The sequence below is a fragment of the Streptomyces sp. SLBN-118 genome (assembly GCF_006715635.1).
Classification (GTDB): Bacteria; Actinomycetota; Actinomycetes; order Streptomycetales; family Streptomycetaceae; genus Streptomyces.
In genome coordinates this window covers 3,604,898-3,661,242 of record NZ_VFNP01000001.1, presented here as the reverse complement: position 1 = coordinate 3,661,242, position 56,345 = coordinate 3,604,898, and the positions used below count along the sequence as shown (strand labels likewise).

The 56,345-nt window shown below is 70.4% G+C and carries 55 protein-coding genes and 1 pseudogene (2 of these 56 running past the window's edge); 46 read left to right on the top strand and 10 right to left on the bottom strand.

Annotated elements, in window-relative coordinates; genetic code table 11:
* From FBY35_RS16685 to FBY35_RS16680, 3 genes and pseudogenes are all read left to right on the top strand, one after another.
* A protein-coding gene (locus FBY35_RS16685) for a hypothetical protein (protein ID WP_142214556.1) crosses the window boundary here: on the top strand, positions 1-101 show its end. The gene continues 733 nt to the left of window position 1, outside the view; only the last 101 of its 834 coding nucleotides appear in the window; its start codon lies off the left edge, out of view; the stop codon is at positions 99-101.
* An 18-nt stretch (positions 102-119) separates the two neighbouring features.
* A pseudogene (locus FBY35_RS37160) lies at positions 120-335 on the top strand (helix-turn-helix transcriptional regulator); the annotation flags it as partial.
* 69 nt (positions 336-404) lie between these two features.
* Entirely contained in the window at positions 405-1,304 is a 900-nt protein-coding gene (locus FBY35_RS16680; protein WP_260848698.1) for an ImmA/IrrE family metallo-endopeptidase, read from the top strand.
* A gap of 48 nt (positions 1,305-1,352) precedes the next feature.
* Here FBY35_RS16680 and FBY35_RS16675 read toward each other — a convergent pair whose 3' ends face one another.
* Positions 1,353-2,225, bottom strand: coding sequence for a bifunctional 2-polyprenyl-6-hydroxyphenol methylase/3-demethylubiquinol 3-O-methyltransferase UbiG (locus FBY35_RS16675; RefSeq protein WP_260848633.1), 873 nt, complete (start codon positions 2,223-2,225; stop codon positions 1,353-1,355).
* Positions 2,226-2,281: 56 nt separating this feature from the next.
* Between FBY35_RS16675 and FBY35_RS16670 the strand changes: the two genes are divergently transcribed.
* The 24 genes from FBY35_RS16670 (at position 2,282) to FBY35_RS16555 (ending at position 24,929) form a co-directional block, all read left to right on the top strand.
* Entirely contained in the window at positions 2,282-2,998 is a 717-nt protein-coding gene (locus FBY35_RS16670; protein ID WP_142214554.1) for a GntR family transcriptional regulator, read from the top strand.
* A gap of 404 nt (positions 2,999-3,402) precedes the next feature.
* Positions 3,403-3,852, top strand: a complete 450-nt coding sequence (locus FBY35_RS16665) for a transcriptional regulator (RefSeq protein WP_142214553.1) — start codon at positions 3,403-3,405, stop codon at positions 3,850-3,852.
* A gap of 87 nt (positions 3,853-3,939) precedes the next feature.
* Positions 3,940-4,203, top strand: a complete 264-nt coding sequence (locus FBY35_RS16660) for a DUF6284 family protein (RefSeq protein WP_142214552.1) — start codon at positions 3,940-3,942, stop codon at positions 4,201-4,203.
* A complete protein-coding gene (locus tag FBY35_RS16655; RefSeq protein ID WP_142214551.1) occupies positions 4,203-4,478 on the top strand; it encodes a DUF6303 family protein in 276 nt (91 codons plus the stop codon). The genes FBY35_RS16660 and FBY35_RS16655 overlap by 1 nt, the downstream gene beginning before the upstream one ends.
* A complete protein-coding gene (locus FBY35_RS16650; RefSeq protein ID WP_142214550.1) occupies positions 4,475-5,479 on the top strand; it encodes a DUF2637 domain-containing protein in 1,005 nt (334 codons plus the stop codon). Before FBY35_RS16655 ends, FBY35_RS16650 begins: the two co-directional genes overlap by 4 nt.
* Positions 5,476-5,811 carry an RRQRL motif-containing zinc-binding protein gene (locus tag FBY35_RS16645; protein ID WP_142214549.1) on the top strand — a complete coding sequence of 112 codons (336 nt, stop codon included), beginning with the start codon at positions 5,476-5,478 and terminating at the stop codon, positions 5,809-5,811. The genes FBY35_RS16650 and FBY35_RS16645 overlap by 4 nt, the downstream gene beginning before the upstream one ends.
* Before the next feature lie 20 nt (positions 5,812-5,831).
* A complete protein-coding gene (locus FBY35_RS16640; protein WP_142214548.1) occupies positions 5,832-6,074 on the top strand; it encodes a hypothetical protein in 243 nt (80 codons plus the stop codon).
* Between the two features lie 95 nt (positions 6,075-6,169).
* A complete protein-coding gene (locus FBY35_RS36435) occupies positions 6,170-7,720 on the top strand; it encodes a hypothetical protein (RefSeq protein ID WP_186356952.1) in 1,551 nt (516 codons plus the stop codon).
* Between the two features lies 1 nt (position 7,721).
* A complete protein-coding gene (locus FBY35_RS16630) occupies positions 7,722-9,827 on the top strand; it encodes a hypothetical protein (RefSeq protein WP_142214547.1) in 2,106 nt (701 codons plus the stop codon).
* Between the two features lie 254 nt (positions 9,828-10,081).
* Positions 10,082-10,399 carry a hypothetical protein gene (locus FBY35_RS16625; protein WP_142214546.1) on the top strand — a complete coding sequence of 106 codons (318 nt, stop codon included), beginning with the start codon at positions 10,082-10,084 and terminating at the stop codon, positions 10,397-10,399.
* Between the two features lie 50 nt (positions 10,400-10,449).
* Complete coding sequence (locus tag FBY35_RS16620; protein ID WP_142214545.1) at positions 10,450-10,908, top strand: hypothetical protein; 459 nt, start codon at positions 10,450-10,452, stop codon at positions 10,906-10,908.
* 90 nt (positions 10,909-10,998) lie between these two features.
* Positions 10,999-11,868, top strand: coding sequence for a bifunctional DNA primase/polymerase (locus FBY35_RS16615; RefSeq protein ID WP_142214544.1), 870 nt, complete (start codon positions 10,999-11,001; stop codon positions 11,866-11,868).
* The gene (locus FBY35_RS16610) at positions 11,861-13,342 is read left to right on the top strand and encodes an ATP-binding protein (protein WP_142214543.1); all 1,482 of its coding nucleotides are present in this window, start codon (positions 11,861-11,863) and stop codon (positions 13,340-13,342) included. The genes FBY35_RS16615 and FBY35_RS16610 overlap by 8 nt, the downstream gene beginning before the upstream one ends.
* A gap of 438 nt (positions 13,343-13,780) precedes the next feature.
* Positions 13,781-14,023, top strand: a complete 243-nt coding sequence (locus tag FBY35_RS16605) for a helix-turn-helix domain-containing protein (protein WP_142214542.1) — start codon at positions 13,781-13,783, stop codon at positions 14,021-14,023.
* Between the two features lie 87 nt (positions 14,024-14,110).
* Positions 14,111-15,376: a site-specific integrase gene (locus tag FBY35_RS16600; protein WP_142214541.1), complete on the top strand. Its 1,266-nt coding sequence runs from the start codon at positions 14,111-14,113 to the stop codon at positions 15,374-15,376.
* A gap of 175 nt (positions 15,377-15,551) precedes the next feature.
* Positions 15,552-15,803, top strand: coding sequence for a hypothetical protein (locus FBY35_RS16595; protein ID WP_186356951.1), 252 nt, complete (start codon positions 15,552-15,554; stop codon positions 15,801-15,803).
* A gap of 341 nt (positions 15,804-16,144) precedes the next feature.
* Positions 16,145-16,663 (top strand): DUF2617 family protein, encoded by a 519-nt coding sequence (locus FBY35_RS16590; protein ID WP_142214540.1) that lies wholly within the window; start codon positions 16,145-16,147, stop codon positions 16,661-16,663.
* A 54-nt stretch (positions 16,664-16,717) separates the two neighbouring features.
* On the top strand, positions 16,718-18,259 hold the full coding sequence (locus FBY35_RS16585) for a polyamine aminopropyltransferase (protein ID WP_142214539.1): 1,542 nt from the start codon (positions 16,718-16,720) through the stop codon (positions 18,257-18,259).
* A 118-nt stretch (positions 18,260-18,377) separates the two neighbouring features.
* A complete protein-coding gene (locus tag FBY35_RS16580; protein WP_142214538.1) occupies positions 18,378-19,262 on the top strand; it encodes an SRPBCC family protein in 885 nt (294 codons plus the stop codon).
* 22 nt (positions 19,263-19,284) lie between these two features.
* Positions 19,285-20,079: an aldose 1-epimerase gene (locus tag FBY35_RS16575; protein WP_142214537.1), complete on the top strand. Its 795-nt coding sequence runs from the start codon at positions 19,285-19,287 to the stop codon at positions 20,077-20,079.
* Between the two features lie 316 nt (positions 20,080-20,395).
* A complete protein-coding gene (pyrE, locus tag FBY35_RS16570; RefSeq protein WP_142214536.1) occupies positions 20,396-20,935 on the top strand; it encodes an orotate phosphoribosyltransferase in 540 nt (179 codons plus the stop codon).
* 225 nt (positions 20,936-21,160) lie between these two features.
* Complete coding sequence (gene fbaA, locus FBY35_RS16565; protein ID WP_142214535.1) at positions 21,161-22,183, top strand: class II fructose-bisphosphate aldolase; 1,023 nt, start codon at positions 21,161-21,163, stop codon at positions 22,181-22,183.
* Between the two features lie 55 nt (positions 22,184-22,238).
* Positions 22,239-23,420, top strand: a complete 1,182-nt coding sequence (locus FBY35_RS16560; RefSeq protein ID WP_142214534.1) for a MalY/PatB family protein — start codon at positions 22,239-22,241, stop codon at positions 23,418-23,420.
* Between the two features lie 27 nt (positions 23,421-23,447).
* Positions 23,448-24,929, top strand: a complete 1,482-nt coding sequence (locus FBY35_RS16555) for an MFS transporter (protein ID WP_142214533.1) — start codon at positions 23,448-23,450, stop codon at positions 24,927-24,929.
* 70 nt (positions 24,930-24,999) lie between these two features.
* Here FBY35_RS16555 and FBY35_RS16550 read toward each other — a convergent pair whose 3' ends face one another.
* A complete protein-coding gene (locus FBY35_RS16550; protein ID WP_142214532.1) occupies positions 25,000-25,419 on the bottom strand; it encodes a DUF3151 domain-containing protein in 420 nt (139 codons plus the stop codon).
* Between the two features lie 272 nt (positions 25,420-25,691).
* Positions 25,692-26,249, bottom strand: a complete 558-nt coding sequence (locus FBY35_RS16545; protein ID WP_142214531.1) for a TetR/AcrR family transcriptional regulator — start codon at positions 26,247-26,249, stop codon at positions 25,692-25,694.
* A 475-nt stretch (positions 26,250-26,724) separates the two neighbouring features.
* Here FBY35_RS16545 and FBY35_RS16540 point away from each other — a divergent pair, with 475 nt between their 5' ends.
* From FBY35_RS16540 to FBY35_RS16495, 10 genes are all read left to right on the top strand, one after another.
* On the top strand, positions 26,725-28,110 hold the full coding sequence (locus tag FBY35_RS16540) for an NAD(P)/FAD-dependent oxidoreductase (protein WP_142214530.1): 1,386 nt from the start codon (positions 26,725-26,727) through the stop codon (positions 28,108-28,110).
* Positions 28,111-28,125: 15 nt separating this feature from the next.
* On the top strand, positions 28,126-28,737 hold the full coding sequence (locus FBY35_RS16535; protein WP_142214529.1) for a hypothetical protein: 612 nt from the start codon (positions 28,126-28,128) through the stop codon (positions 28,735-28,737).
* 385 nt (positions 28,738-29,122) lie between these two features.
* The gene (locus tag FBY35_RS16530; protein ID WP_260848632.1) at positions 29,123-30,019 is read left to right on the top strand and encodes a DUF3152 domain-containing protein; all 897 of its coding nucleotides are present in this window, start codon (positions 29,123-29,125) and stop codon (positions 30,017-30,019) included.
* A 100-nt stretch (positions 30,020-30,119) separates the two neighbouring features.
* Entirely contained in the window at positions 30,120-30,941 is an 822-nt protein-coding gene (locus FBY35_RS16525) for a tryptophan 2,3-dioxygenase family protein (protein ID WP_142214527.1), read from the top strand.
* On the top strand, positions 30,934-32,127 hold the full coding sequence (gene kynU, locus FBY35_RS16520) for a kynureninase (RefSeq protein WP_142214526.1): 1,194 nt from the start codon (positions 30,934-30,936) through the stop codon (positions 32,125-32,127). Before FBY35_RS16525 ends, kynU begins: the two co-directional genes overlap by 8 nt.
* Before the next feature lie 179 nt (positions 32,128-32,306).
* Positions 32,307-33,185, top strand: coding sequence for an alpha/beta hydrolase (locus FBY35_RS16515; RefSeq protein ID WP_142214525.1), 879 nt, complete (start codon positions 32,307-32,309; stop codon positions 33,183-33,185).
* A gap of 121 nt (positions 33,186-33,306) precedes the next feature.
* Positions 33,307-34,650 carry a histidine kinase gene (locus tag FBY35_RS16510; protein ID WP_142214524.1) on the top strand — a complete coding sequence of 448 codons (1,344 nt, stop codon included), beginning with the start codon at positions 33,307-33,309 and terminating at the stop codon, positions 34,648-34,650.
* The gene (locus FBY35_RS16505; RefSeq protein WP_142214523.1) at positions 34,647-35,306 is read left to right on the top strand and encodes a response regulator transcription factor; all 660 of its coding nucleotides are present in this window, start codon (positions 34,647-34,649) and stop codon (positions 35,304-35,306) included. The genes FBY35_RS16510 and FBY35_RS16505 overlap by 4 nt, the downstream gene beginning before the upstream one ends.
* A 275-nt stretch (positions 35,307-35,581) precedes the next feature.
* Positions 35,582-36,784: a cytochrome P450 gene (locus FBY35_RS16500; RefSeq protein ID WP_142214522.1), complete on the top strand. Its 1,203-nt coding sequence runs from the start codon at positions 35,582-35,584 to the stop codon at positions 36,782-36,784.
* 136 nt (positions 36,785-36,920) lie between these two features.
* Positions 36,921-37,691: a hypothetical protein gene (locus FBY35_RS16495; protein WP_142214521.1), complete on the top strand. Its 771-nt coding sequence runs from the start codon at positions 36,921-36,923 to the stop codon at positions 37,689-37,691.
* 69 nt (positions 37,692-37,760) lie between these two features.
* On the opposite strand, the gene FBY35_RS16490 is transcribed toward FBY35_RS16495, so the two are convergent.
* On the bottom strand, positions 37,761-38,600 hold the full coding sequence (locus FBY35_RS16490) for a diacylglycerol kinase (RefSeq protein WP_142214520.1): 840 nt from the start codon (positions 38,598-38,600) through the stop codon (positions 37,761-37,763).
* A 153-nt stretch (positions 38,601-38,753) separates the two neighbouring features.
* Between FBY35_RS16490 and FBY35_RS16485 the strand changes: the two genes are divergently transcribed.
* A complete protein-coding gene (locus FBY35_RS16485) occupies positions 38,754-40,037 on the top strand; it encodes an adenylosuccinate synthase (protein WP_142214519.1) in 1,284 nt (427 codons plus the stop codon).
* A 197-nt stretch (positions 40,038-40,234) separates the two neighbouring features.
* Entirely contained in the window at positions 40,235-41,986 is a 1,752-nt protein-coding gene (locus tag FBY35_RS16480; RefSeq protein ID WP_142214518.1) for a serine/threonine-protein kinase, read from the top strand.
* Between the two features lie 10 nt (positions 41,987-41,996).
* Here FBY35_RS16480 and FBY35_RS16475 read toward each other — a convergent pair whose 3' ends face one another.
* The 4 genes from FBY35_RS16475 to FBY35_RS16460 all read right to left on the bottom strand — a co-directional run bounded on the left by FBY35_RS16475 (position 41,997) and on the right by FBY35_RS16460 (position 46,990).
* Positions 41,997-44,006: a serine/threonine-protein kinase gene (locus FBY35_RS16475; protein WP_142214517.1), complete on the bottom strand. Its 2,010-nt coding sequence runs from the start codon at positions 44,004-44,006 to the stop codon at positions 41,997-41,999.
* A 215-nt stretch (positions 44,007-44,221) separates the two neighbouring features.
* On the bottom strand, positions 44,222-45,868 hold the full coding sequence (locus FBY35_RS16470) for a serine/threonine-protein kinase (protein ID WP_142214516.1): 1,647 nt from the start codon (positions 45,866-45,868) through the stop codon (positions 44,222-44,224).
* Between the two features lie 67 nt (positions 45,869-45,935).
* Complete coding sequence (locus FBY35_RS16465) at positions 45,936-46,400, bottom strand: MarR family winged helix-turn-helix transcriptional regulator (protein WP_142214515.1); 465 nt, start codon at positions 46,398-46,400, stop codon at positions 45,936-45,938.
* Positions 46,397-46,990 (bottom strand): type 1 glutamine amidotransferase family protein, encoded by a 594-nt coding sequence (locus tag FBY35_RS16460; RefSeq protein WP_142214514.1) that lies wholly within the window; start codon positions 46,988-46,990, stop codon positions 46,397-46,399. The genes FBY35_RS16465 and FBY35_RS16460 overlap by 4 nt, the downstream gene beginning before the upstream one ends.
* Before the next feature lie 177 nt (positions 46,991-47,167).
* On the opposite strand from FBY35_RS16460, the gene FBY35_RS16455 reads away from it, so the two are divergent.
* The gene (locus FBY35_RS16455; RefSeq protein ID WP_142214513.1) at positions 47,168-48,523 is read left to right on the top strand and encodes an aspartate aminotransferase family protein; all 1,356 of its coding nucleotides are present in this window, start codon (positions 47,168-47,170) and stop codon (positions 48,521-48,523) included.
* Positions 48,524-48,651: 128 nt separating this feature from the next.
* Here the strand turns inward: FBY35_RS16455 and FBY35_RS16450 are convergent, their stop codons facing one another.
* A complete protein-coding gene (locus tag FBY35_RS16450; RefSeq protein ID WP_142214512.1) occupies positions 48,652-49,098 on the bottom strand; it encodes a hypothetical protein in 447 nt (148 codons plus the stop codon).
* 78 nt (positions 49,099-49,176) lie between these two features.
* On the opposite strand from FBY35_RS16450, the gene FBY35_RS16445 reads away from it, so the two are divergent.
* The 4 genes from FBY35_RS16445 (at position 49,177) to FBY35_RS16430 (ending at position 54,114) form a co-directional block, all read left to right on the top strand.
* Positions 49,177-49,866, top strand: coding sequence for a GntR family transcriptional regulator (locus FBY35_RS16445; protein ID WP_142215108.1), 690 nt, complete (start codon positions 49,177-49,179; stop codon positions 49,864-49,866).
* Positions 49,863-52,301: a dolichyl-phosphate beta-glucosyltransferase gene (locus tag FBY35_RS16440; RefSeq protein ID WP_142214511.1), complete on the top strand. Its 2,439-nt coding sequence runs from the start codon at positions 49,863-49,865 to the stop codon at positions 52,299-52,301. The genes FBY35_RS16445 and FBY35_RS16440 overlap by 4 nt, the downstream gene beginning before the upstream one ends.
* A 138-nt stretch (positions 52,302-52,439) precedes the next feature.
* On the top strand, positions 52,440-53,090 hold the full coding sequence (locus FBY35_RS16435; RefSeq protein WP_142214510.1) for a hypothetical protein: 651 nt from the start codon (positions 52,440-52,442) through the stop codon (positions 53,088-53,090).
* Positions 53,091-53,163: 73 nt separating this feature from the next.
* Entirely contained in the window at positions 53,164-54,114 is a 951-nt protein-coding gene (locus FBY35_RS16430; protein ID WP_142214509.1) for a class I SAM-dependent methyltransferase, read from the top strand.
* Positions 54,115-54,346: 232 nt separating this feature from the next.
* On the opposite strand, the gene FBY35_RS16425 is transcribed toward FBY35_RS16430, so the two are convergent.
* A complete protein-coding gene (locus FBY35_RS16425; protein WP_260848631.1) occupies positions 54,347-55,099 on the bottom strand; it encodes an SLATT domain-containing protein in 753 nt (250 codons plus the stop codon).
* A 272-nt stretch (positions 55,100-55,371) separates the two neighbouring features.
* Between FBY35_RS16425 and FBY35_RS16420 the strand changes: the two genes are divergently transcribed.
* Both FBY35_RS16420 and recR read left to right on the top strand, forming a co-directional pair.
* Complete coding sequence (locus FBY35_RS16420; protein WP_142215106.1) at positions 55,372-55,707, top strand: YbaB/EbfC family nucleoid-associated protein; 336 nt, start codon at positions 55,372-55,374, stop codon at positions 55,705-55,707.
* 55 nt (positions 55,708-55,762) lie between these two features.
* Positions 55,763-56,345, top strand: the 5' portion of a protein-coding gene (gene recR, locus FBY35_RS16415) for a recombination mediator RecR (RefSeq protein ID WP_142214508.1). 17 nt of this gene lie beyond the right edge of the window; only the first 583 of its 600 coding nucleotides appear in the window; the start codon lies at positions 55,763-55,765; the stop codon falls past the right edge of the window.

Genomic DNA, 56,345 nt, shown 5'->3' with positions numbered 1-56,345 from the left:
CCGGATTGTCCGGCATCCAGGACGCACCCGTTCGCCTTCGCCGTCAGTCGTCGGAAGGGAGCGGAGAGCGTCGCCAGGCGTCGGGAGAGAACGACAAGTAATGAAACGAGTGGATAGTCATGGATTCCTCACGCCGCACAGATGTGCAGGTTAGTGACGCCTCTCGCCTCTTCGACGGACGACGTTTGACGCTCGCGCGACAGCTGATCGGCCTAAGGAAGAACGCACTCGCAACGAAAATCGACAAAAGTGCTACCGCTGTCGCAGCGTATGAAAACAACACGAAGCGCCCAGCGCCCGCGACAGTTGCTCAGCTATGCCTGACGCTTGGAGTGGATCCGGGTTTCTTCCTCCCTGGCCCCCACCAATCGACAGCTAGCGACTCCGTACCTCACTTTCGCTCATTGCGTTCGACGACGCAGTTGGCGCGAGATCAAGCCTTCGCGTACGGAGTGATCTCTGGAGATGTGGGCGCCGCTCTCGAACGGCACGTCGAGTTCCCGGAACCCAATCTGCCGCGGCTAAGCGTCGACGTGGAAGACGAGTCGAGCACGCTCCCAGAGGAGGCGGCTCGTCTTCTTCGCAAGCACTGGGACATCGGCTCAGGGCCGGTCGGCCACCTCGTGCGCCTAGCGGAAAACCATGGCGTCGTGGTGGTGTTCAGCCCCGCCCAAACTGCCGCAGTTGACGCCTACTCTTTTGACGACGGCTATAGGCCGACGGTGGTATTGAATCCAGCCAAGGAAGATTACTACCGCCAGCGCTTCGATGTCGCCCACGAAATTGGGCACCTCGTGATGCATGTGGATGCCGAACCAGGGAGCAAGGTAGTCGAGAACCAGGCTCACCGATTCGCGGCTGAACTCCTCCTCCCGGAGGATGAGTTGCGCGATCTTTTGCCCAGCAAGGCAGACTGGAGAATCCTCGCAACCCTGAAGGAGACTTACGGGGTAAGCCTTCAGGCTCTCCTGTATCGCTCCAGGGCTCTCGGCGTAATGAGTGACGTGACGTATCGCAACGCAGTCGCCTATTTGTCATCGAAGGGATGGCGCCGCCGCGAACCAGGAGAGATGCCCGCCGTGGAGCAACCGTCGCTCTACCCCAAAGCGGTGGAAATCCTGTCGAGCGTAGGGATGGACGAACTCTCATTGGCCAAAGAATCCCGGGTAACTCCGGGGATCTTTCGAACAGTGACAGCAAGGTCCCCCGTACGTGAAGATCTATTTCTTGAGCCCCAAGAAGTGGATAGCCAAGACGGCGTGATCCCCCTATTTGGCAGCAAGATTGATAAGCCCGGGACTTAGGTCCCGGGCTTGATCAATTCCTTTCTGGCCTGTATGCCCGCACCGCCGTCAGGAATTGTGAGAGTTTCCGATCTCGGCAGTCTGCGGCGCCGTTGGCGCCGCAGACGCCGCCGGGTAGGGAGCCCGCCCCACGGCGAGCAAGTGCGAACTGGCGGCTAGCAGCTCTGGGTACGGCTCCGCCATGCGTGCTGCCTCCATGGCAGACGCAATGAGGTCGTCCGTCGGCCCTTCGCCCGGCTGTTGCTCGGCTGCCTTCACCAGTGACCACGCAGGCCCTTCGATCCCGAAGACCTGCACGTCCTCCAGACCGGAGGCAACCAACTCCGCCACCAGCTCTTCAGCGCGGTGGAAGTACGACAGAGTGAACCCGCGTACCCCGTCGTAGACGGCCGTCTCAAGGATCTCGGAAACCGAATCCCGAATCCGCTCAGTGTGCAGGTGGGCATACGTGACGTGCTCGAAGAGCGACGCGTACCGATTGATCGCCGCCGCAGCCACCAACCCACCCGGCTTCACCACTCGGTTGGCCTCGGCCAGCGCCCTAGTCCGGTCCTCGGGATCGGGCAGGTGGTACAGAGGCCCAAGAAGCTGCACTACGTCGAAACTGTCGTCCGGCTCATGCAGATCACGAGCGTCCCCCACGATCGCCGAGCACACGGCCGAGGCGGTCTCGACATGCCGCGGCACCGGATCCACAAGCGTGACTTCGTAGCCGTCCTTAACGAGCCATTCAGCGTGAATCCCAGTCGCCCCTCCCACGTCGAGAACGCGCGCCGGCGCGGGGGGCAAGAAGCGTCGGAGGAGCTCTTGCGTCCTGACCAACTCCATGCGGCCGTCTGCCGAGCTGCGCAGGCGGCTGTCCTCGTTCACTGTCTCGCCGTAGAACCGCATCACAGAGGGAGCCAATTCGAGATTCGACATGCTCGCAGTATCGTGTGTACCGGTGGACCAGTCCAGCGTGCGAGGTAGAGGAAGCCATGGCCGTTCTGAAGTACGAAGAGATCGCCGAGTCTCTGCGCGCCCGCATCGCCGCAGGTGAGTTCGCCCCTGGCGACACCATCCCGTCCGGCCGCGACCTGGCCGAGCAGTGGGACGTGTCGCGTGCCACAGCCATCAAGGCCGTAGACGTCCTGCGCAACGACGGCGTAGTGGTGGCCAAGCAGGGGACCGGCTTCGTCGTCACAGAGACGCCCGTAGCGCGCCCCGCCGGCGCCCGCCGGGCCGGGTCGGCACGCATCCTGGGCGGGATGCCGTTCCTACGGATCGGCGAACCCGACTGGGCGGAGCCGCCCGTCCGCGTCGCCAACGCGCTTCGAATCGCCTCCGGAGTGCTGGCACTCCGACGCGTCCGCGTCCTCCAACTCCCGGACGGAACCCCGAATAGCTACGTGGAAGCGTGGTTCCCTCCTGAGATCGGAGAGGCGGCGCCCCGCCTCTCCGACACGGCCCCGATCGCCGAGGGCACGACACGCTATGTCCGTCGGCAGACCGGTCGGTTCCCGGCCGAGGGAGTAGATGTCACCACCGTGCGCCTCGCCACGGGTACGGAGGCGGACCGATTGGGGGTGGAGGAGGGAAGCGCGGTCGCTGTACTCCTCCACACGGCGCATGACCAAGAGGGTCGTCCGCTGGTCTGCGAGGAGGGCGTCACTCCCGCAGCACTCTTCGAGCAGGTAGACACCTACGCGATGTAGAGGGTCGCGCGACGGAGCTGGACCGGTCCGCCGGTCCAGCTTTTTTGATGCCCCGTCATACCCTCTGAGCTGCGCAAACTCGTCTCGCCTTCTCTCAACTCCAAATTCACTGCTTGACTGGACCGGTCCACCGGTCCAATCTGTAAGTGCGACGCCGCCCTCAAGGGAGGAGCGGTTCTGGTTCGGGATTGCTCGCCTCAACGAGGGGCCCCGCGCTGGGAGTTGCTTGAGAACTGCATAGGTGGGCCCCGTCTCCCCGAGTCGAAAAGGCGGATCACGCGGCTATGCCGCACATCAACTCCGCGGCGCAGCCGCGGCCGGTTGCCTCCGCTGCTCGTCTCGTACGAGCAGCGCTGAGGGGAGCCGGACGGCTTGCTTGTCCCTCTCTACCTGGGAGTTCTCGCATGGATGCTGCTCTGTTCGCTGCGGTCTTCATCGCGTTATGGGTCGGGCATTCGGTGGGTGACCACTGGGTGCAGACATCGCATCAGTCGTGCGCGAAGGGGCTGCCGGGTTGGCCCGGCAGCCTCGCCGCCGCACGGCACGTCGCCACCCTGACGGTCACGAAAGCCCTGCTGCTGATGCCGGTGGCGTGGCTGCTCGGGCTGGAGCTCTCCGCGGCCAGTGTGACTGCTGGCCTCGCCGTGGATGCCCTGTCGCATGGCTGGGCTGATCGCCGCAGCACCCTCGCCCGCCTCGCTGAGGCAACGGGCAAGGGCGAGTTCTACCGGCTGGGCGCTCCGCGTGCCGGCCGGGACGACAACCCGCACATCGGGACCGGCGCCTACGCGCTGGACCAGTCCTTCCATCACCTGTGGCTGCTGGTCGCCGCTCTGATCATCGCCACCGTCTGACAACTTTCCGTCCCACGGCGCGCGGCCCCGGAGTTGCACCTCCGGGGCCGCTGTCGAGCCGTGAACCTGCTAGGGAGACCACGACTCATGAAGCACATCGCTGCTGTTCAGACGCTTGTTACCGCCCCCGACTTCGACCGCGAGCCGACGGCCGCGGAGCTGGACGCGATCGAGTGGGAGATGCCGGTCATCACGGCGGAGCTTGAGCTGCTGGACGCGCAGATCACGACCCTGGACCGCGCACCGTCGCCGCTGGACGTCCGCCGGATCCGGCGGGCCCGCCGGCGGGTGCTGGTTGCCCGCCGTGAGCTGACCAACCGGGGCGTCACGGGTTCGCCGGAGGTGGCTTGATGGCCACGTTCAAGGCGCAGCTCGCGAACAGCGGAGGCCGGTGGTGCCTGTATGTGGTGCTGCTCGGGGTGCCGGTGTCGCAGTGGCCCGAGCGCGCTTTCGGAAGTGCTGTGGTGCCGACCGTTCAGGAGCGTTCACGGGCGCTGAACGCGCTCGGCTACGTGTTCACGGACGGCGCGGAGTGGGAGTGGTTCGAGGACAGCGCAACGTTTGACGACCCGTCGTCGGCGGTGCTGCTGATCGCGTCGGTCACGGTGCGGGAGGCGACGGAATGAACAGTGTTCAGATCCGTTCAGCCGAGCGCGCGTTGTCGGTCGGGACGTGGCTGATCGTGGCCGGGGCGATGCTCTACTCCATCCTCACGGTCACGCCGCTCATGGCCGTTCACACCCCCGATGAGTGGGACTGGACGGCGCCGATTCTGCCGCTGGTGGTGGACGCCGCGGTCGTCATCGTGGTCCGCCTGGACGCGGTGCTGGCCCGGTTGGGCGGGCAGGGCGGCCGGTGGCCGATCGTGCTGCGGTGGATGACCGGCTGCATGACCCTCGCGCTCAACGTCGCCGACTCTGCGCTGAGGAAAGACCTGGTGGGAGTGGCTGTGCACGCGGTCGCTCCGCTGCTGCTGATCGTCACGGCAGAGACCGGACTCGCCTACCGGCGGGCCATCACCGCCGCACTGGCTGCGCAGGAAGCCCGTATGCGGGCAGAGCAGAACGAGCGCGAGCAGGCTGCGCGGGAACGGCGCGAGGCGGCCGAGCAGAGGGCCCGCGAGGAACGCGAGCACGCCGCGACGCTGGCCCGTGAACAGCGCGAGCACGAAGCGGCGCTGGCCCGTGAACAGACCGAGCGGGAAGAGGCGGCACGGCGCGAGGAACGGGAGCAGGCCGAAGCCCGCGAGCGTGCCGAGCGGGAGGCACGTGAACGCCGTGAACGTGAGCGTGAACAGCAGCAGCGTGAGCGTGAACGCCTTGAACGGGAAGCTGCTCAGCGCCGCGAGGCGGAGCGTCTGGAGCGGGAAGCCGCTGCCCGTCGTGAGCAGGCGGAGCGGGAGGAGCGGGCCGCGCGTGAACGGGCCGCGCTGCTGTCCGGCGGCTCGGTGAACGAGAAGCTGCCCGAGGACCGAGCCCGCGCCGTCGTGCATGCCGCGTTCGCCGAGGGGCTGGCGGTCCGGGCGGCTGCGGACTTGTGCGGCTGGTCGGTCGGCTGGGTCTCCACCCGCTACCAGGAATACCGCGACACCACCGTCGGCCGGACGCTCGAAGGCGCGTCGTCGTGAGCGCGCTGCCGGTCTACCGGTGGCGCCTCGCACCGGACGGCTACGCCACCTACCGCCAGCTGCGGGCCATGGGGCTGCGGCCCGGCGGGCAGGACGTGGCCGCGGAGTTGCAGCGCCCCCGGCGTCGCCGGGGCCCGCTGGTCGCCTTCCTCTACCGGATCGATCGGGCCAAGCCCGTCCGCCCCATGACCCCCGCCAAACGAGCGGCCCTGGAGCGGGCGAACGCCGCTCGCCGGATCTGCCCGAACTGCCGCCGGGACGCGGGCTATCGCATCCCGACCTCGCTCGGCATGTGCACCCCGTGCGCCGACTCATCCGCATCCGCCGCCTGACACGACAGGAGACACAGCACATGAGCAGCCAGACGGAAGAGAGCACCACCCAGGCCGCCGGGAATCAGGGCTCGCACCACTACGTGCTGACTCTCGATCTGCCCGGCCGGGTTGCCGGTACCTGGTACGGCACCGTCACCCCCGCCTCGGACGACACCCGGCACAGCCTCTTCGTGGCCCTGCGGGACCACATCGGCACGGAGAACCCCGCGTTCGCCAGGGCCAACGTCGTCTTCTTCTCCCTGGAGCCGAACCGGCTCTGACCTGCAACACCTCACCCAGCAGGGCCCACACACCGCGCCTACCAAGCATCGCGTGCGGGCCCTGCTGTTTCTCCAGCGAAGGAGTGCACACCAGCATGACTGACACCACCATCGCTCCGGAAGCGGGCACCGACGCCCCGCCGGACACCACACCGCCCCCGGCACCCGAACCCACATCAGCCCCGGCCGCCGCCGAGGTTGAGCACACGCCGGGCGGGTGGCCGGTCGTCCCGCTCGCGGTGACCGGCACGAACACCACCACATCCCTTCTGGCCGCCGCCACGCTCGTGGGCGGACCTGCCGCGCTCGCCGTCGCCGCCACCGGCGCGGTCGTGCTCGGCACCGCTGCCGCTGCCGCGGCCACCCGCCACCGCCCCGACCGCAAGAGCAAGGCCAATAGCAAGACCACCAAAGGCCGTACGGGCGGGGCGGCGCGAGCGGCATCGACCGGTCGGCACGGTGCGGGGCGGGTGCCGGGCCAGGCCCGTACCGGGAACGCCGGCACCACTAAGTTCGCTGGTCGTAGCCGGGGCAAGTCGTCCCGTGCTGCTGCCAAGGCGGGAGGGCTGAACCGCAGCGGCCGCAGGGCCGCCGCGGCGTCGCCGTCCGCAGCGTCGGGCACGGGTCGGGGCAAGGTCGGGCAGGTCAAGGCGCTGCGGGATGCGGCCCGGCAGGTGTCGCCGTCGCGGGCCGCCCGCCGGAACGAGACGACGGGCGCACGCCGTTCGGTAGCGGATGCGCGGCGGCAGGCAAAGGCCGATCAGCGGTCCGCCTCGCTCGCCAAGAAGGGGCTGGTCGGTCGGGCCGTTGGCAAGGCTGCCGGGCGCGTGGGCAAGGCCCGGGGCGCGGCGATAGAGCGCGCCCGCAGGTCGCGTGACCAGCGGACCGCCGGGCAGGTCGCCGGGCAGCGCGACCAGGTGCGGAAGGCACCGGCCCGCAAACAGGCGCGCAAAGCCCTGCGCCGTTCGGCGGCCCGCCTCCAGCGTCGCCGCTTGCTCGCGGCCCTGCTCGCCGGTGCCCTCGGCCTCGTCGGTCTGATCACGTCCCCGATCGGCCGCAAGCTCGGGCTGCCGCGGCTAGTGCACCCCGGCCGCCGTCTCTACGCCCGCATGATGCGCACCGCCCACGAGCAGCGCACAGCACGGGATGAGGAAATCCGGGCAGCCCTGCAGGACGCCGAGGCCGCCATCGATGCCGAGGCCGCCGACGACAACACGGAGCAGATCGGGGACACGGCCAAGCGCCCGGCCGGGCCGACGCCGGCAGCACCCACCAGCAGCGAGAGCAGTGAGGGAGAGATCGTGTCTGGTTTCCGGTTCGAGGAGTACGCGGCGGAGATGGAAGCCGCGGCCAACAGCTACGACCCCGAGGACGCCATGGAGATCCTGGCCATGGTCGAAGGGCTCCCGGCCGCGCTGACCAGCGTGGCGAACGTGATGCGGATCCTCGCTGAGCGGGCCGATTCGGAGTTCCCGCTGGAGAAGGAAGTCGCGGACGGCTTCAACGACATCTTCGGCGCCCTCATGAGCGCGGTCGCGGTCGCCGAGGACATGGGCCCGCTGTTCCGGCAGGCCCACGAGCAGGACATCGCCCGCCACGAGGACCCGCGCAACGGGACCGAGGCCGAGAAGGGATGGAACGTCTGACATGACCACCAACACACAGGCCAGCACGGGGCCGGTGTGGGACTGGACCGCCGGTCACGGACCCGTGACCGGCGCTCTGTCCGCCACCACCGGCGCTTTCGCCCTCGCCGCCACCGGCGCCGCCACCGGCATGCCCCCGGGCTGGGTGCTCGCGGTCGGCGCGGCCGGGGCGATCGGCCACACCGCCACCAGCCTCCGCGACCGCCTCTCTGCCCGCACGATCGGCACGCGCGCCGCCTCATGGCTGGTCGGTGCCGGGTGGACGACATGGGCCATGACCACCGGCCCGCTCACATGGGCCGCCCTCGGATCCCTCGCCACCCTCGGCGTCGGCCTCGGGGCTGCCGCCCGCGCCACCCTCCTGCACGAGGAAGCACGGGAGTTGGAGGCGATCGCCGCCGCTGACCGGCAGATCGCGAGGGAGCTCTCCGCGGAACGGCGGGCGATCGCCGCCGAATGGGTCGACCGGATCCAGCGCGTGTGCGGCATCACCGTGCGCGTCCTCGCCGTCGAGCAGTGGCCGACGGGGACCGGATTCACGATCGACGCCGAACTCCCGGCCGGCGGCACCACCTACGACAAGATCGCGCGGGAGTCCGCCCGCCTCTCGGCGGATGCGCGGCTGCCGCACGGCTGCACCGCTTCCGCCTCGCAGGGCATCGACCAGGGCCGCGTCCTCATCGACGTAACCACGGTCAACGTGCTCGCCGAAGAGGTCACTTACCCGACCGACTACGGGCCACTGTCCCTGCACACGGGCATCCCGTGGGGGTACCGCACCAACGCGGAAGAGATCCGCGCCCACCTGCGCGAGCAGTGCGCGCTCGTGGTCGGCCCGACCGGATCGGGCAAGACCAACATGGTCCACGTCATCCTCGCCGGATTCGCCCGCGCCGAAGACGTGCTCACCTGGGTGATCGACCTCAACGCCGGATCGGCAGGACTCCCCTGGGTCCTGCCCGCCCTCAACCACCAGCCGGACGAAGGGCAGGCCCCGTTGCGCCCGGGAGTGGACTGGCTGGCCGCCTCCTACGAGGAGGCACTGCTGATGCTCGATGCGGCGGTCAGGGTCGCGAAGCACCGCAAGATGGCCTACCAGGACCTGATGTCGCGTGCGAACACCGACCTGCTGCCGATCAGCGCGAAGATTCCGCAGATCATGCTGGTCATCGACGAGGGCGCGGAGATCCTGACCAGCACCGACAAGAACATGCGGGAGCTGGCCAGGAAGATCCTGGAAGTCATCCGCATCGCCCGCGCCATGGGCGTACGCACCGTGCTGACCGCACTCGGGGCCACCGGCTCCGTGCTCGGGAACCTGATGATCCGCCGCGAAGCCAAGGTCCGTGTCGCGCTGACCGGCGGTGAGACCGAGGGCATGGACCTCGGCAAGATGTTCCCCGGCAGCCGCGGACTCAAGACCGACCAAGCCCCCTACAAGGGCGCCGGATTCCTGGGCACCCCCGAATCGGCCCCGGCGCTGTTCAAGTCGTGGCGAATCCTGCCCAACCAGATCCGCGACATCGTGGCCGCCACCTCCGACCGGCACCCCACCCTGGACGCCACCTCCGCCAAAGCGGCTGGGCAGGACTACGCGCGGCGCTGGTACAGCGACCGCATCGCCTGGATGCACGACCATGACCACGCACCAACCACGGGCACAGCGGCCGAGGCCGACGGCACCGGGGGCGGGCTGAACCTCTCCGCCCTGCGCGAGCAGCGGCCCGCCGAAGAGTCCGCCGCGGACGCGCTCGCCCGGAAGTTCCGCGAGCAGATCGACGCCCAGTTCGCCACCGCCCCCGAACCCGGAGCCGCCGAGCCGGACACGGGAACGGAGCAGCCGCCCACACCGACCGGGCTGAACCTCTCCGCGTTCAGAGCCGAGGACAACGCCGCGAAGGAGGCCGCGCTCGCGCTGCTGCTCGCCGCCGGGCCGGAGGGAACCGGGGCGTCCGCCATCGCCCGCGCGCTCGGAGACGAGCACGGCACCACCCGGCAAACCGTCGTCGGATGGCTCAAGACATGGACCGACGACGGCACCGCCGTACGCGTCGGAGCGGGCACCAAAGCCCGCTACGTTCACCACCGCCACGCCCCCGAGGCGTGACCGCCTGTCGCTTGTCGCCCATCCCTGCGAGAAGGGGCCCTGGCGGCTTGCTGAGGGCCCGAAACGGCTTGTGACCTGCAAGGCGACAAGCGACAAGACAAGACAAGCGACAAGCCGCACGACAAGTCAGACGACAAGCGACACGACAAGCCGACACCGGACGTCGCTGCGCATCGGGCCGGTTTCCACACCCTGTGGAGACCGGCCCGCCCCGTTCCCGCACCACCCACCGCGAGCCGAACGGAGGCACCACCATGACCCACCAACCGCCCGGGCCCGCGCCCGGAACCCTTGCCCCGCACATACCCGCCGACGTCTACCGGCAGGCCGAACGCGAAGGACGGCCGATCATCGTCGTCGTCCAGGCCGCCCCGGCGGCGCGGACTGCGCGCACCTACCTGGTGCCGCTCGGTCTCGGCCTCGCCACCGCGATCGGGGTTGCGGGCACGGTCGCCGCGATCCTCGCGCTCTTCGAGTTCGCCATCCACACCGCAACCCTCATCGCCGGGGCCGCCGGGCCCATCGGCGTCGGCGGGCTCACCTTCAAGCTCACCCGCCCCAAGGGCCAGTGACCCACGACAGCACGTCCCGCCAACGGGACCACCAAGCAACGGGAGCCCTCATGTTCGAGATCCGTATCGTCTGCGCCACCACCGATGCCGACCGCATCGTCGTCGCTCTGGACGACGCCTTCAACGCCGGAACCATCGCGGGCTACCCCGACTGCGACGGCAAGCAGCAACGCCTCTACCTCTACGCCGACCACAAGGACGCCCCCACGAGGCCCATCTCGGAGTGGCCCGGCCTCACCGAGGCCTACGCCACTGCCCCGGACGCGCCGAGCGAACTGAACTGGCTGTGCGACCGCGAGCCGCACGAACGTGACCGCGAGTGGTGGCTGCGCCGGGCCGCAGTCGTCGACCGTATGGCCACCGGCCTCGCCCCCGGCTGCACCGCCACCGAGGAACAGGCCCTCGACATCGCCCGAAAGCTCAAGGCACTGGACGACGCCGCCGTGATCTGCGACCCGCGCGCCTACGTCCGCCAGCAGTACGCACGCTGGGCCACCGACCACCACTAGCTACGCCAAGGGCGGCCCCCACCTCACGCCAATGAACCGGGGCCGCCCTTGTCACCCAGCACGCTCGTAACGAACTGGAGGACATCCAGCATGACCCAACCCACCGACATCAGCACGCTGCCAGACCATCAGCGCACCGCGCTGAGGCTCGCGGCCACCGGTGTGCCGCCGCTGCCCTTGCGCGCTGGGAAGGTGCCCTTCGGGAACTGCCGCACCTGCGCGAACGGAGCCTGTGGCGGCCGGCCGAACATGAAGATCCCCGGGTCCTGCACCTGCCCGGCGCCCTGCCACGGCTGGGCCGCCGCTACCACCGACCCCGGCGTCATCAACTCGCCGACGTGGGCGCGGGCGTGGCGAGACGCAGCGGCGGTGGCCTACCACCCCGGCGGCGCCGGTCTCACCGTCGTCGACCTCGACAATGCGGAAGCCATCGGATGGGCTCGTTCGAGCCTGCCCGCCACACTGACCGTGCCAACGACCCGGGGCGAGCACTGGCTCTACCAGGGCGCCATGCAGTCCGCCAACGCCGTACGGCCCGGCGTCGACATCAAGTCGACCATGGCCTACGCACGTTGGCTCGGTCCCGGTACCGGCACCATGGCGCCCCTGCCCGACGTCGTGCGCGCGCTGACCGTGAAGGAGCCGGCCCCGGCCCGTCCGGCTTCCGTCACGGTGCCCGCACTGGCGGGCGGCGGCGAGTGTCCGCACCGCACGCCGACCTACTTGGACCGTGGCATTGCCATGGCGGAGCAGCGCATTACCGAGGCCCGGGAGGCGGTGCACACGACGGTGTACCGGACGTTCCTCGCGGTGCTGTCGACGCACGGTCGGTGCGGCTGCCTCACCGAGGCGCACACCGCGCGGCTGTTCACCGCCGCGCAGGCCAAGGGGGAGTCGCCCCGGCACTGCATGGATGCGTGGACCAACGCCCTGAACACGTTGGGACTGAGCCATGTCTGAGGACGACAAGAATCCCGCTCGCGAGGTCATCGCGGACTATGCACAGGCCCACTTCCGGTACTTCCGCACCGCCGACGGGACCGTGTACGCGCAGAGGAACGGGCACCCCGTCGCCCGGCCGATGCGCTCGCAGGGCACCACGGGCAGCCACCGCCAGGAACTCATGGTGGGCCTGTTCAAGGACGGGCGCGGCGTGTTCAACGGGTCAGCGATGAAGGAGGCGTTGGACTTGATCGAAGCGCTCGCGTTGGACGCGGACACGCACGCCGTGAACATCCGCGTGGCCCCCGGGTTCGACGGGGCGACGTGGCTGGACCTGGGCCGCGATGACGGGAAGTCCGTCCGCATCCACCCCACCGGCTGGGACATCCTCACCCCCGACCCTCGCGAGGTGTGCTGGCGGCGGACCCAGCTCACCGGGGAACTGCCCCTTCCCGTCAAGGACACCGACGGCAAGGGCATCGATCTTCTGATGCGGCTGTGCAACTTCGCCAACGCCGAGACCGAATGCCTGGCCATCGCGTGGCTGATCGGCTGCCTCGGACCGTCCGTGCCGGTCCCCGCGCCGTTCCTCACCGGGCCGCAGGGCGCGGGGAAGTCCACCGGGGGCCGGATGCTCACCAGGATCATCGAGGGCATGAGCGGTGACCTGCGGCGGGCGCCGAAGGATGAGGAGAATCTGATCGCGGCAGTGGCGGCCGGATGGATTACCGCGCTGGACAACCTCTCCCACATGACGCCGGACCTGTCCGACGCGATGTGCTGCATCGTCACCGGAGCCGAGAGCGTCAAGCGGGCCCTGTTCACCGACGGGGACGTGTTCCGGGTCGGCTACCGCCGCCCCCTGCTCCTGACCGGCATCGACGTCGGCGTTATCCGGCCCGACCTCGCCGAACGGCTCCTGCCCCTGCGCTTGGAGCGTCCCAAGGTGCGGCGCACCGAAGCCGAACTGTGGGCGGACTACGCAGAGGTTCTGCCGGTGGTCCTCGGCTCGCTCCTGGACCTCACCGTCAAGGTGCGCGCCGTGGAGGCGGAGACCCCGACCGACCTGCGGATGGCGGACTTCGCGCACCTGTGCGCGCAGTTCGACGCGGCGACCGGGCTCGGGGCTCTTGCCGCCTACCGGGCGAGTCTGGACGACCTGAACGACGACGTGATCGAGGGCGATCTCCTCGCCCAGACCGTCCTCAGGCACGCCGAAACCATCGAGCCCGGCGCGGCGCAGCAGATGACGTCCACCGAGTGGCTGTCCTGCCTCAGCCGCCTCTACAGCGGCGAGGATGGCCGTCCCCTGCCCAAGGGCTGGCCGACCACCGGCAAAGTCCTCTCCGACCGCCTCAAGCGCCTCCAACCGACGCTGGCGGCCCGGGGCGTCCTCATCGACTCGGGCCGCACCAAGGCGGGCCGCTACCTCGAAATGACCCGCACGGTCGCCCTGACCCTGCCTCCGCACGCGCAGACGCGGGCGTTCTGACCCGCGACCCGCACGCTCAAGCGAACAGCAAGAAGAGCACGTGCTCCTCTTGCTGTTCGGCGGAACGCCGCCCCAAGGTCGCGCCGCGCAGCGGCTCCTTCTTCGCTCTGTAAGGCGCACTCGACTACTACAGGCAGCCCCTTCTTTGTCCTAAGAGGGAAGAAACTGCGTCACCTGCGTCACCCGGGCCAGAAAACGGCCCCTGACCTGCGTCGACAGCGGTGACGCAGACGGCTGGCTCTGCGTCATCCTGCGTCACCTGCGTCACCCGGTGACGCAGCCGATGACGCACCGGTGACGCAGCCCCGAACTGCCGCGTCACCCAAACCCGCAGGTCAGAGCCTCAGGTGACGCTGGTGACGCGGTGACGCAGAAATCCGCACCTCGGACACACGCAGACCCCGGAACAGGCCCCCACCCGCGCACGGAGGACACGCCATGAGCACCAAACGTGAACAGCCGGACCCGCGCGCCACTCTCCGCGCCGGGTTGCCTGACCGCTACCTCACACCCGACGACATCGCCGACATGTTCGAGGTGCCCCTCGAAACCGTCTACCAGTGGCGCCGGAAGCGAACCGGCCCGCCCGGATTCCGCATCGGCAAGTACGTCCGCTACGACCCCACCGACGTCCGCGCCTACGTCACCCAGCGCAAGAGTGCCGACCAGATCGCCGCCTGACTCCAGCACGCGCCGAACAGCTCAGTACCCCAGGGAGGGCCACCCCGTGGCCCTCCCTTCCGTATGCCCAGAAGGGATCGCCGCCGCATGGCAGGCCACATCCAAGACCGCTGGTACAAGACAGAAACTAACGCCGCTGGCAAGACCGTCCGCGTCAAGACCGACCGCCACGGCACCGGCATGCGCTACCGCGCCCGCTACGTCGGCCCCGACGGCACGGAGAAGTCGAAGAGCTTTGCCGACGGACAGAAGCGCCTCGCTGAGAAGTGGCTCAGCGCCATCGAGACGGACATGACGCGCGGTCATTACACCGACCCCAAGTCCGTGCGGATCACGTTCCGGCAGTACGCCGAGAAGTGGTTGGACAGCAAGACACCCAGCGCGATGACCCGGAAGGAACTCGGCCGGCGCCTGCGGCTGCACGTCTACCCGCTGCTCGGTTCCCGTCCGATCGGGACCTTCCGGCCGGAGCACATCAGGGAGTTCGTTGCCGCCCTGGAAGCGAAGCCCGGCGTCGGCCCTTCCTACGCCCGGAACATCTTCGCCGCCGTTCAGTCGGTCCTATCTGCCGCCGTCGACGACACGCTGTTGTCGCGCAACCCGTGCGGTGCACGGACTGTCCGGCGGCCCAAGCCTGCCCCGCATCCCGTAGTCCCGTGGGTGCCCGCTCAGGTGTTCGCCGTTCGCGCGGCTCTTCTGGAGAGGTACCGAGCGATGGTCGACGTCGGCGCCGGATGCGGCCTGCGCCAGGGCGAGGTGTTCGGGCTGGCTGAGGACGCTATCGACACCGAAGGGCGCACGCTGCACGTGGTCCGGCAGATCAAACACGTGGAAGGGCACCCGGTATTCGCTCTCCCCAAGGGCAAAAAGAAGCGGGACGTTCCGCTGCCCGACTCCGTGGCGGAAGCCCTCCGGGCGCACATGGATGCGTGCAAGCCCGTAGAGATCACGTTGCCGTGGGATGTGCCGGAGGGGCCGAAGGTGTCCGCCCGGCTGATCTTCACGGCTGAGCAAGGAGGCCTGGTGTGGCGTAGCAACTTCAACGGCAAGGAGTGGAAGCCCGCTCTCGCGGTCGCGGGCCTCATCTCGCCGGAAGCGGATGAGAACGGCAAGTACGAGTCGGCGCGCGAGCACGGGATGCACGCACTGCGGCACTTCTACGCGTCTGCGTTGCTGGACGCGGGTGAGAACATCAAGGCCGTCAGCGAGTACATGGGGCACGCCGACCCAGGGTTGACGCTCCGGGTGTACGCCCACCTGATGCCTGACAGCCGCCAGCGGGCCCGCAGCGCCATCGACACGGTGTTTCAGCGCATCTCGCAGGAAGATCACGGCCCACAGACGGCCCAGTAACCCATGGACGGCCCCTGAACTGCCCTTTTGTGCAGGTCAGGCGCCGTTGCCCAGAGAGAACCCTCTGAAGTTGCTCAAGTCTGCTTTGGGTTCCTGGGGCCGGGGGCATCCCCCTCACACGCAAGAAGCGGTCACGCGACGACGCGGAGAGCTCGCTTCGGGGGATGGAAGGACGGTGAGTGCAGTGACAACGTTCATCGGGATTCTGATCATTGGGTTCGTGTTCGTCGTGATCATCGCGATGGCCGCCGGTTCCAAGCGGGCCGGGAGCGGCAGGGGGCGCCGGAGCAGCGGTTCGGCGGGGAGCGCCGGCTGGTGGGCCGGTGGCGGTGACTCGGGCGGCGGCCACTCGTGCGGGGGCGGCTCGTCCTGCGGCGGGGGGTCGTCCTGCGGGGGCGGCGGGGGATGCGGCGGCGGAGGCAGCTGACACGGGGCAGCTGGTCCGCGACCACTGGAGGCACCCGGCGGAGTCAACTCCCGTCGGGTGCCTTCTTGTTGATTGAGCCGGAGTGACCTTTGCGGCCGTTCGGAGTTGAACAGTTGAACCGTCAGGCCCCCGGAGGGATGGAAACCCCTGCAAGTTGGGTAAAAATGCTGTGAGCGTCGCTTACTTCATGATTGCCTCGCTGTCGGAACCTTGTTGGAACCATCCAGCCCTCGGACCTGATGTGGACCCGAGCAGGCGCTCCCCCGGATCTTTTCAACTCCCCTCAGGGGCGCCGCCGGTCCACGTGTCCACCCGCCGAAGCGCGTTTGCGGAGCCGACCCATGCTCACGACCCTCCATACCGCCTACACCGACACCCGCGCCGACGACCTCGCCTGGGCGCTGGGCCGGGAGCCGCTGCCCGCCCTCGCCGTCCTCGATCTTGAACTGTCCGGAGCCAAGCTCCAGTTGAGGCTCCTGGGCGCCTCGCACCAGGTGCTGCTGGAGGAGGATCAGGGCAGTTGCTCCGAAACCGTCGCCTGCATGCCCGGCAGCAGCACCCCGCTGCCCCTCGGGGTCGCCAAGCGGCTCGGCGACTGGGAGTACGAGTTCGCGGCCCGCGTCGAGACGCTGTCAAAAGGTTCCTTCGCCGGACGCGCGCAGGAACTCCTCGCGCTGGTCGCCGACCACCCCCAGGGACTGGCCGGTACCTTCCCCGGATCACCTCACGCGTTCACGGCGATGCTTGCGCAGCGGCTCGACGGCCAGGTGCGGTGGCGCACATGGCATGCCTATCCGCAGGAGGGCCAACTCGTTGTCACCCGAACGCGGGTCGGTGTCCGTATGCCTGCTACGCTGTAGTGAACCCTTGTGGGTGACAGGCCGCACGCCACCCCTGACGTAGCGTTTACGAACATGATCGATCGGCCGCCGGTCCCGCCGCCCTCGTGCGCGGTGCGGCTGCCTGTGCGCCCCGACGCCGGCCGGTATCTGGTGCTCACCGCCGTCTTCGTCTGCGCCGCCTGCGGACTCGTGTACGAGCTCGAACTGGTCGCGCTCGCTTCTTATTTGATCGGGGACTCCGTCACCCAGGCGTCCGTCGTGCTGTCGGTCATGGTCTTCGCCATGGGCGTCGGCTCGCTCCTCGCCAAGAGGCTGCGGTGCCGTGCCGCGGTCGGATTCGGTGTGCTGGAGACGGCCCTCGCCCTGGTCGGCGGCTCCTCGGCGATGGTGCTCTACGCCGCGTTCGCATGGATCGGCGAGTCCCGGTTCGTGCTGGTGGGCTTCTCGCTCGCCATCGGGGTGCTGATCGGCGCGGAGATCCCCCTGCTGATGTCCCTGATCCAGCGCATCTCCCGGCGCGACGCCGAGGGTACGGTCGCCGACCTGTTCGCCGCGGACTACGTGGGTGCGCTGGTCGGCGGCCTCGCCTTCCCGTTTCTGCTGCTGCCCTGGCTGGGCCAGCTCACGGGCGCGCTGTTGACGGGAGCCGTCAACGCGGTGGCGGGCGGGTCGCTCGTGCTGTGGTTGTTCCGGCGGGATCTGACGGCGCGTTGGCGCGGTCGGCTGCTCGTCGCCAATGTGACCGTCCTCGCCCTGCTGGCGACCGCGACCGTCATGGCCGACGACTTCGAGCGGGCGGCACGCCGGGCGGTCTACGGCGACGACGTGCGTGTCGCCGTCCGCACCGAAGTCCAGGAGGTCGTGCTCACCGGCAGCGGTTCGGGGCCGCCGGATCTCTTCCTCGACGGACGGCTGAGGGTCAGCGGGCACGACGAGTACCGGTACCACGAGGCGCTGGTCCACCCGGCGATGTTGGGGCCGCACGCCCGCGTGCTGATCCTGGGCGGGGGCGACGGGCTGGCCGCGCGCGAGGTGCTGCGCCACCGGGACGTGGAGACGGTGACCGTCGTGGAACTGGACCCGGGCGTCGTTCGGCTGGCACGCATCGACCCGGCGCTGGCCGCGCTGAACGGGCATGCCCTGCGCGACGCGCGGGTGCGGGTCGTCATCGCTGACGCCTTCACCTGGCTACGGGCGCCGCGCGGGACGTACGACGTGGTGATCTCGGACCTGCCCGACCCGGGCATCACACCGAGCACGAAGCTCTACTCCCAGGAGTTCTACGGACTCGCCGCGCGGGTCCTCTCGGGCGGCGGGCGGCTCGTCGTGCACGCGGGGCGGCCGGGCTCCCGCCCGCGCTCCTTCTGGACGGTCGACGCGACGCTGCGGTCCGCCGGGTTCCGGACCCGCCCGTACTGCACGGCGGCGCCGCATGGCTGGGGGTTCCTGCTGGCGGCCGTGGGGTGGGCGCCGCAGCTCGGGCTCGCCTCCTCGACGCCGCGGCTGAGGGCGGTGGACGCGTCCGGGCTCGCGGCCGCGGCGCGGTGCGCCGAGCGCACGAGGCTGCCGGATCTGCCGCCCTCCACGCTGGTGCACCCGCGGTACACGGACTGAGCGGTACACCGACTGCGGTACGCCGACAGGGCAGTGCATCGACTGGCAGTGCATCGAGTGAGCCGTACACGGACCGAAACGCAGACGTGGCGGGCGCGTCTGAGTAGGCTCGGCTCCCATGGAGCATGAGGTGTTCGTTCCGGTTCCGGCAGAGACCGTCCGACAGGCACTGAGGGACCCTGCCCGGGTCGCCCGCTGTGTGCCGGGGCTCCAACACGACGCGGACGAGTCCGCGGGCCCGCTCTCCGGCCGGCTGAAGGTCAGGATCGGCGGGCACACGATCACCTACCGCGGCACCCTGCGCATCGTGGAGCAGGGCGACGTCTTCGTGGTCGAGGGCGAGGGCGTGGAGGCCCGCGGCACCGGCTCGGCCAAGGTGAGCATCACGATCCAGCCGGAGCCCGCCGAGGGAGGCACGACCCTCACCTTCACGGGGACGTCGAGCGCCGAGGGCCGGCTGACGGAGCTTGAGGACACGACGACGGCATCCGCCGCGCACCGGCTTCTGGACCGCTTCGCGGACCGGCTCGCGACGACCGCGGAGGACCCGGCGGTGCAGGACGCACCGGTGGAGGACGCCACTGCAGACGACGAGGCGGCGCAGCGGCAGGACGGCGACGCCACGGCGCCGTCCGTTTTCGACGAGCCCGTGCCGCCGCCCTCCCTCGGCCCGGCCGCCGAGGAGGAGTTCGACGCGGCCGATTTCGACGAGGGCGAGACGGAGGGTCCGGACGGACCCGAAGAGCCGGAGGAACTCGCCGAAATCCGCGAGCTTCCCGTCACCCCCGACGTGCCGCCGGCCGAGGCCGCGCACGCCCGTCGCACCATGATCGGGCGCAGCGCCGAAGAGGTCGACCACGCCCCGCCGCGCGGACGTTACGCCCCCGCGCCCGCCCCCGACGCCGGTGCCGCCGGGGTCACCCTGCGCTGGATCGCGCCCGCCGCCGCGCTCGCGCTCGCCTCCGCCGTGGTGGTCAGCCGGGTGCTGCGCCGCCGCAAGTAGTCATCGCCAGTACTGTCGTTGTGTGAGTAGCGAAGAGAGTGTCCGGCTGGCCGCCGGAGACGTCGAGTTGACCGTACGTCCGCAGAATGGCTGCCGAGTCGCGAGCCTGAGCATCGGCGGCACCGAGGTGCTGCGCCAGGGCGACCGGTACGGGTGCTTTCCGATGGTCCCGTGGTGCGGCCGTGTCAGAGACGGCCTGTTCCACAACGGCGACGTGGCGCATCAACTACCGCTCAATTCCCCTCCGCACGCCATCCACGGCACCGGCCGCGACACCGCCTGGCGCACCGCCCGTACCGCCAAGAGCGAGGCGTCCTTCACCTACGACCTGGCCGAGCCCTGGCCGTACACCGGACGTGTCACCCAGACCTTCGAGCTGGCCGAGGACTCCCTGACGCTCGCCCTGGGCATCGAGACGTACGACACCTCCTTCCCCGCCCAGGCCGGCTGGCACCCGTGGTTCCTGCGCAGCCTCGGCAGCGGTGAGAACGCGCGCGTCGACTTCAGTGCCGCGTGGCAGGAGCAGCGCGGGGACGACCACCTGCCGACCGGGCAGCGCATCGCGCCCCAGCCCGGGCCCTGGGACGACTGTTTCGGGATGCCCGACGGCGTCTCGGTCACCCTCACCTGGCCGCAGCAGCTGGAGCTGACGGTGGCCAGTCGCGCCGAATGGGTGGTGATCTACGACGAGCAGGCGGAGGCGGTCTGCGTGGAACCGCAGTCCGGCCCGCCCAACGGTCTCAACAGCCACCCCCGGCTCGTCACTCCCATCGAACCCCTGGAGATCGCGACGACCTGGAGCTGGCGCCGCCTCTAGGGCGTGTTTTGGAAGTCTCGCCTGCCCCGCGACGCCTGGCACGCACTCCCCCGTAGCCCTTCGGGCACGGGAGGTGCCCCCACGCGGTGTTGTCGGAGTCGCCCAAGTACGTCCAGTACGAGGGCGATCCTCCGCCTTGCGATTGCACGCACCAGACGCCGCGGGGCCCGCCCTGCGGGCGGACGGCGCCACTTCTAAAACACGTCCTAGGCCGGCGCCGCCTCTGGGTCCTGTCCACGATCACGTCGGATCAGTGTGCGTGCCAGGGCACGCGAGCCCGGCAAGATCGGCTGGGCGGGACCTTAAGCTGGCGGGCATGACTGACGTACGTGGTGAGCTGCTCCAGCAGATCAAGGACAAAGCCGTGGTGCACGGCAAAGTGACCCTCTCCTCGGGCATTGAGGCCGACTGGTACATCGACCTGCGCCGGATCACGCTGGACGGCGAGGCCGCGCCGCTTGTCGGACAGGTGATGCTCGATGCGACTGCCGACCTGGACTACGACTGCGTGGGCGGGCTGACCCTTGGCGCCGACCCCGTGGCCACCTCGATGCTGCACGCGTCGGCGGCGCGCGGCCGACGGCTGGACGCCTTTGTCGTACGCAAGACGGGCAAGGCGCACGGCATGCAGCGCCGGATCGAGGGCACCGACGTCAAGGGCCGCCGCTGCCTGGTCGTCGAGGACGTCTCGACCACCGGAGGCTCGCCGCTGACCGCTGTCGAGGCGGTACGCGAGGCGGGCGGCGAGGTCGTCGCGGTCGCCGTGATCGTCGAGCGGGGCGCGGCACCGGCCATCGCCGAGGCGGGGCTGCCCTATGTCAACGCCTACTCGCTCGACGAGCTCGGTCTCGCCTGAGACCTGTCCGCGAGCAACTCGTGACCTGGGTCGCGAGAGGCCTCTGACCTGCGGTGATGATGAGGGGTCGGCTGTTTCACGTGAAACACCCGGCCCCTCACGCATGTCCAGGACGCACGTAGGGTGGAGCCGCGCCAAGAGTCTGGAAAGATAGGCCGTGACGATGACGTCGCCCCCAGGTCAGGGCCAAGCACCACATACCCGCACATCACAAGGAGCGGACACATGCCCATCGCGACTCCCGAGGTCTACAACGAGATGCTCGACCGGGCGAAGGCAGGCAAGTTCGCCTACCCGGCCATCAATGTGACCTCGTCCCAGACCCTGCACGCTGCGCTGCGCGGCTTCGCGGAGGCCGAGAGCGACGGCATCATCCAGATTTCGACCGGTGGCGCCGAGTTCCTGGGCGGCCAGCACAACAAGGACATGGTCACGGGCGCGGTCGCGCTGGCCGAGTTCGCGCACATCGTCGCCGCCAAGTACGACATCACCGTTGCCCTGCACACGGACCACTGCCCCAAGGACAAGCTCGACGGCTATGTCCGTCCGCTGCTCGCCGTTTCGGCCGAGCGCGTGGCCAAGGGCCAGGACCCGCTGTTCCAGTCGCACATGTGGGACGGCTCGGCCGAGACCCTCGCCGACAACCTGGCCATCGGCCAGGAGCTGCTGGCGCAGGCCGCCGCCGCCAAGATCATCCTCGAGGTCGAGATCACCCCGACCGGCGGCGAGGAGGACGGCGTCAGCCACGAGATCAACGATGAGCTGTACACCACGGTCGAGGACGCGCTGCGCACCGCCGAGGCCCTCGGCCTGGGCGAGAAGGGCCGCTACCTGCTGGCCGCCTCGTTCGGCAACGTCCACGGCGTCTACAAGCCGGGCAACGTCGTGCTCCGTCCCGAACTGCTGAAGGATCTGCAGGCCGGTGTTGCCGCCAAGTACGGCAAGGCCGACCCGTTCGACTTCGTCTTCCACGGCGGCTCCGGCTCCACCGCCGAGGAGATCGCCACCGCGCTGGAGAACGGCGTCGTGAAGATGAACCTCGACACCGACACCCAGTACGCCTTCACCCGCCCCGTCGCGGACCACATGTTCAAGAACTACGACGGTGTGCTGAAGGTCGACGGCGAGGTCGGCTCCAAGAAGACCTACGACCCGCGCACCTGGGGCAAGGCCGCCGAGGCCGGTATGGCCAAGCGTGTGGCCGAGGCCTGCGCGGCCCTGCGCTCCACGGGCACCAAGCTCAAGTAAACGACGTCCGCACCGCCGGGCCCGGCACCCCCTCGCGGGGTGCCGGGCCCGCGGCATGCCTCGGGAAGGACTCATCGTGAGCTATGACTTCGACACCCCCGTCGACCGGCGCGGCACCTGGTGCATCCAGTGGGACGGGGTCGCCGACCGCTTCGGCGTCGACGGGCTGCTGCCCTTCACCATCTCCGACATGGACTTCACATCACCGCCCGAGGTCCTCGAAGCGCTTCAGCGCCGCGTCGCCCACGGCGTCTTCGGCTACACCGACTGGCGGCACGAGGACTTCCTGTCCGCCGTGGCGCACTGGTTCAGCAGCCGGTACGACACCGAGATCGACACCGGACGGGTCGTGTACGGGCCGTCCGTGTTGAACCAGCTCTCGCAGCTGCTGCGGATGTGGTCCGAGCCGGGCGAGGGGGTCGTCGTCCACACACCGACGTACGACGGCTTCCTGAAAGCGATATCGGGCCTCGGGCGGGAGCTGCGCGGGGTGCCGGTCGGTGACATGGCCGCACTGGAGCGGCAGCTCGCCCGCGCCGACAGCAAGGTGCTCGTCCTCTGCTCGCCCCACAACCCCACCGGCCGGGTGTGGACCCGGGCCGAGCTGGCCGAGACGGCCCGGCTGGCGGCCGCGTACGACGTCGCCGTCGTCAGCGACGAGATACACGCCGACTTCGTCCACCCCGGCTTCGCGGCGGACGGGCAGCGCCATCTGCCGTGGACGCGGTTCGGAACGGGCCGCTGGGCACTGATCACGTCCGCCACCAAGGCCTTCAACTTCCCGGCGCTGAGCGGCTCGTACGGGATCATCGGCGACCTGGACGACCATGCGGTGTTCCTGCGCCGGATGCAGACCGGCGAAGGGCTCGCCTCGCCGGCCGTGCTGTCGCTGACCGCGCACATCGCCGCGTATCGCGAGGGCGCGCCCTGGCTGGACGCGCTCGGCGCGTATGTGGCGGGGAATCTGCGGATGGTCGCCGAACGGCTGGGCTCCGCCTTCCCGGAACTCGGCTGGCAGCCGCCCCAGGCCGGCTATCTCGCCTGGATCGATCTGCGGGCGCTGGGCGTCGACGACGCGGCATTGCAGCGTGAGCTGATCCAGCGCGAGAAGGTCGCGATCCTGCCCGGCACCACCTACGGCGTCGAGGGCTTCGTACGGTTCAACGTGGGCTGCCCGCGCGCCAAGGCGGAGCAGGGCGTGGACGCCCTGATCCGTGCACTCAGCCGGCTCGTCTGAGCCGGAGGCGGCTGGGATGATCCCGGTATGGACAACAGTCCCGGCGAGGTCAGGCTTTCCACGGCCACCGGCCGCTGGGTGATTCTGACGACCGTGCTCGGGTCCAGCATGGCGCTGCTGGACTCGACCGTCGTCAATGTCGCACTGCCCCGCATCGGGGAGGATCTCGACGCCGACATGGCGGTCCTGCAGTGGACCGTCAACGCCTACACGCTCACCCTCGCCGGGCTGATCCTGCTCGGCGGGGCACTCGGCGACCGCTACGGGCGGCGGAGGATCTTCGTTCTGGGTGTGGTGTGGTTCGCCATCGGCTCACTGCTGTGTGGCCTTGCCCCCAACGACGTTCTCCTGGTGGCGGCCCGCGCCCTTCAGGGCGTCGGCGCGGCTCTGCTCACCCCGGGGTCGCTGTCGCTGATCCAGGCGAGCTTCCACCCGGACGACCGGGCGCGCGGGGTGGGCCTGTGGTCCGGTTTCGGCGGCGTGGGCGCGGCGGTAGGGCCGTTCCTCGGCGGCTGGCTCGTCGACGGGCCCGGCTGGCGCTGGGTGTTCCTGATCAATGTGCCGCTGGCCGCGCTGTGCGTGCCGGTGGCGCTGCGGCATGTGCCCGAGTCGCGCGACCCGCAGGCGCACGGCCGGTTCGACGTACTGGGCGCCGTGCTGGGGGCGGCGGCACTGGCCCTGGTGACCTACGCGCTCATCGGCCCGCAGCTGTGGGCGGGGATCGCGGGCGTCGCGGTGGGAGCCGCGTTCGTGCTCGTCGAGCGGTGGCGGCCCGAGCCCATGCTGCCGCCGTCGATCTTCGCGTCGCGGCAGTTCACCGCGGTCAACCTGGTGACGGTGTGCGTCTACGCCGCCTTCGCCGGCTTCTTCTTCCTGACAGCCCTGCAACTCCAGGTGGTGGCGGGTTACTCGGCGCTCGGCGCCGGTACCGCGCTGCTGCCCACCACGGTGCTGATGCTGCTCCTCTCCGCGAGATCGGGCGAGTTGGGGGAGCGGATCGGCCCGCGCATCCCGCTCACCGTGGGCCCGCTGCTGTGCGCGGGAGGGATACTGCTGATGCTGCGGGTGGGCGAGAACGCGTCGTATGTGACAGATGTGCTGCCCGCGATGCTGGTCATGGGCCTCGGCATGGTGACCCTGGTCGCGCCGCTGACCGCGACCGTGCTGGCATCCGTGGAGACCGCGCGGGCGGGGCTCGCGAGCGGCATCAACAACGCGGCGGCCCGCGCGGCCGGACTGCTCGCGGTGGCGGCGCTGCCGCTGCTGGCGGGCATGGGGCCGGAGGCGTACCGCTCGGCGACGGAGTTCGGGGAGACGTTCCGGCGGGCGATGCCGATGTGTGCGGGGGTGCTGGTGCTGGGCTCGCTGATCGCGTGGACGACGGTACGGGGGCCGCAGCCGGCGGATGTCCTGGCGCGGGCGCGGCCGCAGTGCCGGGTGAACTGCGGGGTCTCGGCGCCACCGCTGGAACAGGCGGCTGAACGGGTGCCCGGGTCCGCGGGAGCCTGACCCGGGAGTTCTCCGTGCCGCCGACGCTGTCTGAATGACGGCGGCACAGACGTCTCAACTGCGGTGATTGTTACCGCTTCCACTCGGCGTACGCCTCGGCGCTGCTGTCCTTCAGGAACTGCCAGCACCGCTCCGTCTCGTCCTTCTCGTCGATCTCGCCTGCGGCGCGAGCGAGGGCGCCGAGGCAGCGCAGGAACCCGCGGTTGGCCCGGTGGTCCCAAGGGATGGGGCCATGTCCCTTCCACCCGGCCCGGCGCAGCGCATCGAGACCGCGGTGGTAGCCGGTCCGGGCGTACGCGTACGACTCGACCACTCGCCCCGCCTCGAAGGCGTCGTCCGCGAGCATCGCCCAGGCCAGCGAGAACGTCGGATGCTTCGCCGCGACCTCGGCCGGCGTCAGGGACTCCTCGCCCAGCAGGCGGTACGCGTCTTCGTTCTCCGGCAGGTACGTCGGCTCTGGGCCGCCGAGCAGGTTCTTGTGCGTCGTCATGCAAGCAGTCTGCCACTCAAGAACGGGCGGTCGGGACGCCCATGAGGCCAGGGCGGGAGAACCGGTCGACCTCCTCATCAGGAACGCCGTGGTCCTCAGCTCGGACAAGGCGCTCGCGAACGTCCGTGAGCGCGCGCCGGAATGGACCAACGAGGACAACTGGCCTCCCCGGAACGGGGTATGGCCGAGTTCGAGCAGGCGTGGCAGGACAAGCGCATGTCAGTCGGGCCGGCACCGCCGTCGGCCGAGGCATGAGAGAGCGCCGGGGCCCGTCAGGCGATGGCGCCGCGCAACAGGATCGCGGTGATGAAGTCCGGGGCCTGGCGGGCGCCCATGTGACCTTCGAGCGTCAGCTCCCATGCGGTCTCGGCCAGGCCGCAGAAGGTCGAGGCCAGCCAGGTGGCCGGCATGTCCTTGCGCAGCATCCCCGCCTCCTGGCCGCGTTCCACGAACGAGACCGTCCGGGTGAAGACCCCCTCGGCCCGATCACTTGCCTCGGGCACGCCCAGGACGTCCGGCTCGACGTAGACCAGGTTCCACAGCTGGGCGAACGGCACGTAATCGCTCACCAGCCCAGCCAGCACCTGCTCTATGGGTGCGGTGTCGGTCTCGGCGCGGGAAAGGGTCCGGTCGCAGTCGTCCAGGATCTTCACGGCCATCGCCCGCACCAGGTGCTGGCGGGTGGGGAACAGGCGGACCAGGGTCGCCCGGCTGATGCCCGCGCGCGCGGCGATGGTCTGCATGGATGCCCCGCGGTCCTTGGCGAGCACCGGGATCGCCGAGTCCAGCACCTCTGTCGCGTCGGTACGCATCGCTGAGAAGACTCCCATGCCTCTATTGACACATCGGTGTTTCAATTTATCCTTTGAAGTGTCAGCCTCATTGTACTGAAGAGGGGGTGTCGTCTGTTGTCCCGCAGCCTGATCCGCTCCGCGGCCACCGTCGCCATACGCCACCTCTTCCCCGTCCCCACCGCGTCCGGGCGCACCGCGCTCTTGCCGCGGAACCGACAGGCGTCCAGCCAGGGCGCCCCCAGGCAGGCGCCGGCCGCGCCCCCGTCGAGGCGGCCGGCGCCGGTGCTCGTGCGCCCGTTCCACTGAGAGCGGACGCCCGGCCGGTCCACACCGTGTGCGATGGAGCGGCAGCAGATACGCCCCACCAGGCACGGGGCGGCACCCGGACGGACCGGGGGCCGCCGTTGGCCTGCGCGGCTTGTTGCCCACGGGCAGGCTTCCGCGCGCGGCGGAGCGTCCCGAGATCCTTCAGAGCCCGTGTCAGATCGCAGATCGGTATAGAGCCATGACGATGCACCGTCGACGTTTCCTGCAGAGTGTGGGCCTGGGCCTGCCCAGCCTGGCCGTGCTGGCCGCTTGCCGGGCGGACGAATTCGACGCCGCCACCGAGTCGACCCCGTCCGGCCGCACGGGGGTGATCGTCGTGGGCGCGGGCATTAGCGGACTCGCCGCCGCGCGCCATCTGGCCGACCAGGGAGAGGACGTGCTGGTCCTCGAAGCGCGCGACAGGATCGGCGGCCGCATCTGGACCAGCGACGACTGGGACGGCGCGCCGGTCGATCTCGGCGCTTCGTGGATCCACGGCGTCGACGGCAACCCGATCACCGCGCTGGCCGCGAAGGCCGAAGCACGGACGCTCGTCACCGACCTGGAGAACACCACCGACTACCTCACCGACGGCAGCGAGGCCGAGGGCGCCAGGGCGAAGGCGTTCGAACGGTGGCAGGACGAGACCGCCGACGCGCTGACCTCCTACCAGGACAACCAGGAGCGGGACGCGTCGATGCGCAGCGTCGTCGAGCGTCAGCTGGACTGGTCCGAGCTGTCGAAGGACGACAAGGCCATGGTCAACAGTGCCCTGAACGACTACGAGCACGAGTACTCGGGCAGCGTGCGCCAGATGTCGGCCTCGTACTTCGACAGCGACACCCCGATCAACGGCGACGACGTGCTGTTCCCTGACGGCTACGAACAGATCACCGATCTCCTTGCGGCCGGGCTGCCCATCCGCACCGGCCACGTCGTCAAACGCATCGACTGGAACTCCAGCGGCGTGAGTGTCGCCACCACCAAGGGCACCTTCCGGGCCGACCAGGTCGTGGTGACGCTGCCGCTGGGCGTGCTGCAGAGCGGCGCGGTCACCTTCGGCCCCGGACTGCCGTCCGCCAAGCGCAACGCCATCGACAAGCTCGGCATGGGCGTGCTCAACAAGTGCTACCTGCGCTTCCCCCGGAAGTTCTGGCCGGACACCGACTGGCTGAACTACGTGCCGGCCCTGGACAAATACGGGCAGTGGGCGCAGTGGATCAACGTCAGCCGCGTCAACGGCCGGCCGGTGCTGCTCGGCTTCAACGCCGCCGACTTCGGCCGCACGATCGAGAGCTGGAGCGACACCCGGATCGTCGACAGCGCCATGGAGACGCTGAGGACCATCTTCGGCCGTGACATCCCCGCTCCTACCGGCTTCCAGATCAGCCGCTGGGCGTCCGACCCGTACGCGCGGGGCGCGTACTCGTTCAACAAGGTCGGCTCCACACCGGCCATGCGCGACCAACTCGCCGCCACCGTGGAGGACCGCGTGTACTTCGCCGGCGAGGCGACCCACCGCACGTCGTTCGCGACCGTCCACGGCGCCTACCTGTCGGGAATCCGCGCCGCCCAGGAAATCGCGGGCTGAAAGAGCCGTACACCGGTGAGTCCTTCGGGTTGTGTCCCCGCCGCGAGCGCGGCGGGGACAGCCGAAAGCGTTCGCACCGCGCTCCTGGCGACCGCAGCCCTCCTCGCCGGCGTCGCGGCAGCAGCCCTCCTCCTGCTCGACTCCGACTACCTCGACGAGCCCGGCGACCAGGACACCACCGCCATCGGCCTCCCCCCGTCCACCGGCGCGACCCCCAGCCCGTCCTCCGCGTCCCCGCGGCCGACCGCGACCCCCGACTACACCGTCCCCTACACCAACCTCGAACTCACCTCCCCCGACTCCGACTACGAGATCGACCTCAAGACGGGAAGAGTGAGCCGGGAAACCCCCGCCTGGTTCCTGGGCCGTGAGGCCGGCGAGTTCTACATCCCCGACGACAGCGCCGCCTACATCCCACCTGTCGGCACCGTCACCCTCCCCGACTGCCTCCAGGGCCTCGACACCCAGCCCGCCTCCGCCCTGCCCTTCACCACCCTGCGCGCCGACCGCAGCTTCTGCGTCCGGGCCTACGGCGGCCGGGAGATCGCCATCATCCGCATCCTCAACACACCTTCCGACGACGGCCCGGTGAACCTCTCGATCACCTACTACCGCCGCTCCACCTGACCCTGGCCGACTCGCCTGTACGCGCCGGCGCGATTCCGACGTTGTGCTCGCGCTCGGAACGGTGCGCCAGAACCACCGTCGCGCCCCCTGGTTCCCGTCTCCGAGGAGGCACCCTGGCTCTGCGCGCGCTGGGACCGCCCCGCCGGCCAGTACCGAGGACCTGCCCCGTTCTGGGAGCCATCTGGGAGCCGACCTGCTCCCCGGCTCCCTTCCATACCCGCCGAGACCAACCGGTCCACGCCTCTGACCTGCGCAAACGCCATCCTTTGCAGCCGCGCTGTGCTGACGCATGGAACCGAAGGCCCGTTTCTCCTGTCTTGATCGTGGGACGCGGGCCTTCGGCCTGTCCGCCCCACACACCGGTACCGCTGGGGAGGGGTCTGTCTTGGGCAAGCGTGCTGTCGCCCGTCGCAAGGATTCCCGCGGCCGGCCTCTGCGCATACTCCCGCTCGGCGCGGCCCTCGTCGTCCTCTCGCTCGGCAGCGGTGCGGCCCTCGCGCACTGGCAGGGCAGGGAGCGGCCCGTGACCGGAGTCGTCCAGGACACCGTCCAGCCGCTCCTTCCATCGTCCCCGAGCCCCGAGCCCGCCGACCCCGAGCCGCGCACCACCTCCTCGGCGCCCTCGCGAAACCGCCCGCCCGCCGCCAAGCCGCCCGCCGCCAAGCCGCCCGAGAAGGTGAAGCCGCCTGCCAAGGAGAAGCCGCCCGCCAAGGTCCCGGCCTCCGGCGCGGGCAGCTTCACCACCGCCCGCGGCACGGGCCGCCCGTCCGGCTCGGGCCCGCTCCGGCGCTACCGCGTCCAGGTCGAGAACGGCGTCGACATCCCCGCGAAGGACGCCGCCGCCGAGATCGAGCAGATCCTCGCCCATCCGCGCGGCTGGGGCGCCCACGGCAGGGGCTCCTTCCAGCTCGTCGAGTCCGAGGCCGACGCCGATTTCGTGATCAGGATCGCCACCCCGGCCACCGCTGACCGGCTCTGTGGCGCGCAGGGCCTGGACACCCACGGCGAGCTGAACTGCGAGACCGCTGACGGTGTCGTGGTGAATCTGCGCCGCTGGCTGCTGGGCTCACCGACGTTCGCGGGCACCCCCGCCGAGTACCGGCATCTGATCATCAACCACGAGATCGGGCACGAGATCGGCATCCGCCGGCACCTGGGCTGCGGGGGCGCGGACAGGCTCGCGCCGGTGATGATGCAGCAGATCAAAGGGCTGGACGGCTGCCGTTCCAATGCCTGGCCGTACGACGAGGACGGGACGTACGTCACAGGCCCGGAGCTCTGACCCGGGCAAAGACCGGCGGCTTATGATGCCGGTGGGGACCGGGGCTCCCAAGCCAACAGGAAGGGGCGGACCGCTACCCGGACACGTCGAGGAGACAGCGATGTCACATGACGCGGCCCCGAACCTGGATTTCGCGGGCACTACTCCCTATGAGGACTATGTCCAGGCAGACGTTCTCACCCATCTCCAGAAGACGCTCTCGGACGACCCGGGAGAGATGGTCTTCCTGGTCACCACGCAGGTGATGGAGCTGTGGTTCACCGTCATCGTCCATGAGTGGGAGACGGCCGCCCGCGCCCTGCGCGCGGACGATCTGCCCGTCGCACTCGCCGCCCTGAAGCGCAGCACCTACGAACTCGAATCGCTCAACGCCTCGTGGAAGCCGCTGGCGCACCTGACGCCCGCGCAGTTCAACGCGTACCGCAGCGCGCTCGGCGAAGGCTCCGGCTTCCAGTCCGCGATGTACCGGCGGATGGAGTTCCTGCTCGGCGAGAAGTCGGCGTCGATGCTGGTGCCGCACCGGGGTGCGCCGCGCGTGCACGCCGAGCTGGAGAAGGCCCTGCACGAGCCGAGCCTGTACGACGAGGTGCTGCGGCTGCTCGCCCGGCGCGGGCTCCCGGTGCCGTCCTCGGTCCTGGAGCGGGACCTGTCGCAGAAGTACGAGCCGTCGGAGGACGTCGAGAAGGTCTGGGCCGCGGTGTACGGCGGCGAGGACCAGGACTCCGACGCGGTCCGTCTCGGCGAGGCACTGACCGATGTCGGCGAGCTGGTGTGGCGCTGGCGCAACGACCACCTGGTGGCGACGCGGCGGGCCATGGGCTCGAAGGCGGGAACGGGCGGTTCGGCGGGGGTTGCCTGGCTGGAGAAGCGGGCCCGCAAGAACGTCTTCCCGGAGCTGTGGACGGCGCGCAGCCATGTCTGAGTCACTGGCCCACAGGGCCGCGGCGCTCGACGCCGCCGACGAACTGGCCGGTGCGCGCAAGCTGTTCGCGCTCGACGAGACGGTCTACCTGGACGGGAACTCGCTGGGCGCGCTGCCCGCGCACGTACCCGCGCGGGTCGCGGACGTGGTGGGCCGACAGTGGGGCGAGCTGCGGATCCGCTCCTGGGACGAGAGCGGTTGGTGGACGGCGCCCGAGCGGATCGGCGAGCGGATCGCGCCGCTGGTGGGGGCCGGGCCGGGGCAGGTGGTGGTCGGCGACTCCACGAGTGTCAACGTTTTCAAGGCGGTTGTCGGGGCGGTGCGGCTGTGCGGGGACGACTCCCGTACGGACATCGTGGTCGACGCGACGACATTCCCGACGGACGGCTACATCGCCGAGTCGGCGGCCCGGATGACGGGCCGGCGCCTGGTGCCGGTCGCCCCGGCGGACCTGCCCTCAGCGCTCGGGCCGAGCACGGCGGTCGCGCTGGTCAACCATGTCGACTACCGCACCGGCCGCCTCCACGACCTGCCGTCGCTCACCGCGGCGATCCACGAGACGGGGGCGCTCGCGGTCTGGGACCTCTGCCACAGCGCGGGCGCGCTGCCGGTCGGCCTGGACGAGCACGGCGTGGACCTGGCGGTCGGCTGCACATACAAGTACCTGAACGGAGGGCCTGGTTCGCCGGCGTATCTGTACGTCGCCGAGCGGCACCAGGCGGCGTTCGACTCCCCGCTGCCCGGCTGGAACTCGCACGCGGACCCCTTCGCGATGACGCCCGGCTTCGAGGCGGCGCACGGCGCGGTCCGGGGGCGGGTCGGGACGCCGGACATCCTGTCCATGCTGGCGCTGGAGGCCGCGCTGGACGTGTGGGAGGGGATCTCGATCGACTCGGTACGGGCCAAGAGCCTGGCGCTGACGGACTTCTTCCTTCAGTGCGTCGCGTCGTACGTGCCCGCGGGGGCGGTCACCTCACTCACCCCGGTCGGACATGCCGAGCGCGGCAGCCAGGTCGCGCTGCAGTGCGCGGACGCGCCCGCGGTGATGGAGCGGCTGATCGCGCGGGGCGTGGTGGGTGATCTGCGCCGGCCGGACGTGCTGCGGTTCGGGTTCACGCCTCTGTATGTGGGATTCGGCGATGCGGAGCGGGCGGCGGCGGTCCTGGCGGAGGTTCTGGCGGGCTGAGGGTGTTCCCGGGGCGCTGCCCCGGCCCCCGCGTGCGGCCGAGGTCGCACGCGGGGGCCCGGGGCAGCTCCGGTCACGGGAAAGAGTGGGGTGGGGACAAGCCCCGCCCAGCGGAGCCGGCTGGTACCGTCCCCGCTGGTCAGGTCAATTCCGCCACTCCGCAGGAAGGTTGGAGCGCAATGCCGGACCCCGTCGACCCCGTCGCCCGTGACGCCGCCGAGGCCGAGTCGGTGTTTTCGCATCCCGCCGTCGCGCCGGACGTGTCCGTCGCGTACGGGGACCATCCCGACCAGGTCGTCGACTTCTACGCGCCCCGCGGCGGGCAGGCCGGTGCGCCCCTCGTGGTCGTACTGCACGGCGGCGCCTGGCGGGCTCCGTACGACCGGCAGCATGTCACCCCTTTCGCGGACTTCCTGGCCCGCCGCGGGCTCGCTGTCGCCACCGTGGAGTACCGGCGCGGGCGCGAGATTCCGCAGCAGCGCGGGAGCGGCCCCGTCGCCGGGCGGTGGCCGGAGACCTTCGACGACGTCGCCGCGGTGATGGACGCCCTGCCCGCGCTCGCCCGCAAGGCCCTGCCGCACGCGGACGTCCGGCGCATCGTGGTGACCGGGCATTCCGCGGGCGGGCAGCTCGCGCTGTGGGCCGCCGCGCGGCATGTGCTGCCCGTCGGATCGCCGTGGCGGCTGGACGTGCCGCCCGCGCTGCGCGGGGTCGTCGCGCTCGCCCCGATCGCGGACTTCGCGCACGCCGTCGAGCTCGACGTGTGCGGTGGCGCGGTGATCCAGCTCCTCGGCGGCGAGGCGCAGTTCGAGGCGAGGAGCGCGCACGCCGACCCGGCCGCACTGCTGCCGACGGGCATCGCCACCACCGTCGTGCAGGGCCGTATCGACATCGTTGTGCCGCACGAGGTCTCCGAGTCGTTTGTCGACGCCGCGGCCAAGGCGGGGGAGACGGTCGGGCTGACCCTCCTCGAAGACGTCGGGCACTTCCCGCTCATCGATCCCGCCGCCGACGCGTGCGCGGTCGTGGCGGAGGAGATCGCTCAACTCGCCTGGTAGAGCGCCCGGACATTCGTCCGGTGAGCGACGGATCACCAAGGACGCCCGCAGCCGCCGGACGGGACGGACCACCAGGTAGCACCACGTAGTACTCAGGACGGACGCGGCAGGATCCGCAGTGATGCTGACGACCGCATCCGTCCGTCCGCTTACCTTTCTGTACGTGACCGAGATGAACCGCACCCCCGAGTACCGCCTGGCCATGGGCGCGCTGAGCGGCCTGCGCCAGGACCTGTTCCATGACGCGTTCGCCTACCGGCCGCTGCCGCGGAGGCGCACGGACGGGCCGCTCACCCGGCGGCTCCCGGGCCGGATACGCGACGCCGCGGCCTGGATGCCGCATGCCGCGGTGGGCGCCGTGGCGATGTTCACGCTGCTCCTTGCATACGGTGGCGAGGGCGTGGGACCGGCGCTGGTGCTCACCGGGTTCATACCGGCGGCCGCCGTGGTGATGACGCTGCTCAGGCCCGTCGGGGCGTGGTGGCTCTCGCTGGCGTCGACGCCCCTCGGCGTCACCGCCGGCTTCGAGGGCGACTGGCCGTGGTCGCCCAGCGGCTTTGTCGCGCATCTGGCGGTGATGACTCTCGTGGCGCTGCGGACCCGGCCGCGCACTGCGGCCTGGATGTGGCTGCTCACCGCCGGATACGGCCTGTTCGCCGGGGTCATGCTCTCCTCGGGCAGCAGCTCCAACATTCCCGAGATGCTTTTCGTCGCCGCGCTGGTGCTGCTGGTGGTGACCGTGTGGCACGTGCGCCGCGAGGCCAAGGAGGAAGTTGCGGCCCAGCAGACGGTGACGGCCGTCGAGCGCGACCGGCGCACACTGCTCGAAGAGCGCACGACGATCGCACGCGAGCTCCACGACGTCGTGGCCCACCACATGTCGGTCGTCGCCATCCAGGCCGAGGCCGCGCCCTACCGGGTGGAGAACCCGCCCGAAGAGCTGGCCAGGGCCTTCGAGGTGATCCGTGAGAACGCTGTTGCCGCGCTCGCCGAGCTCCGCCGCATCCTCGGCGTCGTACGGGCGGAGGACTACGAGGCCCCCGACGCCCCGCAGCCCGTGCTCGCAGATATCGAGAACCTGCTCTCCAATGTCCGCGACGCGGGCCTGGAGGCGGACAAGACGGTCACCGGCGCGGTCCGCCTGCTGCCGCAGGGCGTCGAGCTGTCGGCCTACCGGATCATCCAGGAGGCGCTCAGCAACGCGCTTCGCCACGCGCCCGGGTCGACGGCGAGGGTCGAGATCAGTTACGTCCTCGGGGGTCTGGGCCTGCGGATCGTGAACACCGCGCCCCAGGGCCTGGTCAAGCCCTCACCGGGGGCAGGGCACGGCATCACCGGCATGCGGGAGCGTGTGACGATGCTGGGCGGCGAGATGACGGCGCAGCCCACGCAGGAGGGCGGCTACGAAGTCACCGCCTTCATTCCCGTCGCAGCTGCCGAGACCGCCTCCGAGGAGACCTCATGACGATCCGCGTCCTCATCGTCGACGACCAGATGATGGTCCGCGAGGGCTTCTCGGTCCTGCTGAACGCGATGCCCGACATCGAGGTCGTCGGCGAGGCCGTGAACGGCCGCGAGGCGGTCGCCAGGGTCGCCGAGCTCACCCCCGACGTGGTCCTCATGGACATCCGTATGCCGGAGCTGAACGGCATCGAGGCGACCCGGGAGATCGTCGCGGCGCACGCCGAATCCAAGGTGCTGGTGCTGACGACTTTCGACCTCGACGAGTACGTGTACCAGGCGCTGCGCGCGGGAGCATCCGGCTTCCTGCTGAAGGACGCGTCCGCACGCCAACTCGCCGACGGCGTACGGGTGGTGGCGTCCGGCGAGGCACTGCTCGCCCCGACGGTGACGCGCCGCCTGATCACGGAGTTCTCCAAGCTGTCCCAGAACCCGCGGCCGCCCGCGCTGGCGCAGGTGGGCGACCTGACGGAGCGCGAGACGGAGGTCCTCGTGCTGATCGCGCAGGGTCTGTCGAACGCGGAGATCGCCTCACATCTGGTGGTCGCCGAGTCGACGATCAAGACGCATGTGAGCCGGGTGCTGGTGAAACTGGGTCTGCGGGACCGGACGCAGGCGGCGGTGTTCGCGTACGAGGCGCGCTTGGTCACGCCGGGCTAGGGGGCGTCTTTCGGATCTTGCCGGGCTCGCGTGCCCTGGCACGGCACCTCGCTGCGTTGTCGTCAGTCGCCTACGCTCCGCGTGGGCTCCACCTCCGCCTTGCGATGCTCCCCCGTAGCCCTTCGGGCACGGGAGGTGCCCCCATCACCAGACACCGCTCACTGATCCGGCCTGATCCAAGAGACACCCCCCTAGTCTAGAACCGTCGTTCGGATCAGGACCAGGAGCTGTACCGGGGGCTACGGCCCGGCCGCACCTTCGGCTAGCGTCAGCCCATGGCCGCCTTCGACCCCTGGTCACCCGCGTTTCTCGCCGACCCTTACCCCGCCTACGCCGAACTCCGCGCCCGCGGACGCGTCCACTTCTACGAGCCCACCCGCCAGTGGCTCGTACCCCGCCACGCCGACGTCTCCGCACTGCTGCGGGACAGGCGGCTCGGCCGGACGTATCTGCACCGCTTTACCCACGAGGAGTTCGGGCGTACGCCGCCGCCCGAAGCACACGAGCCGTTCCACACGCTCAACGACAACGGGATGCTGGACCTGGAGCCCCCGGACCACACCCGCATCCGGCGCCTGGTCTCGAAGGCGTTCACACCGCGCACGGTCGAGCGGCTCGTCCCGTACGTCCAGGGGCTGGCATCCGAGCTGGTGGGCGCTCTCGTCGCGGACGGCGGCGGCGATCTGCTGACGGCCGTCGCCGAGCCGCTGCCGGTCGCCGTCATCGCCGAGATGCTGGGCATCCCCCAGGCCGACCGCAAGCAGCTGCGGCCCTGGTCGGCGGACATCTGCGGGATGTACGAGCTGAGCCCCTCGCAGGAGACGGCGCGTCGTGCCGTCCGGGCGTCCGTCGAATTCTCCGACTACCTGCGGGAGTTGATCGCCGCTCGCCGCAAGGAGCCGGGCGACGACCTGATCTCGGGCCTCATCGCCGCGCACGACGAGTCGGAACGGCTCTCCGAGCAGGAGATGATCTCCACCTGCGTCCTGCTCCTGAACGCGGGCCACGAGGCCACGGTGAACGCCACGGTCAACGGCTGGTGGGCGCTGTTCTGCCACCCCGAGCAGCTGGCGGCCCTGCGCGCGGACCGCTCGCTGCTGTCCACGGCTGTGGAGGAGCTGATGCGGTACGACACCCCGCTCCAGCTGTTCGAGCGCTGGGTCCTGGACGACATCGAGATCGACGGCACGACGATCCCGCGCGGCTCCGAGGTCGCCCTGCTCTTCGGCTCGGCCAACCGCGACGCGGACGTCTTCGCCCACCCGGACACCCTGGACCTGTCCCGCGAGGACAACCCGCACATCTCCTTCAGCGCGGGCATCCACTACTGCATCGGCGCGCCCCTGGCACGTATCGAACTGGCGGCGTCCTTGGGGGCCTTGCTCGACCAGGCTCCGACCCTGCGTCCGGCGGCCGAGCCGGAACGCAGGCCGAACTTCGTGATCCGCGGCCTCGAGGAGCTGCGCGTCGAGCTGTAGTTCGTCCTTAGCCCACCCAGGTCATCGGCTCCGGCCGTTCGTGGGACGGCTGTGCTGCCCGGGTTGCGTTTGTCGACCTGTTCGGGCACCCATGCCTCGCGCCGGGCGACCCGGCAGACGAACAGGAGACAACAGCATGCTCAAGATGCGAGCGACTCGCGCGTGGCGCCTGTGGGCGCCGGCCGTGACCGTGGCGGTCACCGCGACCGCGGCCGGAGTGGTCTCGGCCGCCCCCGCCTCGGCCCAGACCATCGTGAACTGCCCCGCCCAGAACCTCCAGACCGCGATCGACAACGCGGCCCCGGGGTCGACGATCATGGTTGCGGGGACCTGCGCCGGCAACGTCACCGTCGAGAAGAACCTCAGCCTCATCGGCTTCGGCGGTGCGGTTCTCGACGGCAATGCCGCCGGTACGACCCTGACCGTAGGCGCGGGTGCCGACGTGCAGGTCAGTGCCTTGACCATCGCCAACGGCTCCGCCGAAAACGGCGCCGGTCTCCTCAACAACGGCTCGGTGACACTGAACTACTCGATCGTGCGCGACAGCAACGCGAACTTCTACGGCGGCGCCGTCCTCAACGCCGGCATGATGACGCTGAACGGCTCCACGGTGCACTCCAGCACAGCCGATGTCGGCGGTGGTATCGCCAACTTCTCGGGCGCCACCCTGACGCTGAACGCTTCCACGGTGCGGGACAACACCGCTCTGTCCGGGGGCGGCGTCGCGAACCTCGGCGGCACCGTCACGATGAACTACTCGGCGGTGACGACGAACACCTCGGTGGGCGGCGCCGACGCCGGCGGTGGCATCCACAACAGCAGCGGTTCGGTGTCCCTCATGGCCACCTCGGTCACCGACAACAGCCCGAACGCCTGCACCGGGTCGGTCGAGGGCTGCACCGGCTGACCCCGACGAACGGCGCCGGGCCGGCGGCCCCTCAGACCGACCAGCCCGGCGCCACGCTTGACGGTGCCCCTAACCGCCCCCCGCCGCGGCCGCCGTCGACGGCAGGGTCAGGCCCCATGCCCCCGGTCTCAGCGTCCATGTCCGCGTCCGGACGGGGCCCGTGACCAGCGCGTCCGCCCGGTAGCGGAAGTCCGCGCCCGACACCGTCACCGTCAGGGCCCGCGCCATGACCGGATCGGTGTGGGCGCCGTGCCGCACCGTCACCTCCGCGCGTCCGCCCCCCGCCCGTACCGTCACGGCCTCCACCAGGCGGTCCAGGTCGGTCAGCAGCACCCCGTCCGCCTCCACCCGCAACCGGTGGGTCCGTACCGCGGATGTGTGCGGTGCCGGTCGGACCAGGGTGCGGACCAGCGAACGGCAGGTGTCCCACACGGACGCGCCGCCGGTCGAGCCGTTCATCGCGGGCGCTCCCGCCGGCCCCGCGGCCGCCGGGATCGCCAGATCCCCCAGCACCACCCCGTCGCTCTCGTCCACCAGCAGATCGAGCCGCTGTACGACCCCGTCGAGCACGGCCCGCGCCGCGGCCACCGCTCCGCGCGGCACACCCAGCGCATGCGCCAGTGCTACGGACGGCCCCACCGGGACCATCGCCAGGGCCCCGTCTCCGAGCCAGCGGTCGCGGTGCAGCAGGGCCACCGCCCGAAGCAGCGTCCGGTCGTCACCCACCACCACGGGCCTGCGCGACCCTCTGCGGGCCAGTGCCCGCGCGAATTCCTCGGGCCCCTCGGGGAGGCAGATCTTCGCCTCCGACCCGCCACACAGCACATCTTTCGCGATCCGCACGGACTCGCCGTCGTTTCGGCGGGCGACCGGGTCGATGACCACCAGTAGCTGGTCGTGAGCCGACACCTCGGTCCTTCCTCGGGTAGCATCTTTGTGCAAGAGCCCCTTGCGCTATTGCGCCAGGGGCTTCGTCTATTCCGGGGCAACCGGTCCGAAGACTCAGGCACGGCTCAGGCCCCCTGACCTTGGTCTTGCCCCGCCCGGAAGGGGTGTACGCCTGTGCCCGCACTTGTGCTGCTCGGTGCTCAGTGGGGTGACGAGGGCAAGGGAAAGGCCACCGACCTCCTCGGTGGATCCGTGGATTATGTGGTGCGCTATCAGGGCGGCAACAACGCCGGCCACACGGTTGTCGTGGGCGACCAGAAGTATGCGCTGCATCTGCTCCCTTCCGGAATCCTCTCGCCCGGATGTACCCCGGTCATCGGCAACGGCGTCGTCGTGGACCCGGCGGTTCTGCTCTCCGAGCTGAGCGGGCTGAACGACCGCGGCGTCGACACGTCCAAGCTCCTGATCAGCGGTAACGCCCATCTGATCACTCCGTACAACGTCACTCTCGACAAGGTGACGGAACGGTTCCTCGGGAAGCGGAAGATCGGCACGACCGGCCGTGGCATCGGCCCGACCTACGCCGACAAGATCAACCGCGTCGGCATCCGCGTCCAGGACCTCTACGACGAGTCGATCCTCGAGCAGAAGGTCGAGGCGGCGCTGGAGTCCAAGAACCAGCTGCTCGCCAAGGTCTACAACCGGCGCGCCATCGAGGCCGGGAAGATCGTCGAGGAGATGCTCCAGTACGCGGAGCAGATCAAGCCGTACGTCGCCGACACGACGCTGATCCTCAACAACGCCATCGACCAGGGCAAGGTCGTCCTCTTCGAGGGCGGCCAGGGCACACTCCTCGACGTCGACCACGGCACGTACCCCTTCGTCACCTCCTCGAACCCGACCGCGGGCGGCGCCTGCACGGGCGCGGGCGTGGGTCCGACGAAGATCAGCCGGGTCATCGGCATCCTCAAGGCGTACACCACGCGCGTCGGAGCGGGTCCCTTCCCGACCGAGCTCTTCGACGAGGACGGCGAGGCGCTGCGCCGCATCGGCCACGAGCGCGGTGTGACGACCGGCCGTGACCGCCGCTGCGGCTGGTTCGACGCGGTCATCGCGCGCTACGCGACCCGGGTCAACGGCCTGACCGACTTCTTCCTCACCAAGCTGGACGTCCTGACCGGCTGGGAGCAGATCCCGGTGTGTGTCGCGTACGAGATCGACGGCAAGCGGGTCGAGGAACTGCCGTACTCCCAGACCGACTTCCACCACGCGAAGCCGGTGTACGAGTACCTGCCGGGCTGGTCCGAGGACATCACCAAGGCGAAGACCTTCGACGACCTGCCGAAGAACGCCCAGGACTATGTGAAGGCGCTGGAGGAGATGTCGGGCGCGCCGATCTCGGCGATCGGTGTGGGCCCCGGCCGTACCGAGACGATCGAGATCAACTCCTTCCTGTAGGACGGCTTTCGGACGGGGGAGCCCCGGATGGTGGCTCCCCTGTCCGGCGTTGCGCCAGGTCACCTTGGGAACGGCCACGGGCCTTCCGCGAGTTCCTCGGTGCGGACCCACACCCGCCGGCGTGGAGCGCGTCGGCCGGACAACGATGGAGGCACCTGCCCGGGCTCGTGTCACCGGCACCTCGTAGGCTCCCGCCCATGAGCGACGGGGAATCCGGCAGACGGGTCATCGACGGGCGCTTCGAGCTGGAGGCCCGGCTCGGTGGCGGCGGTATGGGCATGGTGTGGCGAGCGCGCGATCTGGCGCTGGACCGGGCCGTGGCCCTCAAGGAGGTGCGGCCGCCCGATCCCGGGCTCGCCGAGGCGGACCCCGGGGCCGCTGCGATGCTGCGGGAGAGAGTGCTGCGGGAGGCGCGGGCGCTCGCCCGGGTCAATCATCCCCATGTGGTGACCATCCACCACGTGGTGGACGGCGCAGAGCACGCCTACCCGTGGCTCGTCATGGAACTGGTCACCGGCGGATCGCTCCAGGACCGGCTGAACAAGGGGCCGATGACGCCGGTCGAGGCGGCCAGGATGGGGCGCGACGTGCTGGCCGCACTGCGGGCCGCGCACGACGTCGGCATCCAGCACCGTGACGTGAAGCCCGCCAATGTCCTGATGCGGCCCGACGGACGCCCCGTCCTCACGGACTTCGGCATCGCGGCGATCCGCGAGTCGACCTCGCTGACCATGACCGGGTCGATCATCGGCACGCCCGACTACATGGCGCCCGAGCGTATCTCCGGCGACGACGGTGGCCCGGGCTCGGACCTGTGGTCACTGGCGATGATGCTGTACGTCGCCGTCGAGGGGAACCATCCGCTGCGCAGGGGGACGACGCTGGCGACCTTGGCCGCCGTGCTCAAGGAGGAGCTTCCGCCTCCTCGGCGGGCGGGTGTGCTGGCAGGGGTACTGGCCGCGGTTCTCGTCAAGGACCCGGCCGCGCGGCCGGACCCGGAGACCGTCGACCGGATGCTTGCGCAGGCTGCTCAGGGTGAGGTCGGCACTCCAAGCGGGACGGGCGGGACGGCCGGGACCACGTCGTACCGGCTGACGCCCCCGTCAGGACCGGCGACGCCTCCGCCGGGACCCGCGACCCCGCCGCCCGCACCGCCCGGGTTCGGGCCGCCGATGGGCTTCGGACCCGCGACCGGGCACAATGCCGTGCCGGTCCCCATGGGGCCGCCGACCCCCTACCCGATGGGCCCCACACGGCACACAACGCCCCCGACGGGCGCCCGTGCGAAGCGCCGGATCGCGATCGCGTCGTCCGTCGTCGGGACCGTGCTGGCGGGCGTCCTGGTGTGGTCCCTGCTGCCGGACGTTGGCGGGAAGGGCGATGCCACCGGCTCCTCACCGGCCGGCTCCCCGGCCACCAGCTCGCGGACCCCGACACCGACCGCGACGTCCTCCGCCCCGCCGGAGAGGACGGAACCGGACAAGACGGAGAAGGTCGATCTGCTCACGCCCGCCGGCATCCGGATGGCGATCAAGGAGATCAAGGCGAAGACGGGCACCAACAGGGCCGGTGACTTCACCGTCTACCCGGAGCACATCTCCGTGTCCGTCATGGTCAAGGGGAGCGACAAGCGCTACGACAGCTGGACCTACCGCGTCGGCGAGGGGGCGACCAAGGGCATCATCAGCAGCACGCTCATGGGCGGCGATCTCCCGTTCAGCCTGGACGAATTCGACTGGGACGTCGTCCCTGCTCTGCTGGCCAGGGCCGAGAAGGACCTGAAGGTGAAGAATCCGACCTCACGTTATCTGCTGGTCAACGCGGCCAACGAAACGTTCAACACGCCGAAGAACCTCGCCGTCTACCTGGCAGACGACTACGAAAGCGGCCACCTCGAGGCCGACCCCAAGGGCAAGGTGACCCGGGTCATGCCGGCCGAGGGGGGCTGAGCTGCCCTCCTCATGAACGGCGGTACTCTCGGGGCGAGTTGCCCGTGTCGAGGAAGGACCGGGTCAGCGTGCTGCCGCTCACTGTCAGGACCGACGACCCGGCGGCCGCGCAGTCGCCGCTCAGCACCCGGGAGGGGCCGATCACGACCCGGTCGCCCGCCGAGAACAGCTCGGCGTCCGACGTACAGGCCGCGCCGTCCCCCGTGGTGGTGAAGGTGACGACGCTGCTGCCCACGGCGCCCTGTGCGACGGTCAGCCGCTGCGTACCCTTCGAGCTGCTCAACGACCGCTCCCACGAGCCCAGGAAGCGCTCCGGGATCCGGTTCGAGCCCGCCCTGCGCAGTGTCGAGGTCCGGCCGCCGCTTGCCGTCCACGCGAGGGTTCCGTCGGAGCGCGCCGTCAGGGTCTGCTCGCCGATGGCGGAACACTTCCCGGCCGGCGTGCTCGCGGTGACGCCGGTGTCGATACGGATCGAACCGCCGCCTGCCGCAAGCAGCTTGCCGGTTCCCTTGCACAGATAGCTCTCGCCCACGCTGATGCTCGCGACGACCGTGTCGCCGACCGTGCCGGGGGAGAGGGTGATCCGGCGCTCCGACCCGGTGTCCGTGCCGTCGCGGTAGACGCTCCCGGTCCAGGTCCCGGTATACGCGGCGGGAAGCGCGGCCGGCCCGGCGGCCTTCCCCGGCTCTCCCGGCTTCTTGCCCGCGGGCTCCTTGGACGCGGGAGTCTTCGCATCCTTGCTCGCGCCGCTCCCGGGCTCGGACGACGACAGCGACTCCTTGCCCTTGCCCTGACCGGCCACGCCGGGCTGCCCTGTGGCCGGCCCGCCGCCGCCCGGACGGCTGCTCACCGTGTCTCCGCCACCGCGCAGCAGAGTGACGGCGGCAAAGGAAGCGCCCAGCAGCGCGGCCACGGCGACAGCCGCGATCGCCACGGTCCGCCCGGAGCGCTTGCGTGCCTGAGGGCTCGTACCGGTGGTGTCGGGTCCACCTGCGCCCGTGAGGTGCGCCTGTACCCAGGGGCCGTAGGGGGCGGGGGCCAAGGGGGCTGCGGGTGCGGGGGCTGCGGGACCATGGGCTCCGGGTGCCGGAGCACCGTACGCCGGTGGGTTCGCCGCGGCGCCCCTCGGCGGCGTATCGGCGTCGAGCAACGACACCGCGTGCTGGCCGAGCTGGGCGATCAGAGCCGCGGGCAGCCACGGCGCGGCCGGATCGGCGGGACGGGTGCGCTCCACGATCTGCTCCGGCGTCGGCCGCTGCGCCGGCTCCTTGGCCAGACAGTCCGCGATCAGCTGCCGCAACTCCCCGTCCACGCCGCTCAGATCGGGCTCCTCGCTGACGATGCGGAACATGATCGAGTGGATCCCGGTGTCCGAACGCCCGAACGGCAGCCGCCCGGTCGCGGCGTAGGCCAGCACCGAGCCCAGCGAGAAGACGTCGCCTGCGGGTCCGACGCGCTGACCCTGGATCTGCTCGGGCGACATGTATCCCGGCGACCCCACCACCACGCCGGTCTGCGTCACTTCCTCGGCCGGGTTCTCCAGCGCGCGGGCGATGCCGAAGTCGATGACCCGGGGACCGGCGATGGTGACCAGTACGTTGGACGGCTTCAGATCCCGGTGCACGAGGCCGGCTCCGTGCACGCTCCGCAGCGCGCCGGCCAGGCCGTACGCCAGTGTCCGCACCGACTCATGAGGCAGCGGGCTCTCCCGCACGACCTGCAGCAACGAGGGTCCGGCCACATACCCGGTCGCCACCCACGGCTCCGCAGCCTCGGTGTCCGCGTCCAGCACGGGCGCGGTCCACTCCCCGCCGACCCGGCGTGCGGCGGACACCTCCTGGCGGAACCGGTGACGGAACTCCGGCTGCCCGGCGAGCTCGGCCTTGATGAGCTTGACGGCGACCGTGCGCCCGCCCGCGGAACGTGCGAGGTACACCCGGCCCATACCGCCCTCACCAAGGCGGCCGAGCAGACTGTACTCACCTATGGAGCGCGGATCCTGGGGCGCGAGCTGTTCCATGCGCCGAAGCCTACGAGGTCGGCCCTCGCCGCAGATCCGCCGCCCCTTGGGCGTCGCGCACGGCAGACGGCCGTGCGTGCGGATGACGTCCTGGCCGTCCCCCGGTTCATGTAGCCGAGGAAGCCGGGGCCAGTGAGTCCGCCGGTGGCTGCCCGTAGGCGTACGCGCTATCAGCTTTCCCGGCCCCGGGTCCGCGCCGCGGTTCGGTGTGAGCCTCAGCCCGACTTCGTGTACGTGAGGGGCGCGCCGCCCGAGCCCACCAACTCACGCACGATCGTTGTGTCGTTGGGCATGTCCAGGCGGCTCCACTGGCCCGGCGAACACTGCTTCGGGTCGCCCGAGGTCACCTGGGTCGGGCCGAGTTCGAGGGGTGGGCCCGAGGCCTGGAGGGTGGCGGACCAGGTGCAGTCGTAGTTCGGGCCGGTGCCCGACAAGGTCATCACCTGGGTGCCCGTCGTGCCCTGGGAGATCGTCATGGTGCGGGTGTTGTTGCCGTCGGCCGTGGCGAAGGACGCCTCCCAGGTGCCGACGTACTCCGCGGGGACGCCGCCCTCTTGGGAGCCGGGTGAGGTCGGGGGCGCCGTGGAGCCTCGGACGGCAGGGGTGGCCGGGGTTGTCGGGGTCGTCGGCGAGGAGGTCGTGGGGCCCGGCCTGGCGTCCGTCGGGGACTTCTTGCCGTCGTCGCCCATCACCGCGTACACCGCACCGCCCGCCGCGACCGCGACCAGCACGGCCACCGCGATCAGGGCGATCGTGCCGCCCCTCCTGCGGGGCGGGGGCGGGGGTACGTAGGGGGCGGGCATCGGCTGGTACGGCACCGGCGGGCCGTGAGTCACCGGGGCCGGGCCGTGCGGGTAGCCGTAGGCCGGCAGCGGCGGGGGCGGTGTGGGCAGCGGCGTCGGGACGGGCGGCTTCGGGGCGGGCGCGGTCATCGTCGGCGGCTGGACCGGGGCCGGAGCCTGCGGCTGTTCCACCTCCAGCAACTGGACGGCATGACGGCCCAGTTGGGCGATCAGCGCGCCCGGCAGCCAGGGCTCGGCGGTCGCGTCGGAGGTCGTGAGCTCCAGGATCCTCTCGAGCGTCGGGCGGGCCTCGGGATCCTTGTGCAGGCAGTCCCGTACGAGACCGAGCAGGCTCTGTGGAAGACCCTCCAGGTCCGGTTCCTCCTGCGCGATGCGGAACATCAGGGCGTGCACCCCGCTGTCCGCCGAACCGAACGGCATCCGGCCCGTCGCCGCGTACGCGAGAACCGAGCCGAGGCAGAAGATGTCGCAGGCGGGCGTCACACGGTCGCCGCGTACCTGCTCCGGAGCCATGAAGCCCGGCGAACCGACGAGCGCGCCGGTGCGGGTCAGCCCTCCGTCGGTGACCGTCTCCAGGGCGCGGGCTATGCCGAAGTCGATGACGCGGGGGCCGTCGATGGTGACGAGGATGTTCGACGGCTTGAGGTCGCGGTGGATGAGCCCGGCGGCGTGGATGTTGCGCAGGGCGTGGGCGAGACCGGAGGCGAGGATGCGGACGGAACGCTCGGGCAGGGGGCCGTGGTCGCCGGAGACGACGGTCTGCAGGGCGGGCCCGGCGATGTAGCCCGTGGCGACCCAGGGCACCGGCGCCTCGGTGTCGGCGTCGAGAACGGGCGCGGTCCACTCGCCGCCGACCCGCAGAGCGGCCCGTACCTCCTGGCGGAAGCGGCCCCGGAACTCCTCCTGCTCGGCGAGCTCATGGCGTACGAGCTTGACGGCGACGGTGCGGCCGCGGTCGTTGCGGGCGAGGTAGACCTGGCCCATGCCGCCCGCGCCGAGGCGGGCCAGCAGACGGTACTCGCCGATGTGCCGTGGATCTGCTGGTGCCAGAGGCTCCATCGCCGCGCGCCCTTCCCCCGTACCGCTTCGCTGCCGACGGACCGAGGATAGTGCGCGCCGACGCCTCCTAGAGGTCAGGATCCGGCGGGAGCGTCCCGAGGCTGTCGAGGGCTTTGGAGAGTTCCTGAAGAATCCGTACCGTCTCGGCGAACTGCCCGGGGCCCAGCGCCTCGGCGAGACGGGCGGCCAGTGTCGCGTGACCGGGGTTGATCCGCGCGATCGCGGCGCGGCCGTCGTCGGTGGGGCGCAGGAGTTTGGCGCGGCGGTGGGCGGGGTTGGGTGCGTACGCCGCGAGGCCCCGCTCGACGAGCAGATCGGCGATCCGCTGCACGCTCTGGCGCGTGATGCCCATGGCGCGGGCGATCCCGGCGACGGGCAGCGGCTCGTGCAGCACCGCGCCGAGGACCTGCCACCGGGCCGCGGTCAGCCCGGCGGGCTTCGCCAACTCCTCGGAGAGGGCGAGGAACTGTCCGTTCAGCCGGAAGACGCCGAGTGCTGTCCGGCTGAGCAGGTCCTGCTCCGCGCGGCTCATGAGGTGAGGACCGCGAAGGCGGAGGCGTCCGAGTCGTGGAACAGCCGGTACCAGGCGTCCAGCTTCTCGCCCTCGTACACGCCGAGCCTGGCGAAGACCTCGCGGGCGAAGGCGACGGGCTCGGTGGGGCCCGCGGTGATCAGGTCGCGGTCGGTGACGGCGTCGGCCTCGCGGTAGTGGTCGCCGCCCTTGTAGCCGGTGGCCCCGAGGTAGAAGGAGGCGGCGCTGGTGTGATCGCGGTCGTCGAGCAGTCCCTCGCGGGCGAGCCCGGCGGTGGCACCGCAGATGGCGGCCACGGGGACGCCGGCGTCGAGGAAGGAGCGCGCCTCGGCGGCGAAGGGGGCGAGGTCGTCGCCCGTGTCCCAGAGGTGTGCGCCGGTGAGGATGAGCAGGGCGCTGTCCTGCGGGTCGAGCTCGCCGAGGGCGAGATCGGGCTGGATGCGGACGCCGCCCATGGTGGTGACGGGTTCGGTGGTGGGGCCGACGGTGCGGACGGTGAAGCCGTTCTGGGTGAGGTGTGCGGTGGTGTGGCCGGATTCCCAGTCGGCGAAGGTGTCGTAGACGGCGAGATGAACGGTGCGGGTGCTCATGGTGGCCCTCCTGCCTCGATGACAGTATCCTGTCGTATCAGCAGCATGCTGTCAATGCATGCAGTCCCGCCCCGGGACTTCCCCCGGGGCGGGAGCGACACAGTGCCCAGGAACGGCGCCACGGCCATACACCGTGGCCATGTCGGTCCCCACCCGCCCCTCCTTACCCTTGCCCGCATGACCCCTCATCCCGACCCCCAGGCCGGCGCAGCCGTGAAGGCCGCAGACCGTGCGCATGTGTTCCACTCCTGGTCCGCCCAGGGCCTGATCGACCCGCTCGCCGTCGCCGGTGCCGAGGGCTCGTACTTCTGGGACTACGACGGGAACCGTTACCTCGACTTCACCAGCGGTCTCGTCTACACCAACATCGGCCACCAGCACCCCAAGGTCGTCGCGGCGATCCAGGAACAGGCGGGCAGGCTCACCACCTTCGCGCCCGCGTTCGCCGTCGAGGCGCGCTCCGAGGCCGCACGCCTCATCGCCGAGCGGACGCCGGGCGACCTCGACAAGATCTTCTTCACCAACGGCGGCGCCGAGGCCGTGGAGAACGCCATCCGGATGGCCCGGCTGCACACCGGCCGCCCCAAGGTCCTCAGCGCCTACCGCTCGTACCACGGCGGCACCGCGACCGCGATCAACCTCACCGGGGATCCGCGCCGCTGGGCCTCCGACAACGGCACCTCCGGTGTCGTGCACTTCTGGGCGCCGTTCCTCTACCGGTCGCCGTTCTACTCCGAGACCGAGGAGCAGGAGTGCGCCCGCGCCCTCCAGCATCTCGAGGACACCATCGCCTTCGAGGGCCCGGCAACGATCGCCGCGATCATCCTGGAGACGATCCCGGGGACCGCGGGCATCATGACGCCCCCGCCCGGTTACCTCGTGGGTGTACGCGAGATCTGCGACCGGTACGGGATCGTCTTCGTGCTCGACGAGGTCATGGCCGGATTCGGGCGCACCGGCGAGTGGTTCGCCGCCGACCACTTCGGTGTCATACCCGACCTGCTGACCTTCGCCAAGGGCGTCAACTCGGGCTACGTACCGCTCGGCGGAGTCGCCATCTCCGCCGAGATCGCCGCGACCTTCGAGACCCGCCCTTACCCCGGCGGCCTGACCTACTCCGGACACCCGCTCGCCTGCGCCGCCGCGGTCGCCACGATCAACGTGATGGCGGAGGAGAAGGTCGTCGAGCAGGCCGCACACATCGGCGCGACCGTTCTCGGTCCGGGTCTGCGCGAGCTCGCCGAGCGGCACCCGAGCGTCGGCGAGGTGCGCGGTACGGGTGTCTTCTGGGCGCTCGACCTCGTACGGAACAAGGAGACGCGCGAGCCGCTGGTGCCGTACAACGCGACCGGCGCGGCGAACGCCCCGATGGCCGCGTTCGCGGCGGCGTGCAAGTCCCATGGCCTGTGGCCGTTCGTGAACATGAACCGCACGCACGCGGTGCCGCCGTGCAACATCTCCGAGGCGGAGGCGAAGGAGGGCCTGGCGGCGCTGGACGCGGCGCTGTCGGTGGCGGACGAGCACACGGCCTGACTCGGCTTTCCTCAGGGCGCCGCACCGGAATCCCGGTGCGGCGCCGTGCTGCTGCGCGGCTGGGCAATCTCCCGCCGCCGCGCCGTAGGAGGAGGGCGGAGTGGGGAACAGTCCGCCGCAGGCCGCGGTCAGGACCGCGCCGGCTCCACCTCCAAGAACCGCCGCTTCCGCGGCCCCCGGTACATCAGCGCCTCCCACCCCAGCGCCGCCAGCGCCCCCGCGCACTCCGCCAGCCGGAACTCCTCCTCCTGAGCCGCTCCGCCGCCCGGCGGGCCCAGCCAGTCCACGCACACCATCCGGGCCCTGTCCGACGCGCGTACGCGATAGCCCGTCGCCGTCCTCGCACCCGAGGCGTCCACGGCCGAGGGCGGGATGCCCGCCGCCTCCAGGGCAAGGGCGACCGCGCGGACCATCCGGTTGAGCTCCCAGGCCGCCGGCGCGGTGTTCGTCACGCGGCGGATCTGGAGCAGGCCGTCCAGCGCGGCGCGCACCTCCGCGGCCCGTACGTCCGCGGCCCGTGCGGAGAAATCTGGTGGTTGACCGTCACCCGTCGCAGCCTCGAAGACGTCTGTCATGTCAGAATCCCCTGTCCGCACCCGGTTCGTGACGTCTGGCCTATCGTGTCCGGGACCCCGGAGAAGGAGAAGGCCACGATGCAGGGCAACGGCAGCAGTTCCGCTGTCACCCGCAACACCCTGCGACAACAGATCGCGGACGCGCTGCGCGACGAGGTCCTGGCCGGGCGTCTGCAGCCCGGGCAGGAATTCACCGTCAAGCAGATCGCCGAGCAGTACGGCGTCTCCGCAACACCCGTCCGCGAGGCCCTCGTCGATCTCTCGGCCCAGGGGCTGCTCGACTCCGACCAGCACCGGGGCTTCAGGGTCCACGAGTTCTCGGTCGACGACTACCGCGGCATGGTCGAGGCACGCGCACTCATTGTGGCCGGCGTCCTCCACCATGCGCAGAAGCGCGGCATCACCGGGGTGCCGGGCAAGGCGCTGGTGTCCGTACGCCGCCGGGCAGAGGAAGCCGCCCGCGCCGCCCGCGCCGGGGACCTGGACATCCTCATCGGCTACGACCTGCGTTTCTGGCGCGAGCTCTGCGCACTCGTTGCAAACCGGTACATCTGCGACTTCCTGCACCGGCTGCGCGTCCAGACCTGGGTGTTCGCCGTCCCGTATCTGCGCGGTCTGCGCAGCGCTGAGGAGTTGCGGCAGTGGCTGTGGAGCGGCCACGAGGAGCTGGTGGACGCCGTCACGACCGGCGACGCCGAAGGCGTGCGCGCGGCCGTCGGCGCATACGACGAGCATGCGCTCGCCTGGGCGGATCGGCTGGAGCAGTGAGCGTAGACCTGAGTGTCGTCGTCCCGGCGTACAACGAGGAGGGGCGGCTGCGTCCCACCCTGGACGCGATATGTGCCCATCTGCGCGCGGACCCCGGCCGCTGGGGCGAGTGGGAGCTGATCGTCGTCGACGACGGCTCCACCGACGCCACCGCCACGATCGCCAAGGAGGCGGCGGCCGAGGAGCCTCGCATCCAGCTCGTCAGCGGCGACGGCAACCGCGGCAAGGGCAGCGCCCTGCGCCTGGGCGTGCTCGCCTCGTACGGCCGGCTCGTCCTGATCACGGACGCCGACCTCGCAACGCCCATCGAGGAGCTGGACCGTCTCGACAAGGAACTCGCCGCCGAGGACAGCGCGGCGGCGATCGGTTCGCGGGCGCACCCGGACTCGCGCATCGAGGTGCACCAGCGGCGGACGCGCGAATGGCTGGGCCGGATGGGCAACCGCCTCATACGCGCCGTCGCCGTGCCGGGCATTCATGACACCCAGTGCGGCTTCAAGCTTCTGGACGGCGACAAGGCACGTGCGGCCTTTGCTGATTCACGGCTTGACGGGTGGGGGATCGACGTCGAGGTACTGCGCTTCTTCCGGCGGTCGGGATGGCCCGTGACGGAGGTCCCGGTGCGCTGGTCGCACCAGGCGGGCTCCAAGGTCCGGCCGCTGGACTACGGCAGGGTGCTGCTGGAACTGCTCAGACTGCGCGCCCGTGCCCTGCGCCCCGTCGACCTGGCCGTCGTCGGGCTCTTCGTCCTCGCGTCCGTACTGCTCTACAAGAATCTGTGGGCGGACCTCGACCGGGGCTATCTCGCCGACTCGGGGCAGGACCAGAACCAGTGGGAGTGGTTCTTCGCAGTCACCGCCGACAATGTCGCGCATCTGCGAAATCCCCTCTTCACCACGCTCCAGGGATTTCCTGACGGCGTGAACCTGATGGCGAACACCGTCATGTTCGGGGTGTCCATACCCCTCGCGCCCGTCACGCTGCTGCTCGGCCCGACCGTCACCTGGGCGCTGGCGCTCACGCTCGGGCTCGCGGCGACCGCGAGTGCCTGGTACTGGCTGATCGCCCGGCGGCTGGTGAGCAACCGGTGGGCGGCCGCGCTCGGCGCGGCCTTCGCCGCCTTCGCGCCGCCGATGATCTCGCACGGCAACGCGCACCCCAACTTCCTCGTGCTGTTCATGATTCCGCTGATCATCGACCGGGCACTGCGGCTGTGCGAGGGGCGCAACGTCGTACGCGACGGAGTGCTGCTGGGCCTGTTCGCGACGTATCAGGTCTTCCTCGGCGAGGAGCCGCTGCTCCTCGCGTCGGTGGGCATGCTGCTCTTCGCGCTCTCGTACGCGCTCGCGCGCCCCGATGTGGCGCAGGCGGCCCGGAGGCCGCTGCTGCGTGGGCTCGCCGTCGCGGCCGCGGTCTGTCTGCCGTTGATCGCCTTCCCGCTGGGCTGGCAGTTCTTCGGCCCGCAGAGCTACAAGAGCGTGCTGCACGGGGACAACGCGGGCAACAGCCCGCTGGCTTTACTGGAGTTCGCGGGCCGGTCGCTCGCGGGCTCCGACCAGGTCGCCGATCCGCTCGCGCTGAACCGCACCGAGCAGAACGCCTTCTACGGCTGGCCCCTGGTCGCGCTCGCGGCGGCGATGGTGGTGCGGCTGTGGCGGCTCGCTCTGGTCAAGGCGCTGGCCTTCACGGGGCTTGCGGCGGCGTTCCTCTCGCTCGGGCCGAAGTTCCGCATCCCGTACACGGACATCCTGCTCACCGGCCCATGGCGTGTGCTGGCCCATCAGCCGCTCTTCGAATCGGTCATCGAGTCGCGGGTGGCGATGATCTGCGCCCCGGTGCTGGGCGTTCTGATCGCGCTCGCAGCCGACCGGCTCGTGGCGTCCAGGGACCGGGTCAACCAGGTGGTGGGCCTCGCGGCGGTGGCGGCGGCGCTGCTGCCGGTGCTGCCGACGCCGTATCCGGTGCGGGAGCGGCCGCAGGTCCCGGAGTTCATCACGCAGGGCATCTACCGCTCCTACGTCAGCAAGGGCGAGTCGGTCGTCACGGTGCCGCTGCCCAATCCCGGCAGCGCGGAGGCCCTGCACTGGCAGTCGGCGACCGGCCTCGGTTTCCGGGTCGCGGGCGGCTACTTCAACGGGCCGTGGGGACCGGACCGTATCGGCATCTACGGCGCGACCCCCCGGCACACCTCCAACCTCTTCAGCGAGGTGCGCAACACTGGGCGCGTGCCCACCATCGGCCCGAACTGGCAGGCCCAGGCGCGCTACGACCTGGCGGCCTGGAAGGCAGGTGTGGTGGTGCTGGAGCCGCAGTACAACGAGGCGGCCCTGTATGCGACCGTGGAGAAACTGCTCGGGCGCCCGGGGAAGCGGGTGGGCGGTGTGTGGGTATGGGATGTGCGGGACCCGAAGGATCCGGTTCGGACAGACAGCTGACCGGCACCCTTCGCCGATTGTGTCCCTGCCACTACGCTGTCCCGTCCGTGCCCGACCCCGTTCCCGATCTTGTGCCTGATGCTGTTCCGTCCCGGTGCCCCACCTTGTGCCCGAAACCCCTGGAGAGCGAGCCCTCCCTTGGCCTGTGACCTGTGGCTGGTCCCCCTCGTCGACGTGCTGTGCCACAGCCCCGACAACCCCTTCGCCGAAGAGATCGCCGCCTACGACAAAGCACTGACCAGTGCCGGAATGCCGACGGTCCCCGTCTTCGCGTACATGCCCGGTCTGTCCGGCGATGTGGCTCCCGTCGCGGGCTTCGACTACGACGCGCTGCACTTCCTGCGGCGCGCGTACCTGCTGCAGCTGTGCGGGCTCGCGGTGACGCCGGTGGACGAACTGGGCGGTGACTACGAGCAGTTGCTGGAGATGTTCGAGGCGACCGCGCAGCAGTCGCATCTGGTCTGGCACTACGACCACGCCGGGGCATACGTCCCCGTCGACTTCGCCTCGCCGCTGTTCAACGACGAACTGCTCGCCGGGGGCGGCCCGCTTGGCTCCACCCAGGGTCTGCTGCGGGAGCTGGAGTTCGTCGCGCCGTCGATCGGCATCGACCCGGCGAACCCGCCGGAGGCTCCGCAGCCGCCGGACCGGCCGACCTCGCTGGAGGAACCGGCGGGGCCGATTCCGTACGACGAGAGCCCCTTCGCGCGGGAACGGCATGTGTGGCTTGGCCTGCACGCTGCGGCGACGCGCAGCCTCGGCCAGGGCTCAATGATCATTTTCAGCTGACGCACATCCCCCGCACATCCGCTGAACGCGCCGCCTTAAGCTCCGTGACATCTCCGCCCGGTAGGACCGGTGCATGTCACAGACGAGTACCCCGGTGACGGGGGAGACGGTGGACGAAACTCTCCCCCGACCGACGCGCTTCGCGGACGTCAAGGGCTGGTTCTGGCCCGTGGACCAGCTGCTCTTCGACTGGTTCCTGTCCTATCAGCGGGACACGGATCCGGACGGCCGAGGGGATCTGCTCGAGCTCGGCGCATACCTGGGCAAGAGCGCGATCTTCACGGCCGACTATCTGCGGGAGGGTGAGGAGTTCACGGTCTGCGACCTGTGGGACTCGCCGGCACCGGACGACTCCAACAGCGCGGAAATGGACAGGTCGTACTCGACGCTGACGAGGCGGGCGTTCGAGGCGAACTATCTGTCGTTCCACGACGAACTGCCCACGATGGTGCAGGGGCCGACTTCCGTGATCACCTCCCGGGTGAGCCCGGGGAGCTGCCGTTTCGTGCATGTCGACGCCTCGCACCTGTACGAGCATGTGCACGGCGACATCGAGGCGGCGAAGGCGCTGCTGCAGCCGCAGGGCATCGTGTCCTTCGACGACTTCCGCGCGGAACACTGCCCGGGGGTCTCGGCCGCGGTGTGGGGCGCGTTGCCGACCACGGGCCTGAAGCCGATCGTGATCACGGGCACGAAACTCTACGGCACGTGGGGTGACCCGGCGCCGGTGCGGGGGGCGCTGCTGAGATGGCTGGAGTCGCGTGCGGACCTGTGGCACGGGGTGGAGGAGGTGGCAGGCCTGCCGCTGATCCGCATAAAAGGCAACAAGGCAAAGGCGCCGCCGCACCCGAAGTCCCGCCACAAGCCGCTACCGAAGCCTGAGCCGGCCGCACCCGTGCCCGTGTCTGCCCCTGCGGCGGCCGCGGCCCCGCCGCGCCGCCGCCCGTCCCGCGCCCGCCGCCTGGCGAAGGACCTGCTCCCGCCGATCGTGACGAGGGCGCTGCGGCCGGGCCGTAGCGCCTGACCTCCTGGCCCGGGGGCGGAAGGCGAGCTGCTTTGCGGCGAGACTGCCGCTCCCTGGGTGCGGTGGCCTGAGTCTGAGGCGACATCCGGGGTGGAGCCCCGGGTCCGTGAGCGGGTGCCCGCCCCGGACCTCATCCCCCCTCTGGGGCGTCCGGCCTCAGCCTCTGGGGCGTCCGGGCTCAGCGCGGGGTCCGGGGGCACGGCCCGGTGAGCGCCGGCCGCAGGCCGCGGCCTCAGCGCGGCGTCTCCGGTGGGCGCTGGCGGGGCATGTTCGGCCGCGTCCCCGGCGGCAGCGGCGTTCCGCGGCCATCCGTCGCCCGCCCCGGCGGCTGCCCTTCCACCCCCCGTCCCGGCCCCGCCCCCGTCGACTGCATCACCAGGGGCGCCGGGCCCGAGCCGAACTCCACCATCCAGTCCGCCGTCTCCGACCGCACGAGCTCCGCGACGTCCTCCGTGAACCGCCGCAGGACCCCCACGCACCTCTCCGCCGCCTCGCTCGCCGTGCCTTCCGTCGGGCCCAGCACCTCCCTTACGCACTCGGACGCCCAGTCGAACTGCAGCACCACCAGCCTGCGCTGCACCGCCTGCGCCGTCGCCACGTTCCTTATCCAGCCCGAGGTCACCCCGAAGTACCGGTCGCAGGCCAGGCAGGCCGCGCCCAGGAGCAGCGAGAGATATCCCCACCCCGATGCCCCGTCCCGCACGCCCGTCACCTCCAGGAGAGGGAGCACGGCCCCGGCGATCACGCCCAGGGCCGTGCCGACGCGCAGCATCCGCGCCGCCCGGCGTTTCCACGCGCGGTTCGCCAGATACCAGTGAGCCGTACGCAGAGCGCCCGCCTCGACCCACCTGTACAGCTCGTCGAGGCGCTCCGCCGGTTCACCCCAGTCGCCGAGCGGAAACGGCGTCCCGGCCAGGTCACCGCGCGGCGCCCCGCCGCGCTCGCCACGGGCCGGGCCCCCGGGCTGCATGTCCGGCTGGCTCACCGGTCACTCCTCTACGACGTGGAACGAGGTGGTACGACGTAACACTGCGTGTACACGCGCGTGCATTCTGATGCGCATGCCCTTCCTACCGCCGAATGGTGGGCTGTGCGCCAGAAATCCCGGTATTTCCGCCCGCACGAGGTCCTTGATCAGCTAAGGGAGTCCGCCCCCACTCACTCGAAAGAGTTGTCACCGCAGGGTGGGGCGAGCCGCCCGGCAAGCACGTAGGCTCGGCTTACCGAACAATCGTCGTCGAAATGCCAGGAGTGACCGTGATTCCCGGTGGTGGCCAGCCCAATATGCAGCAGCTCCTCCAGCAGGCGCAGAAGATGCAGCAGGATCTCGCGCAGGCCCAGGAGGAGCTGGCACGGACCGAGGTCGAGGGTCAGGCGGGCGGCGGCCTGGTGAAGGCCACGGTCACCGGCTCCGGCGAGCTGCGCGGACTGGTCATCGACCCCAAGGCCGTCGACCCCGGGGACACCGAGACTCTCGCGGATCTGGTCGTCGCCGCCGTCCAGGCCGCGAACGAGAATGCGCAGCAGCTCCAGCAGGAGAAGCTCGGCACGCTCACCCAGGGTCTGGGCGGCATGCCGGGCCTGCCCTTCTGAGGCGCGGGCCCACCAACTACCGTAAGCACCACAGCACTCCACGAGAGGCGTTCCGTTGTACGAAGGCGTGGTCCAGGACCTCATCGACGAATTGGGCAGGCTGCCCGGCGTCGGTCCCAAGAGCGCGCAGCGGATCGCCTTCCACATCCTCCAGGCGGAACCGACCGACGTGCGCCGGCTCGCCCACGCCCTGCTCGAGGTGAAGGACAAGGTCCGCTTCTGTGCGGTGTGCGGCAATGTCGCCCAGCAGGAACAGTGCAACATCTGCCGTGACCCGCGCCGTGACCACTCGGTCATCTGCGTGGTGGAGGAGCCGAAGGACGTTGTGGCGATCGAGCGGACCCGGGAGTTCCGGGGCCGCTACCACGTGCTCGGCGGGGCCATCAGCCCCATCGAGGGTGTGGGCCCCGACGACCTGCGGATCCGTGAGCTGCTCGCCCGCCTCGCGGACGGCACGATCACCGAACTGATCATCGCCACGGACCCCAATCTGGAGGGTGAAGCCACCGCCACGTACCTGGCGCGCATGATCAAGCCGATGGGCCTGAAGGTCACAAGGCTGGCCAGCGGTCTGCCCGTGGGGGGAGACTTGGAATACGCCGACGAGGTCACGCTGGGGCGTGCCTTCGAGGGGAGAC

Bases quoted from the DNA above. Each gene is read 5' to 3' on its own strand.
- FBY35_RS16675 (WP_260848633.1), bottom strand. From the start codon at position 2,225: ATGTCGAATCTCGAATTGGCTCCCTCTGTGATGCGGTTCTACGGCGAG.
- FBY35_RS16670 (WP_142214554.1), top strand. From the start codon at position 2,282: ATGGCCGTTCTGAAGTACGAAGAGATCGCCGAGTCTCTGCGCGCCCGC.
- FBY35_RS16665 (WP_142214553.1), top strand. From the start codon at position 3,403: ATGGATGCTGCTCTGTTCGCTGCGGTCTTCATCGCGTTATGGGTCGGG.
- FBY35_RS16660 (WP_142214552.1), top strand. From the start codon at position 3,940: ATGAAGCACATCGCTGCTGTTCAGACGCTTGTTACCGCCCCCGACTTC.
- FBY35_RS16655 (WP_142214551.1), top strand. From the start codon at position 4,203: ATGGCCACGTTCAAGGCGCAGCTCGCGAACAGCGGAGGCCGGTGGTGC.
- FBY35_RS16650 (WP_142214550.1), top strand. From the start codon at position 4,475: ATGAACAGTGTTCAGATCCGTTCAGCCGAGCGCGCGTTGTCGGTCGGG.
- FBY35_RS16640 (WP_142214548.1), top strand. From the start codon at position 5,832: ATGAGCAGCCAGACGGAAGAGAGCACCACCCAGGCCGCCGGGAATCAG.
- FBY35_RS36435 (WP_186356952.1), top strand. From the start codon at position 6,170: ATGACTGACACCACCATCGCTCCGGAAGCGGGCACCGACGCCCCGCCG.
- FBY35_RS16630 (WP_142214547.1), top strand. From the start codon at position 7,722: ATGACCACCAACACACAGGCCAGCACGGGGCCGGTGTGGGACTGGACC.
- FBY35_RS16625 (WP_142214546.1), top strand. From the start codon at position 10,082: ATGACCCACCAACCGCCCGGGCCCGCGCCCGGAACCCTTGCCCCGCAC.
- FBY35_RS16620 (WP_142214545.1), top strand. From the start codon at position 10,450: ATGTTCGAGATCCGTATCGTCTGCGCCACCACCGATGCCGACCGCATC.
- FBY35_RS16615 (WP_142214544.1), top strand. From the start codon at position 10,999: ATGACCCAACCCACCGACATCAGCACGCTGCCAGACCATCAGCGCACC.
- FBY35_RS16610 (WP_142214543.1), top strand. From the start codon at position 11,861: ATGTCTGAGGACGACAAGAATCCCGCTCGCGAGGTCATCGCGGACTAT.
- FBY35_RS16605 (WP_142214542.1), top strand. From the start codon at position 13,781: ATGAGCACCAAACGTGAACAGCCGGACCCGCGCGCCACTCTCCGCGCC.
- FBY35_RS16600 (WP_142214541.1), top strand. From the start codon at position 14,111: ATGGCAGGCCACATCCAAGACCGCTGGTACAAGACAGAAACTAACGCC.
- FBY35_RS16590 (WP_142214540.1), top strand. From the start codon at position 16,145: ATGCTCACGACCCTCCATACCGCCTACACCGACACCCGCGCCGACGAC.
- FBY35_RS16585 (WP_142214539.1), top strand. From the start codon at position 16,718: ATGATCGATCGGCCGCCGGTCCCGCCGCCCTCGTGCGCGGTGCGGCTG.
- FBY35_RS16580 (WP_142214538.1), top strand. From the start codon at position 18,378: ATGGAGCATGAGGTGTTCGTTCCGGTTCCGGCAGAGACCGTCCGACAG.
- pyrE (WP_142214536.1), top strand. From the start codon at position 20,396: ATGACTGACGTACGTGGTGAGCTGCTCCAGCAGATCAAGGACAAAGCC.
- fbaA (WP_142214535.1), top strand. From the start codon at position 21,161: ATGCCCATCGCGACTCCCGAGGTCTACAACGAGATGCTCGACCGGGCG.
- FBY35_RS16560 (WP_142214534.1), top strand. From the start codon at position 22,239: ATGCCTCGGGAAGGACTCATCGTGAGCTATGACTTCGACACCCCCGTC.
- FBY35_RS16555 (WP_142214533.1), top strand. From the start codon at position 23,448: ATGGACAACAGTCCCGGCGAGGTCAGGCTTTCCACGGCCACCGGCCGC.
- FBY35_RS16550 (WP_142214532.1), bottom strand. From the start codon at position 25,419: ATGACGACGCACAAGAACCTGCTCGGCGGCCCAGAGCCGACGTACCTG.
- FBY35_RS16545 (WP_142214531.1), bottom strand. From the start codon at position 26,249: ATGGGAGTCTTCTCAGCGATGCGTACCGACGCGACAGAGGTGCTGGAC.
- FBY35_RS16540 (WP_142214530.1), top strand. From the start codon at position 26,725: ATGCACCGTCGACGTTTCCTGCAGAGTGTGGGCCTGGGCCTGCCCAGC.
- FBY35_RS16525 (WP_142214527.1), top strand. From the start codon at position 30,120: ATGTCACATGACGCGGCCCCGAACCTGGATTTCGCGGGCACTACTCCC.
- kynU (WP_142214526.1), top strand. From the start codon at position 30,934: ATGTCTGAGTCACTGGCCCACAGGGCCGCGGCGCTCGACGCCGCCGAC.
- FBY35_RS16515 (WP_142214525.1), top strand. From the start codon at position 32,307: ATGCCGGACCCCGTCGACCCCGTCGCCCGTGACGCCGCCGAGGCCGAG.
- FBY35_RS16510 (WP_142214524.1), top strand. From the start codon at position 33,307: ATGCTGACGACCGCATCCGTCCGTCCGCTTACCTTTCTGTACGTGACC.
- FBY35_RS16505 (WP_142214523.1), top strand. From the start codon at position 34,647: ATGACGATCCGCGTCCTCATCGTCGACGACCAGATGATGGTCCGCGAG.
- FBY35_RS16500 (WP_142214522.1), top strand. From the start codon at position 35,582: ATGGCCGCCTTCGACCCCTGGTCACCCGCGTTTCTCGCCGACCCTTAC.
- FBY35_RS16495 (WP_142214521.1), top strand. From the start codon at position 36,921: ATGCTCAAGATGCGAGCGACTCGCGCGTGGCGCCTGTGGGCGCCGGCC.
- FBY35_RS16480 (WP_142214518.1), top strand. From the start codon at position 40,235: ATGAGCGACGGGGAATCCGGCAGACGGGTCATCGACGGGCGCTTCGAG.
- FBY35_RS16475 (WP_142214517.1), bottom strand. From the start codon at position 44,006: ATGGAACAGCTCGCGCCCCAGGATCCGCGCTCCATAGGTGAGTACAGT.
- FBY35_RS16470 (WP_142214516.1), bottom strand. From the start codon at position 45,868: ATGGAGCCTCTGGCACCAGCAGATCCACGGCACATCGGCGAGTACCGT.
- FBY35_RS16465 (WP_142214515.1), bottom strand. From the start codon at position 46,400: ATGAGCCGCGCGGAGCAGGACCTGCTCAGCCGGACAGCACTCGGCGTC.
- FBY35_RS16460 (WP_142214514.1), bottom strand. From the start codon at position 46,990: ATGAGCACCCGCACCGTTCATCTCGCCGTCTACGACACCTTCGCCGAC.
- FBY35_RS16455 (WP_142214513.1), top strand. From the start codon at position 47,168: ATGACCCCTCATCCCGACCCCCAGGCCGGCGCAGCCGTGAAGGCCGCA.
- FBY35_RS16450 (WP_142214512.1), bottom strand. From the start codon at position 49,098: ATGACAGACGTCTTCGAGGCTGCGACGGGTGACGGTCAACCACCAGAT.
- FBY35_RS16445 (WP_142215108.1), top strand. From the start codon at position 49,177: ATGCAGGGCAACGGCAGCAGTTCCGCTGTCACCCGCAACACCCTGCGA.
- FBY35_RS16430 (WP_142214509.1), top strand. From the start codon at position 53,164: ATGTCACAGACGAGTACCCCGGTGACGGGGGAGACGGTGGACGAAACT.